We start from the raw sequence: 57,671 nt of genomic DNA, 5'->3' as shown, positions 1-57,671 counted from the left end.
TACCTGAAAATACAGTAGCTCAAATAGATGTGGCAAGTTGGCAGCGTCCAGCTGTTTTTGACTGGCTACAACAGCAAGGTAATGTTGATGAAACAGAAATGCATCGTGTGCTTAACTGTGGTGTTGGTATTGTTATCTGTGTAGCAGAGAAAGACCTTGAGTTGGTAATTGATAATTTGCATGAGTCAGGTGAAAAGCCTTGGGTTGTTGGTCGTATAGAGCAAAGTGATATTGAACAACCATGTGTTATTCTAAATAATTTAAAGCAGCACTAATGAATAAGCCTTGTAAGATAGTTGTTCTTATATCAGGTAATGGTTCTAATTTACAGGCTATTATTGATAGTATTAACTCACAGCAATGTCCTGCTGAAATTGCGGCAGTTATTAGTAATAAAGCAGAGGCTTATGGTTTAGTGAGAGCAGAGCAAGCAGGTATTGCTGCACACTGTATTGCTCACCACCAATATCAAGATCGTCAGTTTTTTGATAAGGCATTGATGCAATTGATAGATCAATATCAGCCAGATTTAGTTGTGCTGGCTGGATTTATGCGGATATTAACAGATGATTTTGTGAATCATTATTTAGGACATCTTATTAATATTCATCCATCATTACTGCCTAAATATCCTGGACTCAATACTCACCAACGAGCATTAGAAGCTGGTGATAAACAACATGGCTGTAGTGTACATTTTGTAACACCTGTACTGGATGGTGGCCCTGTAATTATTCAAGGTGTAACAGCTATTACTGAAAACATAGATTTAGACATATTAAAAGATCGTGTTCATCAGTTAGAACATAAAATTTATCCCATTGCTATAACATGGTTTGCTGAACAACGTTTAGCATTAGTTAATAATGCAGCTATGTTGGATGCACAACCCTTGCCTTTGACTGGGTATTGTTATGAATCAAATGACTAAAACATTTATAGTTAGCTTATTTCTTTCTATTATTTTTATATTTCCTGCCCAAGCATGGCAATTAAAACCTTTTGAAACTACTTATACAGCAACAATCTCTAATATACCTTTTGACGGTCAAGCTACTTACAGCTTAACAAAAAAGGCCAATGAATGGCATTTTCAGACACTCGCTTCTATGGCTATTGCACAACGTGTTGAAAATAGTAGCTTTGTATTGAAAAATGGTGCCATTCAACCTTCCTTTTATAAATTTGAACAATCAGGTATTAGGTCTAAAGAAGTTTCTTTAACTTTTGATTGGAAAAAAATGTTTGCTAAAGGTCACTTTAAGGATAGAAAGCATGATGATGATATGTTTTTTGACCTTAAACACCATATGTTAGATCAGCTATCTACACAATTAGCCTTACAGATCGATATTGCTAATGGTAAGAAGCAGATGACTTATCAAGTGATAGAAGATGATGAGCTTGATACCTATAAATTTAAAGTATTAGGTGAAGAAACTATAGAAACACCTGTTGGCAATTTAGTAGCAGTAAAAGTGCAACGAGTAAGAGATGCTAATAGCAAACGACAAAGTTATATTTGGTTTGCTAAAGATTGGAATTATACAGTAGTGCGTCTTTATCATTTAGAGAAGAATGGGCAAGAGTATGTTATTTCCTTAGCCCATGGTAATGTAGATGGTAAGGAAATTAAAGGTAAGTAGTGAAAAGTTAGTTTTGATCCGCTTTTTCTAAGATGTCATCAATATTTTGTTTATGATCAAAACCAATTTGTTCAACCGTTTTTGCTTTATCTAATGCCTGTTTTTGACTATCCAAAAAAGTTTCAGAGGGTGGTTCAGCAGGCGAACAAGCAGTTAAGATGCATAATAGAACAGGTATAATGAGTAATTTTATATAAGTATTCATTGTCGATGTTTTTAGTAAATAAAATCTATACTATTTATTTTAATCTATTTATATTAGTAGCAGTTATAATAATTAGTTACATTTATATTCAAGGAGTTCTTAGTGAGCCGAATTGACTCTTCTGGGCAGCTATCAAGAGGTCTCACCAATAGGCATATTCAGTTAATTGCCTTAGGTGGCGCTATTGGTACAGGGCTATTTTTAGGTTCATCTAAAGCAATTACAATTGCAGGTCCTGCTATTTTATTAGGGTATGCGATTGGCGGCTTTGTCGCTTTTATGATTATGCGCCAATTAGCAGAGATGACTGTAGAGGAGCCGGTGGCTGGTTCTTTTAGCCATTTTGCCTATCGTTATTGGAGCCCTTTTGCAGGCTTTGCTTCTGGTTGGAACTATTGGTTGCTCTATGTTTTGGTGAGTATGTCGGAGTTAACCGCAGCGGCTCAATATATTCATTATTGGTTACCAGAAGTGCCCACTTGGATCTCTGTATTAAGCTGCTTTATACTAATTAATGCCATTAATTTAACAGCTGTTAAGATTTATGGTGAAGTAGAATTTTGGTTTGCCATTATTAAAGTGATTGCCGTTATTGCCATGATTCTGTTTGGTGGCTATCTGTTATTTTCTGGTGGTGCTGGGCCAGAAGCATCAGTTACAAACTTATGGGCTCATGGTGGTTTTATGCCTAATGGTATAGAAGGGCTCATTATTGCTTTAGCCATTATTATGTTTTCATTTGGTGGTTTGGAGCTAATAGGTATCACCGCAGCAGAAGCTGAACAGCCTGAAAAAACTATTCCAAAGGCTACTAATCAAGTCATTTATCGAATTCTAATTTTTTATATTGGTGCTTTAACAATATTGCTTTGTTTACACCCTTGGAATCAAATTAATCCTAATGAGAGTGCTTTTGTAACAGTATTCCACGATTTAGATCAATCTATTGTTTCTAATGTGCTTAATTTTGTGGTGTTAACAGCTGCACTGTCTGTGTATAACAGCGGTTTATATTGTAATAGTAGAATGCTTTATGGTTTGGCTGAACAAGGTAATGCGCCTAAACAGTTGATGTATACTAATCATCGTGGTACACCAATATTTGCGGTGATATTATCAGGGTTAGCAACATTAACTGCAGTGATACTAAATTATTATGTGCCAAAAGAAGCTTTTTCTATATTATTAGCATTAGTGGTTTCTGCTCTTGTCATTAACTGGGCAATGATTAGTTTTACCCATATCATGTTTAGACGACATAAGGATAAAGAGGGTGTTACGCCTAAGTTTAAGGCGCTATTTTATCCGCTAGGTAATATTTTCTGCCTTATATTTTTAACCGGAATGCTAGTGATTTTAGCTATGGATGAGGGAATGAGGCTTTCTGTGGAATTGATACCAGTATGGATTATTGTGCTAGCAATGGGGTATGGAATAAAACTTTACTTGAAAGGTAACAAGAATTAACTCTTAAATTAAGGTTGTTATGACAATACATGTTGAGCGCTCTGCCTTATTGTCTTATTCGGCACACAAGATGTTTGTATTAGTAAATGATGTTGCAAAATACCCTGAGTTTTTACCTTGGTGTACAGGAACTGAAATACTTGCTAGTTTTGATACTGAAATGGTGGCCAAGGTATTAATAGCTAAGGGACCGATTAAACAATATTTTATTACCAAGAATACCCTTGTTGCTGATACTTCTATTGAAATGAATTTACAAGAAGGGCCATTTAAGCAGTTACATGGGTTGTGGACATTCAATCAGTTAAGTGATGATGCTTGTAAAATTCATTTAGCAATGGATTTTGATTACAGTAACGTTATTATAAAAGCTACTTTAGGGCCTTTATTTAATAAGGCTGCTGGTACTATGGTAGATGTGTTCTGCCAACGCGCAAAGGAATTGTATGGCTAAGTTGATAAAAGTAGAAATAGCTTATGCCTTACCTGATCAGCAAACACTTTTAGCTATATCTGTAGCTGAAGGAACCACCGTCAAACAAGGAGTTGAATTAAGCGGTATATTACAACAATATGCTGAACTTGATTTACAAAATAATGCAGTAGGTATTTTTGGTAAACGAGTATTACGAATCGATCAACAAGAGCTGCAGGAAGGTGATCGTATAGAAATTTATCGTCCTTTGCAGGCAGATCCTAAAGAAGTACGTAGAAGAAGAGCAGAAAAAGCTGCTAATAAAAAAGCCTGATCTAAAATCAGGCTTTTTTATTAATGCATGAATTCTATAGAGCATCAGGGATAGGTATATCCATTATCTCTGTGCTATCTACTTCTCGTTGAATCTGCTCCTCTAATGAGCCAGAACCATCTGTAGGGGTGCTACTTGTTGTTCCTGTAGGTTTACCACCTAAAATCTCTTCATCACGTGTCATACCAGGTAGAAAATCACCAGCAAGCCCAATTAATTGATTATCTGTATTAAAAGTTAGGCTCACATTTTCTTGTTGCATAGCGCCACCACCAGGTTGGATACTATATATATAGTCCCAACGATTAGCATGAAATGGATCGGTAATCAGTGGGCTACCCATTAAATACCTAACTTGAGCACGTGTCATTCCAGGCCTTAATTGGTTAATCATATCTTGAGTAATGATATTACCTTGCTGGATATCAATTTTATAAACACTAGGAAAACATCCTGAAAGTGTTAAAAGGCCTATTATTATGCCGCTAAATAAGGTAAATTTTGGCTTTTGCATTAGAAACAGACTTCCACTAATATTATACTGTCTAGTTAAATTGTAATATCATACCTTTATTATGCCCCATTGCGAAGCTTAAAGTGAGAAAACATATGGTAGAAAATAATGAATTAAGAAAAGCTGGCTTGAAAGTAACCTTGCCAAGGGTAAAGATTCTACAGCTTTTAGATGCTGCAGAAAATCGTCATATGAGTGCAGAAGATGTGTATAAATCTTTAATGGACTCAGGGGAAGATGTTGGTTTAGCTACAGTCTATCGGGTATTAACGCAGTTTGAATCAGCTGGTCTTGTGGTTCGTCATAACTTTGATGGTGGTCATGCGGTATTTGAACTAGCTGATGGTGATCATCATGATCATATGGTGTGTGTAGACTCTGGTGAAGTAATAGAGTTTATAGACAGAGAAATTGAGGAGTTACAGCATAAAATTGCTGAACGTCATGGTTTTGATCTGGTAGATCATAATCTTGTGCTATACGTTAAAAAGAAAAAATAGCGATTAATATTAAAGCTTCGCTATTTGTTGTTATGATATTTTTTGTTGATTGATTAGTCGTTTTACATCATTTACACGTTAAGAGGTGTAGATGATGTAGAGAATTTATTGATAAAATTATAAAAACTACTACTTGTGGCTAATTCTCAATACAGTCTTAATCATGTTTAGATAATGACACTTCATCTTTGTAACAGTATGTTATATCCGGTATATTATTATTGCTTCTTATAATCATGATAAGGGTTTTATATGAAAACTAATAAAGTGCTTTGTCAAGTCCCATGGCTAATATTAGCGGTAGTGGGCGCTTGTTGTTTAGGGGTTGTTGCATTAAGGCGAGGGGAGCCTATTAGTGCATTGTGGATTGTAGTGGCCGCAATATCTATTTATTTAGTGGCTTATCGTTATTACAGTCTTTTTATTGCTACACGGGTTATGCAATTAGACCCAACTCGTGCTACACCAGCGGTGATTCGTAATGATGGGTTAGATTATGTTCCTACCAATAAACATGTATTATTTGGTCACCATTTTGCTGCAATTGCAGGGGCAGGCCCACTAGTTGGACCTGTACTAGCTGCGCAAATGGGTTATTTGCCGGGAACTTTATGGTTAATTGCTGGTGTGGTTCTAGCAGGCGCTGTACAAGATTTTATGGTTTTATTCTTGTCGACTCGCCGTAATGGTAGTTCATTAGGGGAAATGGTTAAGGAAGAGATGGGCCCCATAGCAGGTACAATTGCCTTGTTTGGTTGTTTCCTAATTATGATCATTATTTTGGCAGTATTATCTTTGATTGTGGTAAATGCTTTAGCCCATAGTCCATGGGGTGTATTTACTGTTATGGCAACAATACCAACGGCCATTTTTATGGGCGTGTATATGCGCTATATTCGCCCTGGACGTATTGGTGAGATTTCGATTGTCGGCTTAGTATTGTTATTGCTTTCTATCTGGTATGGTGGCGTTATTGCAGCTGATCCCTACTGGAGTAAAGTATTTGACTTTGACCATAAAACAGTTACCTTTATGTTAATTGGCTATGGTTTTGTAGCTGCTATGTTACCAGTATGGTTGTTGTTAGCACCTCGTGACTATTTATCTACTTTCTTAAAGATCGGTACTATTGTTGCATTAGCAATAGGTATTTTTTATCTTAATCCAGCGTTAAAAATGCCAGCTTTAACAGAATTTGCCTCTACTGGTAAAGGTCCTGTGTGGTCAGGTCATTTATTCCCATTCTTATTTATTACTATTGCTTGTGGTGCTGTATCAGGTTTCCATGCACTTATCTCTTCAGGTACTACACCAAAACTTTTAGCCAATGAAAAAGATGCTCGTTATATTGGTTATGGTGGTATGTTAATGGAGTCTTTTGTAGCTATTATGGCGTTAGTAGCTGCGTCCATTATCGATCCAGGTGTTTATTTTGCAATGAATAGTGCACCAGCTCTTGTAGGTAATACGCCAGAAGCTGTGGCTGCAGCCATTAATAGTTGGCAGTTAGGTTTTACAATTGAACCATCAGTCTTAGTTCAAACAGCAAAAGATATTGGCGAAAATACTATTTTACATCGTGCTGGTGGTGCTCCTACGTTAGCTGTGGGGATTGCACAAATTCTTCATCAGGCATTGCCAGGTGAGAATATGATGGCTTTCTGGTACCACTTTGCTATTTTATTTGAAGCGTTATTTATTTTAACCGCTGTGGATGCAGGTACTCGTGCTGGTCGCTTTATGTTACAGGATTTGTTAGGTAACTTTATTCCTGTACTTAAGAAAACCGAATCTTGGGGTGCTAATATCGTTGGTACAGGTGGTTGTGTGGCCTTATGGGGCTATTTACTCTATCAAGGTGTGGTAGATCCACTAGGTGGCGTAAATACTTTATGGCCATTATTTGGTACTTCCAACCAAATGTTAGCAGCAGTTGCGTTAATTCTTGCTACTACCATTTTAGTGAAGAAGAAACAAACCAAATATATTTGGGTAACGGCATTACCCGCAGTTTGGTTATTGATTTGTACTACTTATGCTAGCTTTATTAAAATATTTGCTGATGCACCTATGGGCTTTTATGCTCAAGCGGTAAAATATCAAGACGCGTTGCGTGCAGGTGAAGTTTTAGCTCCAGCAAAATCATTACATGATATGCAGAATGTGGTAATTAATAACTACACTAATACAGGCTTAAGTATCTTATTCTTATTAGTGGTTGCTAGTATTTTGTTCTTTGGATTTAAGACAGCACTTAAAGCGTCTAAAAATCCACAACGAACAGATAAGGAAACCCCTTATCAACCTTTACCAGAGGGTGGTGTTAAAACATCGCTTACTCACTAAGTAATAAAGAAATCCAGCATTATTTTTATAGTGCTGGATTTTCTGGAGATAACGTGTAATGTTTGGTAATTTAGGTAAAGCGGGTAAGTATTTAGGTCAGGCAGCAAAAATGCTAGTAGGTATGCCTGATTATGATAATTATGTTGCTCATATGAAAAATAACCATCCAGATAAGCCAGTGATGACTTATGAAGAGTTCTTCCGTGAGCGTCAAGAAGCGCGTTATGGTGGTAGGGGTAAGGGTGGTTTTCGTTGTTGTTGAGTAAATCTAGCGATTAAGGAATTTTTATGTCAGCTATTCCAGCTACAATTTTGACAGGCTTTCTAGGTGCTGGAAAAACTACATTATTACAGCATATTCTAAAAGAACAGCATGGCTATAAAATAGCGGTTATTGAAAATGAATTTGGTGAAGTAGCCATTGATAATACTTTATTAGGTGATAGGGCTACCCAAATTACCACACTAAGTAATGGTTGTATTTGTTGTAGCAGTCAGAATGAATTATCTGATGCTTTATATGATTTACTAGATGCAGTGGATGATGGGTTATTAGAGTTTGATCATCTTATTATTGAATGTACCGGTATGGCTGACCCTGGCCCAATTATTCAAACTTTTTTCTCTTCGGAAGTATTGGGTGAACGCTATTTATTAGATGGTGTTATTACTTTAGTTGATGCAGTACATGCTATGCAGCAGTTAGATCAATTTGCTATAGCACAAGCTCAAGTAGGTTATGCTGATCGTATTTTAATTACAAAAACAGATATTAATCCTGATACTGATCTTTTAGAGCAAAGATTACGCAAAATTAATGTAAGAGCACCAATCTATAAAGTTATCCAAGGACAAATAGACTTAACTGTATTATTTAATATTGAAGGTTTTATTTTAAATGATCAGTTAACTATTGCTACACCTATATTTAGCCCAGTTATGGCTAATCAGCAAACTAATAGTATTCAATCGATGGTAGTGCGTCTGGATAAACCTTTGGAATTAAGTGGGGTATCTGATTTTATGGATAATTTACTAACTACTTATGGTGATCAGATTTTACGTTACAAAGGTATATTATCCATTGCTAATGAGCCATGTCGTTTATTATTTCAAGGTGTGCAAAAGCTATATAGTGCTGATTGGGATAGAGATTGGCAAGCAGATGAAAAACGTGAAAGTGTGTTAGTTTTTATTGGTTTAAATTTACCTGAACAAGAGATTAGAGATGGATTTGCTAATTTATAAAAAGAGATGGGATATATTACTGAGACTTATTGTTCTCATTGCTGCTAGTATCTTATTAGTTAGTTGTGCGAGTAAAGCGATTGCCCCTTTAGTTGTAATGGATCAGTTTGCTTGTCAATCTATTAAATTAGCAGTTAACCAAGAGTTAGTGGTTAATTTACCAAGTAATCCAACTACAGGGTATCGTTGGTCACTTGTAAATCAGCCTCATTTCTTAAAAGTGGTTGAGGATGATAATTATCAGCAAGATAAAACGGATGGTGAACCACGAGTAGGTGTGGGTGGACAGTCTTTATGGATTTTTAGAGCAGAAGCAATAGGTAGTGATCAGTTAGATTTAATTTATCATAGACCTTGGGAAAAAGAACAAGCGCCTGCCAAACAGTTAAGTTGTAAGATTACTGTTCATTAGCATGAAAAAGTTTTTAATAAGTTAATTAGGATATGTTGACCCTAAATAACTATAAATATAATTAAAAAGCGTAACTGTAAAATAAGGAGTAATTATTTATACCTTGGTTGGGTTTTTTAATGCCAGCATTGGAGTAATGTATAACCCGTAAACCAAGTTTTTGTCTATCTAAGAATGTAATGCCTAATCCTAAACGGTCTTCAAAATTAAAAGCTGAGCCAAGTTTTTTATTAGAAACGCGTGTTCTTGAGAAACCAGTAATACCTATTCCAGCCTCAATATAGGGTTTTATTTCACTGTTTGTATTAAAGTTATAAGTAAATACTGGTGCAAAAGAAAGTGAATGGTTGCCAGTTGCTTTATCACCCCCTTGCCAGTAGGTATAGCCAAAATCCCAATAGCCTGATATATAACCTGCAAAGGAATTAAGCCAATTTACATTCCATGGAGATGTGATCGAAAAACGATAAGTCATGTCTCCAGCATCTGTTGTACCAATTGCAATACTAGTATCAAAGTGATATTTAGTATTGCTGTTAGATATTGAATGCTCTTGAGCAAGGGTTATAGTTGGTATGGCCAATAATATTGCAACAACAATAGCAGTCATTGTTCTCATAAAATAATCCTTATACCTTATCTATAAAAATAGCAAACCACAGTTAAATTATTAGCATCCAAACTTATGATTGGTTCAATTGAACTATTATAATTTTGCTGTGATTATTACATTACTGACAATAATTAATTTTAGTACAGTGTTATTGTTTAATAAAGGAAAGAAATATTTTAGAAAGAGTAGGTACATAGCAAATAAATAATATTTGTAATGATGGTTCTAAAGAAAGTTAAGTATTACATTATTAGTTGAGAATGTTCACCTTCAAGAAATAAGGTAATAGCCCGCTGTGGGCTTTCAGCTGTAATAGTTGCTACTTGTGTGTAGCCTCTACTGATTAAGTTTTTTTCTCTTAAGCTGTTGCCATATATCCCTAATAGCAGGCATACAACTATACCAAATACTGACCCGATACCATTTATAATCGCCACTGCTTCTTCCATAGGCATGTCTTTTACAGCAGCACCTACAATAGTTTGTAGGAGAATTGAAATAATAAAAAGACCAAAACCAAGCCACCATATTCTTTTTACAAACGTCCAGATAATGCCAAAGAAAAATGCAGGCCAAGACCAACCTTGTTTAACAGCTTCATAAATGCCTAAAGAGTTTTTAAAAATCTTATAGTTATTCATTGTTTTGTTCTCAAGATAAGTCGTTAATAACAAGGGTATGGAAAAAGTATTTTAGCAACAATGGGCTAGGATGGTATTAGCCCATTGTTGGATTTTTATTATTTATCTAAAGGGCGCATGTGAGGGAATAGAATCACATCACGAATAGAAGGTGAATCAGTTAATAGCATTACTAGTCGATCGATACCAATGCCTTCACCTGTGGTTGGTGGCATACCATATTCTAATGCATTAACAAAGTCAGCGTCATAGTGCATGGCTTCATCATCGCCAGCATCTTTATCTTTTACTTGTTGCATAAAACGTTCTGCTTGGTCTTCAGCGTCATTAAGCTCAGAGTAAGCATTAGCAATTTCACGACCACCAATAAATAATTCAAAGCGATCAGTAACACTAGGATCTTCATCGTTACGACGAGCTAATGGTGATACTTCAAAAGGATATTGGGTAATAAAGGTTGGCTGTTCTAGTTTATGTTCTACTAGTTCTTCAAAGATCATGGTTTGTAATTTGCCCAAACCTTCATAACCTTTTACATCAGCCCCTGCTTTTTTAGCAATGGTGCGTGCTTTTTCTATATCTTTTAGATCATCAGCAGTAATTTCAGGGTTATATTTTAATATGGAGTCAAATACAGATAACCGAGCGAATGGTTCACCAAAGTGGAATACTTTGCCTTGGTAAGACACATCTGTGGTACCTAATACTAATAAGGCCAGTTCGCGGAATAACTCTTCCGTTAAATCCATATTATCTTCATAGTCGGCATAAGCCTGATACCATTCAATCATGGTAAACTCTGGATTATGACGAGTTGAAACCCCTTCATTGCGGAAGTTACGATTAATTTCAAATACTTTCTCAAAACCACCTACTACTAGACGTTTTAGATATAGCTCAGGAGCGATACGTAAAAACATATCCATAGCTAATGCATTGTGGTGAGTTTGGAAAGGTTTGGCTGCCGCACCACCTGGAATGGTTTGTAACATAGGTGTTTCTACTTCGATAAAATCACGATCTATTAAAAATTTACGGATATGACTAATAATTCTTGAGCGTGTTTTAAAAACATTACGCACTTCGTCATTAACAATTAGATCTACATAACGTTGACGATAACGCATTTCTGTATCGGTTAAACCATGATGTTTATCAGGTAAAGGACGTAATGATTTGGTGAGTAGACGAACATCTTGTAAGTGAATAAATAGATCGCCTTTATTGGAACGAGATAAGTAGCCTTCTGCACCAATAATATCACCTAAATCCCAAGTCTTGATATCTACAAGGGTTTCTTCAGGTAAATTCTTACGGTCTACATACAGTTGAATACGACTGGTCATATCCTGTACAACTAAGAAAGCACCACGATTTAACATTAAACGGCCAGCAATTTTGATCTGTTTTTTATCAGCCTCTAATGTTTCCTTATCCTTACCCTCACCAAAGGCTAGGAGGTCAGTAATATAACTATTACGACGAAAATCATTAGGGAAAGCAACTGAGTTCTTATCTCGTAAAGCAGCTAATTTTTCTTTACGTTGTGCGATCAGTTTGTTTTCATCCTGCTGTTGTATGGTTTGTTCAGTCATATTGTTTCTCGTTTATATCGCTTAAAATTAGAGGCCTTGTTTTAAACTTGCTTCAATAAATTTATCTAAGTCACCGTCTAATACGGCATCACAGTTAGTATTTTCAACACCAGTTCGTAAATCTTTAATACGAGATTGGTCTAGTACATAAGAGCGAATTTGACTACCCCAGCCAATATCAGATTTAGTGTCTTCTAATGCTTGAGCAGCTGCATTACGTTTTTGCATTTCTAACTCATATAATTTAGCACGTAACATTTTCATGGCATGGTCTTTATTCGCATGCTGTGAACGTTCGTTTTGGCAGCTTACTACAGTATTAGTAGGAATATGGGTAATACGTACTGCTGAATCAGTGGTATTAACGTGCTGTCCACCTGCACCTGATGAGCGGTAAGTATCAATGCGTAAATCTGCTGGGTTAATATCAATTTCAATATTATCGTCAATTTCAGGTGAAACGAATACAGCAGCAAAAGAGGTATGGCGACGATTTCCAGAGTCAAAAGGGCTCTTTCTTACTAATCGATGTACACCAATTTCAGTACGTAACCAGCCGAATACATATTCTCCCTCAATATGAACTGTAGCCGATTTAATACCAGCTACTTCACCAGCCGATAGTTCAACAATCTGTGTCTTAAAACCATGACTATCTGCCCAACGTAGGTACATACGTAATAGCATATTTGCCCAGTCTTGGGCTTCAGTACCGCCTGAACCTGATTGAATATCCAGATAAGCGTTATTAGGGTCCATTTCACCACTAAACATACGGCGAAACTCAAGTACTTCCATAACACTATTTAAGCGGTTGACTTCTTTTTCTATATCGGCAACGGCAGCTTCATCATTTTCTTCCACTGCCATTTCTAATAAGTCTTTGGCATCGGCTAGACCACCCGTCATTTCATCAATAGTGGCTACGACTTGTTCTAATTGTGAGCGCTCTCTGCCTAAGCTTTGTGCTTGTTCTGGATTATTCCAAATGGTAGGGTCTTCTAATTCTCTTGTGACCTCAATTAAGCGATCTTTTTTAAGATCGTAGTCAAAGATACCCCCGAATGGCTTCGGTGCGTTCTGTTAAATCTTTTATTGTGTTTAGAATAGGATTAATTTCCATCACAAAACCTATTAATATTACCGTGTGAAAACTGATTATTATAACTGGTTTATCAGTAAAATAGTTAATATTGAGTTAATTTAAACAGTTAAAAACGAGAGAAAATAATGAATAAGGGATTAAATAAGTCAAAATTAAAGAAAGATTATTCTGTAGCAAGCATATTTTTTGCTGTAATTTTTGTTGGCCTAGGTCTTCTGCAACAAGGGCTACTCATTCAAGTAATTATGCTATTTTTTTTAGTACCTTGCTTTCTATTATTTGTAGCTATTTCTTTATTTCGTAGACAATGGAACGTTTTATTCACTAAGTTTGCTCTTTGGCTAGTTGCAATAACATTAGGATTATTAGGGCAGTATTATCTTTATTATGTTTGGAAACAAGAAGCAAGTCAGGTGATTATATTTTTAGATCATTATAAACAAGAGAAAAATCAGTATCCTGAAACAGTGATTTTTAATAAATTACTCAGTAGTAAGTTAAATGGCAAATATCGGTTTTTCTATAATTGCAATGAAAAAACGAATTTTTATCCTATGCTTCTCTCCCCCAGTCCAAATATGCCATTTGATACTTATAATTATGATTTTAAGGATAAAAAATGGCATTATAGAGCAGATTAAGCACTCTAACACTGTATTGGAATTAAAGTGCTGTTGTTAAGATTAGAGCTGGCTTCTATTCAAATTAGTCATCGCTAATGGGTCAACCCATTTATCAAAGTCTTCTGCTGATACTAGATTTAACTCTAAAGCTACCTGTTTTAAGCTTTTGTTTTCCTTATGAGCTGTTTTCGCAATAAGAGCAGCCTTATCATAACCAATATGTTTATTAAGTGCTGTTACTAACATTAGATTATTTTCTAAGTGTTTTTTAATAACAGGTAAGTTAGGTTCAATACCTACAGCACAATGCTCATTAAAGGATAGGCAAGCATCAGAGAGTAGGTCAATACTTTCTAATACATTATGTACCATCACAGGTTTATAAACATTTAATTCAAAATTACCTTGGCTACCTGCAAAGGCCACCGTTGCATCATTACCAAATACTTGCGCACATACCATGGTTAAGGCTTCGCATTGGGTTGGATTGACTTTGCCTGGCATAATAGAAGAACCAGGCTCGTTTTCTGGAATAAGAATTTCCCCTATACCACAACGAGGACCACTGGCTAACCAACGAACATCATTAGCTATTTTTAATAAGGAACCTGCTAGTGTTCTTAATGCAGCAGAAACATTAACTAAAGCATCATGTGCTGCTAAAGAAAAGAATTTGTTTTTAGATGAAATAAAAGGGTGTCCTGTAAGCTCAGCAATATTGGCAGCGCAACGATCACCAAATTGTGGATGAGCATTTAAACCTGTACCCACAGCAGTACCACCAATAGCTAAACTATAAACACCTTGTAGGGTATTTTTTACAGTATCTAAGGCAAAATCAATTTGTGCTACCCAGCTACTAATTTCTTGACCTAGCGTAATAGGGGTAGCATCTTGTAAATGAGTTCTACCTGTTTTAACCACTTCTCTGTATTGTTCGCTTTTTTTCTGTAGAGTATCTCTTAACTGGCTAACATCAGGGAAAAGTCTGTTAAATAACTCTAATACAACAGCAATATGCATAGCGGTTGGAAATGTATCATTGGATGATTGGCCACAGTTTACATGGTCATTGGGATGAACCGCTTTTTTATCACCAATTTGCCCACCCAATATTTCTACTGCACGATTAGCAATTACTTCATTGCCATTCATATTGGATTGGGTGCCAGAGCCTGTTTGGAATACTACAAGGGGGAAGTTATCATTTAATTTTCCAGCAATAACATCATCCGCTGCTTTGGCGATGGCATCTGCAATATTGCTAGGTATTTCACCTAGATCTCTATTCGCTAGGGCTGCTGATTTTTTTAGAATACCAAATGAATGGATGATAGTAGGGTGCATCTTAAAGCGATCAACACCTATCTTAAAATTATGAATAGAGCGCTCGGTTTGTGCTCCCCAATATTTGTCAGCAGGTACATCAATTTCACCCATTGAATCATATTCTTTACGTATATTGCTCATAACTTACCCTTTATTTAGATTAAATTTAATTATTGTTGATATTGGATAAACTAAAAACTATCAGAGTTCAATTTATTTCCCTCATGACATGAGAGATATTAGTCTAACGGTAGACTGTAATTATTTATATTACTATAGATAATTTAGTTTATTTAATAGATATATTAATTATTTTAAAAAGTTCTTGCAAATGATAATGATAATCATTAATATTTATCCAAGTTGATCGCAAGACCAACTGGCAAGTCAAAGTATCCGATCTTCTGTTTGAGATTGTTTGGTTTGTCTCCTCATCAGGCTAATCACGGTTTTTACCCAGCATTTTGCTGGGTATTTTTTTATTGTGCTTTGCATTGCTTTTGATCTTTGCAAGGAGCTTTGCCTGATTTGATATCATCAAATTTATAAGCTATACCATCTGAATGATAAACATATAATCCATCACTTAGACTGTTCTATTAAATGATTATCTATATCAAATCCTATAATTTCAAGAAGAATATAATTCAAATTAATAGTGTTCAATATATTGTTATTGCTACGATATGCATCTATCAGGGATTCAATGTTAAGTTTATTTTTATTTTGTAAAGTAATAAATGGTATTTCATATTGAAGAGCACCTCCACCAAAAACCATACCATGGCCTTTGTTAATAATTTCACCATGATCAGAGATGAAAATCATTACAGTATTTTCATCGTGTTTTCTTATTACATCTACTATTTTTAATAAGACCCTATCTGTGTGATGTATTGTTCTATCATAGTTAGTATTTTCTGGTGTAGTAGTTAGGGCCTCCTTATCTTTTTTATCAAATCTTTCAAGATAATCCATATGACTTCCTTGCATATGTAAAACAAAAAACTGTTTTTTCCCTGTCTCATAGTGTTTATCTAATAGTTCGGGTAGAACGAGATCTTCCTCTGTACCTAATAAATCATGGGAGTTCGAATCATAAAAAATATTACTGCTTTTGGCGATCATTCCTACATAATTACTGTATACAGCAGTTTCATGAGTTGTTGAAAACCATAATGTTTCGTAATTAGCAATGTGAGCCATTTCAACGATATTTTTATAATTATAAAAGTTGTTTTTATTATGTGGGGTTGCATAGGAGAGAGATAGTCTTATGGATTCTCTTGTAATAGGAGCGCCTGATATAACATTCTGAAATACAGTGATTTCGTTATTTTTATAAAGGTTATTTAAATTAGGGGTAGTTGGAAATTCATAGCCATAAAGTGAAAAGTGCTGTCTTAAAGCTGTTTCACCCAGTATTACAACAATTTTTAAGGGCGTTTCTTTAGTATATGATAATTTAATACCTTCAGGCCATGCTGTATGATGGATATTTGTGTTAATTTTTCTAACCTCATTAATATAGCTAACTAAACAAAAGGAATCTCCTAAAATGAAGGGATAAAAAATTTGCATTGTTGGAGCTAACATTATTAAAGGAATTGTAGAGAAATCTTCTTTTCCACGTTCATCAAAAGTATTATAAATAGAATGAATTCTGCTAGAAACATCTGCAATGCTAATTGCAAATAGAATGAATGCGAAAATAATTTGTTTTTTAAAAGAAAATTTTTTAATTTCAGAAACAGATTTAATAAAGAGAAAACACAATAGTACAGTTATAGGTATTGAGATTAATAGGATAATTTTAGCTACAAAAATACCATAAACTATATTTGTATCGATAACAGATTCTAAGATAACTAAACTTATTCGCTCGCTATTTTCAATAACATATGCTATCTCAAGAGCCATAATTGTGCTAAATAAAAATATAATAAGAATATTTAAGATTTTTAAGCGGCTTGTAGCAACAATTAACCATGAGACAATAGAAATATTGGCAATCAAATCCGTAATTACAACAACATCCATAAAGTAAAATAAGATAAATGTTAATGTGATGCATGTAGTGAGTAGCCATTTTACTTTTTTTATAAAGTCAAATGGTACAAAATCATATTGTAGAATAGTTTTTATATTTTGCATAAAAGCTTCAGAAATAGCATATTAAATAATAAAAGTATTGGATAAATATAATTATAGGTTACATTTAGTAAATAACTGAAACTATAAATTAATTTATTGGCTTTTTATTAAGAAAGATTGGGATAATGGAGACTCAGTTTATAAATAATAAAATTTAATCCCTTACTAATTGTTGACGAAGAAATTTCAGAACAGTATCTGTTTTAGGTTGAACGCCTCGCCAAAGGGAAAAGGCTTCAGCTGCTTGTTCTACTAACATTCCTAAGCCATCAATAGTTTTAGCCGCCCCATTTTTTTTACCCCATTGACAAAAAACTGTAGGCTCTTTGCTGTACATCATGTCATAGCAAATAGTTTTTTTAGGTTGTATAAGTTGAGCATTGATATTAGGTAACTCATTACTCAGGCTGGCAGAAGTAGCATTAATAATTAAATCAACAGGCTCTATTAGGGTTTCGTAACTATGCGCGCTGATATAACCTAGATGTTTTGTAAGTTCAACTAAGATTTCAGCTTTATTTAACGTACGATTAGCTATTAGTAGGTGTTGTGGTTGTTCGTTGAGAATGGGTTCAATCACACCACGAGCAGCCCCACCAGCACCTAATAATAAGATAGTTTTACCCTTTAGATTAATACTAGCATTTTTTAGGTCACGTACTAATCCAACACCATCAGTATTATCACCTAGCAAAGTACCATCTGCTAGTTTCTTTAAGGTATTAACTGCTCCTGCTAGTTGTGCTCTGGGTGTTAGCTCATTTGCTATGTGATAGGCTTCTTCTTTAAAGGGAACAGTAATATTACAACCTTGGCCTGTTTCAAGGAACTTTTTAATTGCTGCAGCAAAACCACCTATAGGAGCAAGGATAGGCTCATAAATTATTTTTTGATTAGTCTGTTGTGCGAATAATCGATGAATAATAGGTGATTTACTGTGAGCTATAGGGTTACCGAAAACGGCATAGTGATCCATATATAAATTCACTCTCAAATTAAATATTTAGCCAATTACGATTTGTTAAAAAGTACTCTGTTAACTCAGCCTCAGGTGTATTTGGCACAGGATGCCAATTGTATCCCCAACGAACTTCTGGAGGCAATGACATTAAAATAGATTCTGTACGACCACCAGATTGTAAGCCAAACAATGTGCCACGGTCATATACGAGATTAAACTCTACGTAGCGACCACGGCGAAAAGCTTGGAACTCTCTTTGTTGTTCGGTGAAAGGAGTATTTTTGCGACGTTTGATAATCGGAATATAAGCCTTAGTATAAGCATTACCAATGGCTTGGATAAAAGCAAAACAGGTTTCAAAGTCCCAATCATTTAAATCATCAAAAAATAAACCACCAATACCTCTTGGTTCCATACGATGTTTTAGATAAAAATATTCATCACACCATTTTTTAAAACGAGGATATGTTTCTTCACCAAAGGGTTTACAAGCATCGTAGGCAACTTGATGCCAATAAATACAGTCTTCTTCTACGGCATAATAGGGAGTTAGGTCAAAGCCACCACCAAACCACCAAACAGGCGCATGTCCTTCTTTTTCTGCTACAAATAACCTAACATTGGCATGGGAGGTAGGAATATGTGGATTTTCAGGGTGAATAACTAGTGAAACTCCCATTGCTTGGAAGTTTCTACCAGCTAACTCTGGACGATGTGCCGTAGCTGAGGGAGGGAGCCCTTGTCCATAGACATGAGAAAAGTTAACGCCTCCTTTTTCAATAATGGCACCATTACTAATAACTCGAGTACGTCCGCCACCACCTGTTGGACGATTCCAACTTTCTTCAATAAATGTTGCTTTACCATCTTCTACTTCTAAGGTTTGGCAAATGTTATCTTGTAATGATAGTAAATAGTTTTTTACTGCTTCAATAGGTAAAGTCATAGGGTAATCACATTTTTATAGCGGTTGTATGCACAGGCTTGCATATTCTTTATAGGGTTGGAGTATATCACTTATCTTGTTGGTAAAAACTTAGTAATCTGTATTAGATCGATAGAAAATAGTAATTTTGGGAATATAATCAGTAGAAAGAATCCTGAAATTGTTCTTTTAGTTGCTTTGCACAGCGAATAATATCTCTACGATTACCAGCGATTGCGCCTAGTTGTAGAGCCATTTCCCTTAATTCTATGGTTATATCATAGTGGGGATAGGATGCATCATAATGAAAGCCTCTGCGAGGAATTTCCAAACGTTTAGCAAAATGATGTAGTTCATCTAACGTATCCGCTACGAGATGACACCACAATTTACCCATATGGGGAACACGTACATTGTCTACATAGATAGCCATATAAATCAGCCAACATCAATTAATCACAAATTAAAAAAATTACTCTAATAAGTATATATAAGGGCATTTATTATATATTTAAACTTAAAACGATTATTTTGGCTATTGGTTTTATTTAGCCATAGCTTGTGCTTTGATTTCAGTTTTTTTGTACTATAGCTATTTTAATGCCATGGTAGTCATTGTTTCTTTAAAGAACCGTTGGCTATTTACTTGGGTAATCTCGTCAGCATTGTCTTTTAATTGCTGTTGAATATTCTCCATGATATTAGTTAAATTAAGATTATTAGTAGTCATAGTTATATTCCTCAACTTAGTTTATAAGTAGTTATAAGAGATTACAGAGTACACCTATATTGAGTTGGCGCTAATGAATCATTTAATCTTTAAAAGTTGTTTTATAAGTCCTATGAAATTGTTGGTTTGTTGAGTTTTTTGCTCGAACTTGGGTTGGGTGATTAATGATTCAATATTGATAGTAGACTCACTGATAGTTTCTGCTATAACTCTTGGGCTTTGAAGTTCTTGTTCTTCAGGCCAAAGTTTTTTTAGGGTAGTTAATACCTCATTTAATTGGCCATTAAGTAGTTGATCCAACTTTTCTATAGAGCTGCCATAGGCTTGATTAATGCGTTTGTTTATGGATTTTCTATCTAACACTTCTTTAAAAATTAGATGTTCAGCTAAACGGTTTAACCATTGGCGTTGAATAGGTGTCCAGTTATATAAACGATGTACTTTTTGTAAAGCTTGTTCAACTCTATTTTCAAAAGGAATTAAAGGTTCATCTATTGCAGCGTGACGAATATAACCTATTAAGCCTGCATCGATAATTTGGTGGTATTGGTTACGCCATGCAATTTGTAGGTTGGTTTCACTATAACCAGTTTTATCCAATAGTAACCTGATTTCTTTTAATTCAGTCTTGGTAATATTGTTAGGTTTAAGTAAAGTTTTATTAAGTGTTTTAGAGAGTTTTATTTGTTGTTGAATAAATGTTTTAAAACTGTCTAAGAAATCTTTTGGATTATTATATTGACCATATAGTTGGCTACGATTAATGAGCTTATCTGCATGTTCAGAAATAATCTGATAGTGATTGCCTGCTAGTAATTGTTTAATTTCTCGTAATTCTTTTAAAAAACTTTTACGTGTCTTAAAAAAATCAGCTGCTTTTTTGGCACCTATTTGTTGTAAGTAGTTATTTAATTTATAAGGTGTAATACCCCATATAGTGCTTGTTTCATCTAGTTTTTCTTTAATAACTTTATCATGTTCCGCTTGATAATTTGCTCTACGCAGAATACGCATGATTTTTTGACATATTTGATCAAGCAGTAGATCAGCCTGTGTTTTATTAGGTAGATTGCTTGTAGTGTTTAGGGCATCTTTTAAATATTTATTATCAGTAAATTGTTCTAGTAAACTAGTTAAAGGCGTATCAATTTTATGTAAGGGTTGCATGGTAACAACCTCTTGTAAAGACTGACAATTACCAATGGGATCATAAATTCGGAAAACAGTTTTACCAATTTCATCACAACGGCGATTAGCCCTGCCTAGCATTTGTTCAAATAAAATTCGAGATTTTACATGGCGTAAAAATACTAAATTACAGATTTGTGGAATATCTATACCTGTTGCTAATAAATCAACAGTAATAGCGATATTGGGGTATTGCTCTGTTTTATAAGCTGTAATTAGTTGTTCAGGGTTATAACTGCCAATAGTAATTTTGGCAACAGCAGTTTGGTCATATGACTCTTGGTAAAGTTTAGTAAATGCTTTATCAAGCAAATTTTTAACCATATCTGCATGTAAATCGGAAGCACAAAAGATAAGTGTCTTTTCTTTTCCAAAGGGATTTAATTCTTGAACGAGTTGTTCACAGATAATTTCATTAAAACTTTTGTTAATAACGAACCGATTAAAGTTTTCAATATCAAAATTAAGCTCATCCTCTAATTCTGCTGATTCAATATTACCTGTTTGAGCATTAATAATATTGATGTTATAGCCTTTATTAAAATGAATACCATGTTGTGTTAATTCTGTTTGATAAATAATAGGAGGCTCATAATCAATTAAGTAATCATCAGCTACTGCTTCACGATAAGAATAACTGTAAACAGGTTTTCCAAATATATCTGTAGTATGCTTTACTGGTGTAGCCGTTAAGCCAACTCTAACTGCATCAAAGTAGTTAATAAGCTGTTGATATTCTTCTATATATTGTTGAGAGTCCCTAGTCGCTAACTCCCCCTCTATCATTTCCTGTTCTAGCATATAACCACTATGTGCTTCATCAATAATAATACAATCAAAACTATCGATGGAAGGTGATGTATCAGAGGCAAAAATGCTTTTTACCATACTTTGTACAGTAGCTAATTGTAGATGATTACTTAAGTCATCAATGTGATTTGATAGTTCTGTTAAATTATAAAGTTTTGCTAAGGTTTGATATTGTTCATCGAGGGTTTTAGTAAGTATATCTTCTGTTTGTAAGCCCAGCGCAGCATGATCAACCAAGACTAAAATACGTTTAAATCGGTTGGTTTTTAAAAATCGATATATTAGGGCATTGATAACAACTGTTTTACCTGTTCCTGTAGCCATTGCAATCAAACAATTACGCTGATTATTTAAGATAGCCTTTTCTACCGCTTGAATAGCTGCTTGTTGATAACTTCGTAAATATAGTTGAGCAAAATTTTCTTGTTGTAAAGCTTGTTCAGCCGCACTTATGTCATGGGTTAGTTTAGTTAATAATCCTTGTGGTGTATGAAAGTGTTGTAATGCTTGGGCTAAGTTGTTGGTCTCACGTAAATCTCGAAACCAAGTACCAGATTTTTCTTCAAGTTGGCTATTGTAAGGGCGGCCATTACTGGAATAGACAAAGGGAATAATATAGGGAGTATTATCATGGCTAGTCCAAGGCCGATTACGTTGGGCTAATAACCAAGGTGCTTGCATTAGAGGTTCAATTTGAAACCCTTGAGCATAGGTTTCTGCTTGGCGTATTTTATCTGCAACATTAATGTTTTCACATTTAGCTTCTATAACAGCAATGGGAATCATGCCACAAAATAAAATATAGTCTGCATAGGCAGCATTGCCTTGATAAAAAATAGGATAACCAGCAATAGCTTTATTTTTATCCTGTTCAGGACGAGCGCCATTATCCCATGTTAATTCTAAACTATCTGCTTGCCAGCCAGCTTCAGTAAGTTGTTGGTCAATTATTAAACGTGCTAATTCTTCTGTTAAAAAAACTTGTTGATTTGCTTCTTTGATTTGCTCACTAATAATTTGTTGTTGTTTTACAGTTTGTTGAGGTTTTTTTTTGTTTTGCTCAACAAGTTCTATTTGTAGTAATCGAATGTGTGTTTCAAAGGATTCTTGTTGTTTCTGTAAAGCTTCTTCTTGTTGTTTAACTTGTTCTGCTAGTGTACGAGCTTCTTTATCCATTTGCTCTGCTAATACAGCATATTCTTGCTTTTCTTTTTTTAATAAGTTTAGTAATTGCTGGTTATCTTCAAATTTTTCATTGCTTGCTCGTAGCTGATTAATTTGATTTTGTAATTCACGTAGTTTTTGGCTAGGGTCTGGTGGAGTGATAAAACTTCCAGGATTAAATTTACTACCCTCTTTACCAAAAGATTGATGATACCAAACAGCTAGGCTACGCGCCATTTTTAAACCATTAATGGCCTCTCTGTGTTCGGTTTTAAATTCGTGAGTAGCTTTATTGCCTTCAACTCGTATGGTATGAAAAAGATTACGTATAGTAGGGTCTAATCTTAATTCTCGATCAATTTGATGAATAAGATCGACTTGGGGGGTTGTATCATCAAAGTAAATACCACATCTAGTGGCAATATCTTTAGCAAATGCCTCACCTAATTGGCGCAATTTAATTAGAGTAGTATTTGGATCACTAGCAAATACTTGCTCAGCAGTATGGGTTAACTCGAAGAATATAGGATCATGTTCTTTTAGAAAGTCAAAATTGCTAGTAAAGAGTCTCATTTTTTTACTTAAGAATGGCTACTCAATATTTTGTACTTGTTCACGCATTTGTTCTATAAGTACTTTTATATTTACAGCTGTTTGTGTGGTCCGTGTATCGTATGCTTTTGAACCTAATGTGTTGGCTTCACGATTAAGTTCTTGCATTAAGAAGTCTAAACGACGGCCGCAGGGTTCTTTACTATTAAAGGTATGGCGTACTTCGGTTAAATGGGTTTGTAGGCGGTCTAATTCTTCAGCCACATCTGATTTTTGAGCAAGCAATACAAGTTCTTGCTCCAAACGTTGATTATCAATTTCTACTTGTAGCTCTTGGCAGCGTGTTAATATTTTTTGGCGCTGATTATCTAACATTTCTGGGATAAGTGGGCGTAGTTTATTAACTTCATTATCAATACTGACTAAACGATCATCTAATAATTGCTGTAGTTCCTGTCCTTCTCTTGCTCTATTCTCTTTCAAATTTTTGAGTGTGTCAGAAAATAGTTCAATAGCTTGTTGTTGTAATAGTTCATGATTAGCTTGTTCATTGATCAATACGCCAGGCCAAGATAATACTGTAAAAGGATTTATTGGCGTGGGATTAATAGTTAACTCAGAGATTTGTTCTGCCGCTTGAACAAGTTGTTTAGCACGTTCTGAATCTATTTGTAGAGGATTATTTTGAGCATTAGGGGAGAAAGTAAATGTACATTCTACTTTACCACGAGAGATTTCTTTTTTTAGGATATCCCTTAATTGCCATTCAAGCACTCGAAAAGTTTCAGGTAATTTGAAGCTATGCTCCAAATAACGATGATTAACAGAGCGTATTTCCCAGCATAAAACCCCTTCATTAATAGATAATTCATGGCGTGCAAATGCGGTCATACTCTGTAACATGGCTGAGTTCTCCATTATTTTGATGTTATAAAGGGTATATTAAATCACCTTTTAGCTAAGCTTGCTATGTTAAAGTGTCCATAACTAAAACGTAGATGATAAGGAGTATCCCCAAAATCTGTACCTCTAGCTACAATAATATTTTGTTGTAACAACTCATCTAATAAATTATTAAAGTCATAGGTATTTTTTTGTAGGCAATGAGTGTAAAGATGAAAACCGCCTAATGGTGGTTGAAAAGTTAATTTATGTTGATAGTTTTCTTTAAGCCATTGTATTAATTGTTGGGATCTTTTAGTTAATGCAGTTTGTAAGTATTGTTGATGCGTACTGCTATGTTCTGTTAAGTAGTGTTCAGCAAGTAGTTGTGGTAGAACACTAAGTCCAGCATCTAGCTGTTGCCGTATATCAGCTAGTTTATTAACGATAGCTTTGGGGGCAATCATCCATCCTGCTCGAATATTTTTGCCAATATATTTAGAAAGTGAACCAATATAAATTACTTGCTGGTGTTTATCTAATTTTTTTAAAGGAGAAGTATCTAGCTGTGAATTAAAGGGCAAGGCACTATAAGCATCATCTTCAACAATAGGAATACGTTTTTTATAGCAGTAGTTAAGTAATTGTTTTTTGCGATGCTCAGTCATCACAAAGCCAGTAGGGTTTTGAAAAATGGGGTTAAGAAAAATCATTTTTATAGACTGCTGATTAAGTAGTTTTTCTAAACCGTCTAATGTTATACCTTGTTGGTCTGTTGGAATGGCATAAATACGTAAACCTGCTGCTTGAAATAGTGGTAATGAATAAAAGTAAGAGGGAGCTTCAATACCAATAGCATCACCTGGTTTTAGCAAGCCTTGAGTAATAAGAAAGATAGCTTGTTGAGCTCCAGAGGTAATCAATATTTGCTCAGTTGCCACAGTCATTTTAAAACGTTGTTGTAAATAGTTTTGGACAGCTTGCCGAAAAGAAATTAAACCTAAATGGGAGGCTTCTGTACCTTGCTCATGGGTTAGTAATTCTTGCCATGAAAACTCTGGTAAAGAAAGAGTAGGTAGTAAATCTGTAGGTAAGTCACCATTGGCTAAGTCTAATATAGGTTGTTGATGGCTGTGTGCTTTTTGCCGTAACTGGTTAGCTTGTAGGTAGTATGAGTCTTGTCTTTTTTTAGAAAGAATTTCTGGTGTAGCCTGCCAATTAATTAAAGGATAACTTTGTAACCCCCATTTTTGCTCATTTACATAGGTTCCACTACCTAGTTTACGAATAAGGATTCCTCTATCAGTGAGCTCATCCAAAGCATGGATAATAGTTGAGCGATTGACTTTCAGTAAGGTGCTTAATTGTCGTTCAGAAGGTAACCGTTCCCCTGCTTGTAATTGTCCATTCTCAATAGCTTGTTCAATATGGTTAACAATCTGTTTGTAAAGGGGTTGTTTATTTGCTGGATTACTGGTTAATGCCCACATAGGCTCACTCGATCAATAGAAATTGCTAAAGATATTATAGTTAAATTGGATGGTATAAATATAGTCCAATTGGATGTTTTTTATTTTATGGAAAGGATTATTCTTAACACTCTAAAAAATTAGTTAAATAACAGGAGTGCTTAGAGTGACAACTAAAATTGTAGGTTCAGAAACAGTTAAACGTGGTATGGCGCAAATGCAAAAAGGCGGTGTAATCATGGATGTGATTAATGCTGAGCAAGCAAAAATTGCTGAAGCAGCAGGTGCTGTAGCTGTAATGGCATTGGAGCGCGTACCTTCGGATATCCGTGCTGCTGGCGGTGTGGCGAGAATGGCTGATCCTACTATTGTAGAAGAAGTAATGAATGCAGTGACCATTCCTGTAATGGCTAAAGCACGAATTGGACATATTAGTGAAGCTCGTATTTTAGAAGCTATGGGTGTTGACTATATTGATGAAAGTGAAGTGTTAACGCCGGCAGATGAACAATATCACTTATTAAAAAGTGAATATACTGTGCCGTTTGTATGCGGTTGCCGTGATTTAGGAGAAGCCTTACGTCGTATAGGTGAAGGAGCTTCTATGCTACGTACTAAAGGCGAGCCAGGGACTGGCAATATTGTTGAAGCGGTGCGTCATATTCGTAAAGTGAACGAGCAAATTCGTATTTTAGCAAGCAAATGTGATGATGAATTGATGACCTTTGCTAAAGATATAGGCGCACCTTATGAGCTAGTAAAAGAAGTAAAAAAACTAGGTAAATTACCTGTTGTTAACTTTGCGGCTGGTGGTGTGGCTACTCCAGCGGATGCAGCGTTAATGATGAGTTTAGGTGCAGATGGTGTGTTTGTAGGCTCTGGTATTTTTAAATCAGATAATCCAGAGAAGTTTGCTAAAGCTATTGTGCAAGCCACTACCAATTATCAAGACTATAAACTATTAGCTGAACTCTCTAAAGGTTTAGGTACACCAATGAAAGGTATTGAGATCTCTAGATTGTCTGATGCAGAACGGATGCAAGATAGAGGCTGGTAGTATGAAAACCATTGGTGTTTTAGCGTTACAAGGTGCAATCGCTGAACACTTGCAAATGCTTGAGCGATTGCAAGTAAAAGGTGTACCTGTTAAGCATGTTGATGATTTAGAAGATATTGATGGTTTGATTATTCCTGGTGGAGAATCTACGGTAATTAGTCGTCTAATTCAGCAACATGGTTTATATGAAAAAATTAAGCAGTTTGCAAAAAAACATCCTGTGATGGGGACGTGTGCTGGGCTAATTTTATGTGGGAAAAATATCGTTAATTCAGATGGTAAGGTTATGCCATTAGGGTTAATAGATATTACTGTGGAGCGTAATGGCTTTGGCAGACAAGTCGATAGTTTTGAAGCAGTCTTATCTGTTAAAGGTATCGCTGAAACAATTCCTGCAGTATTTATCCGAGCACCTTTTATTCAGTCGGTTGGTGATGGTGTGAAAGTGCTTGCTACAATTGAAGATAAGATTGTAATGGCAGAGCAAGATAACATCTTGGTGATGGCTTTTCATCCTGAATTAACCAATGATGCTCAAATATTTGAGTATTTTATTAAGAAAATTAATTAACAGTTTTTAAGGCTGCTTTGGCAGCCTTCTTTTTAAAGTTTAAAACCAACATTAACCATCATTGCATTAAAGCCTAATAATATAACTTCTGTACTAAGTCTATCTACTTGAACTCCAACAGAAGGAATAATAGCAGGCGCTATGCCTAAGCCATTCATTGGTATCTTATGTTGATATTTACCATGATAACCATGAATTAAACCACCTGATATGCGAGCATAAAAAGGGGTGTCTTCTAGTTCAAAACGTTTCCCTGCATAGGCATAGACTGAGCGTTGTCGAAAAGAGTTACGAAAAGTAGCCCCTCCAAAGAACCAACCAGAAGAAAGGTTATAGTCAATACCTATCAATTCTTGGTGGTTGTTATGCTCAGGATTTGGGTGAAAATGTTTAGTATAGACGCTGGTTTGAAATTGCCAAAAGTCCTTGCGCTCATTTTCTGCAAAACTTGTTTGTACAGTGAGTACTAAAATTAACAATAATATTGGCCGTAAACTTAACATTAAACAAAACTACCTTTCTATAAACTACCAATTAAGTTTATGTTGAAACCTATAAAATAACCTTAACCGATTATGACAGGCTGTAAATATATATAACTAAACTGTTTAAAATTGTTTAAAAAACATTTTTAAGAAATTTTCATATTGTCATAAAAATGACACATGAGGTTTCTATACTCTATTTAAGTGAATCGATAAATAGGTACTTAAATGAGTTTATGGAAATCAATAGTTATAACGGGTCTAGGGTTGGCGTTTTCTGTACAAGCATTAGCGGAAAAGAGTCAATTAACTGTCTATACTGCATTAGAGACAGATCAAATTAAGGCATATCAACGGGCTTTTAATAAGGCTCATCCAGAAATTCAATTACGAATAGTGCGTGACTCAACAGGTGTTATTGTTTCTAAACTATTGGCTGAAAAAAATAATCCTAAAGCTGATGTGGTTTGGGGGGTAGCGATTACTGGTTTGGGGGTATTGAAGCAACAAGGAATGTTAGAGGCTTATGCCCCCTCTAATTTCTCTAATATTAAGGCTGCTTATCGTGATAGTGAGAATCCACCTTATTGGTGGGGGCTTGATGTTACAGGAGCTGTTCTTTGTTTCAATACAGCAGAAGCTGAAAAAAGAAAGATTCCTAAACCTGAAAGCTGGCAAGACTTATTAAAACCAGTTTATCAAGGACAGATTGTAATGCCTGATCCTACCTCATCAGGTACTGGTTATTTTGATGTGGTTAGTTGGTTGCAGATATGGGGAGATGAGCAAGGTAAAGGTAGTGGTTGGCAGTTTATGGATGGATTGCACAAGAATATGGCACAGTATACCCATTCTGGTTCTAAACCTTGCAATATGGCCGCAACGGGTGAGTATGTAATAGGCATCTCTTTTGAGTATCGTGGCCATACTAATAAAGCAAAAGGTGCGCCTATTGATTTAGTTTTTCCTAAAGAAGGATTAGGTTGGGATGTTGAAGCTTTTGCCATCCACAAAGGAACAAAGAATTTAGCCGCAGCAAAAACGTTAGCAGATTGGGCTTCAAGTACAGATGCAATGAAGCTATATGGTAAAAGCTTTGCAATTACGGGACAGCCTAATGTTGCTCCTAAGTTAGCTAATATTCCTGATGATTATGAACAGCGTTTAATTAAGATGGATTTTGATTATGCAGCTAAGCAGCGTGATGTGATTTTAAAAGAGTGGAGTTCACGTTATGCCAATAAATCAGAGCCTAAGTAGTAGTGATTTTAAGGAAATGCTATTAATGAGTAATACCTATTTACGGTTAGATCATATCTGTAAGCAGTTTGGCAAGTTTATTGCTCTTAATGATATTAATCTTACTATTAAACAAGGTGAACTAATATGTTTTTTAGGCCCTTCAGGTTGTGGAAAAACTACTCTATTAAGGATCATTGCAGGTTTGGAGCGACAATCATCAGGGACGATTCTCCAACAAGGAAAAGACATAAGTTATTTACCACCAGCAGAACGTGATTACGGTATTGTATTTCAATCTTATGCACTATTTCCTAATTTAACTATTGCAGAAAATATTGCTTATGGTTTAGTTAATCGTAAACAGACAAAAACAGCTATTAAACAACGGGTGGACGAGCTATTAGTTTTGATAGGTTTACCTGATAGTGGTAATAAATACCCTGCTCAAATGTCAGGTGGTCAACAACAAAGAATTGCATTGGCTAGAGCGTTAGCAACTGCGCCCAATTTATTGTTGTTAGATGAACCATTATCTGCTTTAGATGCCACGGTACGAGTGCATTTACGCAATGAAATTTGTAGTCTACAAAAACAATTAGGCTTAACTACTATTATGGTAACCCATGATCAGGAAGAAGCTTTATCTATTGCGGATCGAGTAGTGGTGATGAACCATGGTGTTATTGAACAAGTCGATACACCATTAGAAGTTTATAGTCATCCAGTGTCTCCTTTTGTAGCTAATTTTGTAGGGAAAATAAACTGTCTAGATGCTATTGCTGAGGGAAATCAATGGTTTCGTTGTGGGGATTTACGCTTAAAGTGTGAACAACCACATCATACAGCATTTACTCAGGGGGATAAGGTTAAACTCTATTTACGTCCTGAAGATAGAGTAGTTGAACAATTACCTGCTAATGATACAAACAACTGTACAGGTATTATAAAAAATATCGAATTTCTTGGGGGGAAATGTTTAGCTGAATTGCAGGTTGATCGTTTAGCTAATCAATCACTACAACTGCAATTTTCATTAAATCAAATGTATGACCTTAATGTACAGCAAGGGGCTAATTTACAGTTTGCTATACGTCCTGAGCGCGTTAATGTTTTTCCAGTGAAAGAGTTATGATGCAGACAGAGTTATTGATAGCAAGTAAGCAACCAATTAATAGTTATTGGCTAAAGAGTGTAAAAGGTAATCAGTGGTTAATTTTATCGGTGCTACTGATAATCTTATTCTTGTTATTAATATTTTTAGCTGCACCGCTTGTGGCAATTATAGGGCAGATTTATACAGAAGATCGTATAAATAGTTCAGGTTGGGTAGCTATTGTTAGCTACCTTAGCTCACTTAGTTTATTAAGAAGTTTAGGCAATAGTTTATTTGTATCCACATTAGTGACATTAATTGTTATTCCATTAGCATTTACTTTTGCTTATGCCTTAACAAGAAGTTGTATGCGCTTTAAGGGAATAATGCGTAGTATTACATTACTACCTCTATTGGCTCCCTCGTTGTTAGCCGCTATTTCATTAATATATTGGTTTGGTAATCAGGGAATTGCTAAATCATTCTGGCAATTATTAGGTTTTGAAAGCATTTATGGTGCGTCAGGTATTGTACTTGCTGAGTGTTTTGCTATTTTCCCCCATGTGTTGATGATTCTAGTCACTTCTTTATCCCTTGCTGATGGACGTCTATATGAAGCAGCGGACGCGATGGGAACATCAACACTTCGTAAGTTTTTTACAGTGACATTACCCAGCGCTAAATATGGAGTTATTTCTGCCTCATTAGTATCTTTTACTTTAGTGATGACAGATTTTGGTGTACCTAAAATTGTTGGTGGTGATTTTGATGTATTGGCTACTGATATTTTTCGTTTAATCATTGGTCAGCAGGATTTTCAGCAAGGAGCAGTGGTTGCTTTATTATTGTTATTACCTGCGTTGTTAACCTTTGTCGTGGATTATTTTATTAGGCGTAAACAAACTGCCTCACTGAGTGCGCGAGCGGTAACGTTGGTAGTAAAGCCTAAGCGTAGTTTTGATATAGCAATGTCGATATATTGTGTAGTGATTTGTAGCTTGGTGTTAGCCATGTTCTTTATGGCAGTATATGCATCTTTTGTTAGTTTTTGGCCATATAACCTTAATTTAAGTTTATTAAATTATCAGTCTGCATTAATAGATTCTGAATTAGGGGGAGCAATTATCAATAGCTTAATCTTGGCATTGGGAACCACTATCATTGGTACTACATTGGTTTTCTTGGGCGCTTATATGCTTGAGAAGACTAAGGGCTTTGATGCTTTAAGACCATTGATTCGTTTGTTAGTGATGTTACCTATGGCTGTACCAGGTTTAGTATTGGGCTTGGGCTATATCTTCTTTTTTAATGCACCTAGCAATCCCTTAAATGGTTTATACCAAACCATGATTTTACTGATTATGTGTACAGTTATCCATTTTTATACGACTAGTCATATGACAATGGTTACTGCATTAAAGGCTATTGATTGGGAATTTGAAGCAGTATCTGCTTCACTCAAAGTTCCTTTTTATAAAACTATGTGGCGGGTAACCTTGCCAATTTGTCTGCCTAGTTTGCTGGATATTTCCCGTTACTTTTTTATCAACGCAATGACAACTATTTCTGCGGTTATCTTCTTGTATTCACCAGAAACCCAATTAGCTTCTGTAGCTATTTTGAATTTAGATGATGCGGGTGATATGGGTGGCGCTACAGCTATGGCAGTGATGATTACAGTTATTTCAATTGTAGTAACAGGTGCTTATCTGTTGCTAGGAAAGTTTGTTAATAAACGAACTCAACGTTGGCGTAATAGCTAACATTCATAATAAGTATTTTTTGGAAATAAGATGGATAGAGATAATATTCTTTTAACCCCTGGTCCTTTGACTACGACATTACGTACTAAACTAGCGATGTTGAAGGATTGGGGATCGTGGGATGCAGATTTTAATACTATAACTGCTAAGTTACGCCAACAATTATTAGACGTTATTGATGGTCAACAAGATTATGTGGTTGTTCCATTACAAGGTAGTGGTACATTTTCTGTGGAAGCTGCTATTGCTACAGTAGTCCCTAAAAAAGGACATCTTTTAGTACTGGATAATGGTGCATACTGTAAGCGTATGGCTAAATTAGCCACAATGATGGGGCGTCAGACTACTGTCTTAACTCAATCAGAAAGTGAGCCTATAAGTGTTAAAGCTGTTGAAGAAGCAGTTGTTGCAGATCCTAGTATTACCCATATTGGTTTAATTCATTGCGAAACAGGAACAGGGATTGCTAACCCTTTAGTGGCAGTGAGCGATCTTTGTCAACGGTTAGGACTTGGTCTAATAGTTGATGCAATGAGCTCTTTTGGTGCTTTACCAATTAGTGCTAATGAAATTGTATTTGATGCCCTTATTTCTGCTAGTGGTAAATGTTTAGAGGGTGTGCCAGGGATGGGTTTTGTATTTATTCGCAAAGCTATATTGGATAGCTGTGAAGGAAATAGTCATTCATTGGCAATGGATTTGTACGATCAGTACATTTATATGGAGCGTACAGGGCAATGGCGTTTTACTCCACCTACTCATGTAGTGGCTGCTTTAGCAGAAGCTATGGAACAATTTATAGAAGAAGGTGGGCAAACTGTAAGATTAGTGCGTTATAACAATAATTGCCAAGTGTTATTAAAGGGGTTAGGTCAGTTAGGGTTTAAACCTTTCTTAAAACCAGAATATATTTCACCCATCATTATCACTTTTTTAGCACCACAAGATAATCACTATGATTTTAAACAGTTTTATGCTCACGTAAAAGCAGCAGGATTTATGTTATATCCTGGTAAGTTAACAGCTATTGAAACATTTCGTGTGGGTTGTATAGGTGCCATTGGTGAGAAAGAAATGCATCAGGTTATTAGTGCCATGAATTTTTGTATGCAACAGATGAATATTCAAATTAACTAGCTACTTTTGAAGAATAAGAGATTAAACGATGAATCAACCTCAACACCAGTTAACAGCCGTTGTTTTTGATTGGGCTGGTACAGTAATTGACTTCGGCTCTTGTGCGCCAATGGGTGCTTTTGTAAAGCTGTTCGAAAAATTCAATGTCCAATTATCCATAGAGCAAGCACGCGGTCCTATGGGTATGGCAAAGTTAGATCATATTAAAGCGTTGTTAGCTATTCCAGAGATTAACCAGCAATGGTTACAACAATATGGAGCTAGACCAACAAATGCAGATGCAGAGCATTTGTATGAGGTATTTACTCCTATGAATGCAGAGGTAGTAGAAGATTTTTCTGATTTTGTTCCAGGAACTATCGAGCTTATCAATACCTTACGTTACAGGGGCATTAAAATTGGTTCTACTACAGGTTATAACAGACCTATTATGGAAAAGTTGTTACCTATTGCTGTAAAAGCTGGTTATAGCCCAGATAATTTAGTCTGTGCAGGTGATCTAGCTGCAGGTAGGCCATCCCCATTAATGATGTATCAAACATTCGCTGATTTGGGGGTATGGCCTCCTTATACAGTGGTTAAAGTAGATGATACAGGAGTTGGTATAGAAGAGGGATTAAATGCAGGTACATGGACAGTTGCTGTGTCTATCAGTGGCAATGAAGTAGGGCTTAGTTTAGAAGAATGGCAAGCGTTAGATCTAATAGAACAAGATAAATTACGTCAGCAAGCCACTGCAAAAATGCAAGCTACAGGTGCTCATTATGTTATTGATACAGTAGCTGATTTATTACCCGTATTAACTGATATTGAAAATAGGTTAAGGTCGGGTGAAAGGCCTTAATGGTATAAACTAAAAAGCCAATGTAAATTACATTGGCTTTTTAATACAGATGAGTATAACTAAGAAATCAGAAAACCCATTTTAGAATCAACAATATAATTAACAGAATAGCAACCACCCTTAATATATTATAAGCTGTACGTGATTTGCGTTTTAATGCTTTAATGGGGGTACTAAAAAATTTTGAGAAGTTAATAAATCCACGGTAAGCACGGTTAGCAAAGCCTGCATGTTCACCATCAATATTTTGAGGTTGGGTTAAAGCAGCTAGTATATTACTTACCCATTGGTTAATAGTATACATTGGTTGTTTTAATGGACGATCAAGATCGCAGAAGAAGATTAAGCGGTAGTCATCAGTATCATTGATGACATAGTGAATATAGGTTTCATCAAAAATAAAATCTTCACCATCATACCAAGCCTGTGGTTGTTCATCTACGTAGATTGCACACTTTTCAGAGTTTGGTGTTGATAAACCTAAATGATAACGTAGTGTTCCTGCAAAGGGATCACGATGGGCATTTAAATGACTACGAGCCGGTAAACGTGTAAATAGTGCACTTTTAATTAAAGGAACTTGTCTTACTAGTTCTAATGTTTTTGGGCATAAGTTTTCTGCTGAAGGTAGGGTATCTCTATTCCAAGTTAAATAGAAACGTTTCCAGCCTCTTTTAAAGAAAGAACCAAAGCCTGCTTCATTACCACCAATAGCTGCACGAATATACCCTTCATCAAATAGTTTTTCGCCTTCTTCTTTGATGATTTCCCAATTCTCTTTAATTAAATCCATTTCTTTAAAGTCTGCTCTATCGTAATAAGGTTGAGACTTTTGCTTAGAGAAGATATACATTAAGGCATTATAGGGAGCAAATAACGCGGAATAGTTAAAAAATTGCCTTAACAGAGGAATACGGCGAGAGCGTCCATGGAAATATACATAAAGTACACCCCAAATAAAAAAAGCTACAATTAATATTTTAATTAATGTAGATATTGTAATAGTAATAGTCATATGGGCTAACCTTTATAAATGGTTCATCATTTTGACAGCTATTTAACTTAAAATTCACTTTGTGAAAGTGAAATAAAAAATCGCTCATTAATATAGCATGGTTGTTTTTTAAATAAACCTATATTATGGAATAACAATAGGTTTATTCAGGCTTGGTAAAATCTTTTCTTGCAACAACGGCTAGTAGAGCAGCCGTTTTACTATCTACTACCCCTGTAACATTTTCAGGTTGATAACGCATTTGAAACGCCATAATAACTTTTACTGTTTCTTTATCTAATATTCCTGTCTGTGGTACAGCATAGCCAATGATGGCAAGTTTTTCTTGTATCCAACTTGTATCAGGTAATTTTTGTTGGTCAAAAATAGCTTTTTGGGCAGTCACAGCTCGTTCATTTGGCCATACCGCTAATCCTTCTTTAGCTAGACGACGCCAAGGAAATAGCGGGCCTGGGTCAGTTTTGCGTAGTGGTGCGATATCACTGTGACCTAAGATATTTTCAGCTGATAACTTATAACGAGCCTTGATGTCTTTTAATAATACAATCAGTGATTGTATTTGTGTTTCGGTATAGGGATACCATTTTTTGTAGCCATGAGTATCTTCAGTAAATCCTCTATTAACTATTTCAATACCAATAGAGCTATTATTTAGAAAAGTTCTGCCCTGCCATTCACTCAGTCCTGCATGCCATGCTCTATTTTTTTCATCTACCAGTTGGTAAATAGTACCCTTTTGATCTTCAATAAGATAATGACTACTTACTGGTTCTTTGGTTAATAAATAAAGGGAACGCTTAAAATCAGTGGCGGTGTAATGTAAAACCACATATTGCACACGACTATCTTGTCCCACAGATTGGTAATCTTTATTGATATGCAAACTACTTTGACAAGCAGTTAATAAAATTAGGCAAAAACAAATAAACAGTTTTTTCATTAAAAGCAGTTCCATATTCCTAGTAAGGAATAATAGTGATTTTAAGACTTATTATAAAAGTGATTGATATTAGCTAGTATAGCATCAGGTAAACGGATATCGACTTCAATAGGTAAATGGTCTGATATAGGTTGTTGTAAAACATTAACTTGTTCTATTTTTAGTTCTGAACTTAATAGAATATGATCAAGACAATGTTTGGGGTTCCAGCTAGGATAGGTAGCCTCTGTTTGGGGGAATACAAGGTCAAGATTTTTTAATGCGGAATCTTCCAATAACTCAACAGTACCTGCATTCATATCACCCATTAAAATATGGTATTTATAAGGCGTAATCATATTGTAAATATAATCTAGTTGTTCTTTACGTGCTTTTCTGCGTAAAGCTAGATGCATTACCACAACGACTAAGGCATCTTCACCTTCACCAAAGCGAGTAAAGATCGCGCCTCGGCCGCGCATGCCAGGTAGTGGATGGTCTTCAATAAGTGTTGGTTTGAAACGGCTTAACATGCCATTACTATGTTGAGCTAGTTTGCCAAGGTTGCGATTGGTTTGCTGGTGCCAATAGGGAAATTTAGCCAATTTGGCTAAAAACTCTACTTGATTAATACCGCTAGATCGCAAGCTACCACCATCAACTTCCTGTAGTGCAACAAGATCATATTTGTTGATTAGTTCCGCAATGCGTTGTAGGGTTTTAGCACGATCTTTATAGGGCAACACATGTTGCCAGCTTCTTGTAAAGTAGTGATGAAACTGGCTAGTGTTATTACCCACTTGAATATTAAAAGTTAAGAGTTTCATTATTCCTTGTGGGGGTAGAATAATGGGGCTACTCTCCTTATTAATTTGGGGGGAAAGGTGAGTAGCGACCTCTTTTTTCTTTTTAATCTTTATCACAGATATTATCCATTCTTGTTTATGTTAAAAATGATAACACTGTTTTTTTATAAGAAAATACTTTAATTTGCAGTTGCTGCTGCTTTTTCTGTAACTGAACTGTCATTAGCTGGTTTTAAAGCAGCGCGTTCTTTTTCAATTAAATAGTTAGTTACTCGCATTAAATCAGCAGGTTCTGCAACATTATCATTAAAGTCAATACGGTATTTACCATTAACAATAATGGCTGGTACACCTGTAATACCATATTTATTTAAGACTTTTTTGTCTTTTTCCATTCTGGCTTGAACACCAAAAGAGTTATAAGTCTCTAAGAACTTAGCTTTATCAACACCATGTTGAGCAACAAAATCAGCCATATCTTCTGGTGTAAGTAATAAGTTTTTGCGCTGGCGAATAGACTCAAACACAGCAGAATGTAATTTATCTTCTACTTTTAAGGTGTCTAAAGTAATAAATAATTGACCATGGATGTTCCATAGTTTGCTGAATAATGCTGGCATACGTACAAAGTGAACGTCTGCGGGTAAATTTTTTGACCATTTGTTAATGATAGGTTCTAAATCATAACAATGAGGGCAACCATACCAAAAAACTTCTGTTACTTCTATTTTATTAGGTTCTGAAGTAGGAACAGGGGTGGGTAGAATAGTATATTCTTTACCAGCTTGTGGTTCAGGAAGTGCTAAAACACCAATTTGTGCATAAACACTGGCACAAAAAAGTGTGATGAATGTAATCATTCCTGCCATAAACAAACGACGCATATTTCTCTCCATTATAGAGTTAACAACAAATAATTAATTTTAGAGCAGTACAATACCTAATTAAATGGGAAATGCAATAATTAGTTGTGCTCGGTTTGTGACAGAGTGTAAATAATTAATCTATTCACATTAGTTAATAATAGAATATTTAAAGTTTGGTAATGCAAACATTATGATATTATGTTATTCATTGTTGTGTTAAGGTTTCTATATGTCTGCAAATAAATTTATGGGGTTGTGCCAAAAAGCTGCTTTTCTAACAAGTGCTGCTAAGGTAGACCAGTGCCCACCAGATGTGGGTTATGAAGTAGCGTTTGCAGGCCGATCTAATGCAGGTAAATCGAGTGCTATTAATGCGTTAACTCATGCTAATTTAGCTAGAACCTCTAAAACCCCAGGACGAACACAATTAATTAACTTTTTTGCAGTTGATAATGAGCGTCGTTTTGTCGATTTACCAGGTTATGGTTATGCTAAAGTACCATTACCTTTAAAAGAGCATTGGCAAAAACATTTGGATGCCTATTTATCTACTAGAGAATCTTTAAAAGGTATTGTATTAATGATGGACATTCGCCATCCATTAACAGAGTTCGATAAAATGTTACTGGATTGGGCTGATGTGTCAAAAATGTCTGTACATATTTTGCTCACTAAAGCAGATAAGCTCACCTTTGGTGTCGCAAAAACTACTTTATTAAAAGTACAACAACAGTTAGCTGACTATCAAAACACGTCTGTTTCTATTCAACTTTTTTCTTCTATCAAGCGTCAAGGTCTTAGCGAAGCATCGGCCGTACTGCGACAATGGCTACACTTCGAGCCTTGAATAAATCTGTTACAATTGATTGTGGTAATTTTCCGTTTTGTGATATGCAAGATGTGTAAATTCGATGTTTGAGTAGTCTCTGCTCAAATAAAACTAAGTGCTTAAAAACTATTTATTTTTCGTTTAACTATTTTTCGTTTGTTCAGTGTGTATTTTGTTGTTACTGGATCAAAGAATAATAGGTATACAAAAGAGCAACAGTTTTTAAGTTGAAAATAATGGTAAAGGCTCCTCTAAAGAGGTTGAGAGATGAGAAATCGAAGATATCTGCGTTTGTTTACCATACCACTTCTGCTCTCCTTAGTACTATTAGGTGGGTGTGATGCGGCTTTGTTAAACCCTAAAGGATATATAGGTCATGAAATCAAAACGTTGATTGTTATCTCAGTATGCTTAATGCTTATTGTGGTAATTCCAGCAATCTTCATGTCTTTATATTTCCCTTTTAAGTACCGTGAAGGTAACAATGCAAAGTATTCTCCTAACTGGGATTTTTCAATGAAAATTGAAACTATGGTTTGGGGTGTACCTATTATTATCATTCTAATATTAGGCAGTTTAACTTATTACTATACTCACAAAGTTGAACCTTCTAATCCAATTCCTGCACATGTTTCTTCCGAGAAACCAATGACAATTCAGGTTGTAGCACTTAAATGGAAATGGTTGTTTATTTATCCAGAACAAGGCATTGCAACAGTTAATCAAGTAGTTTTTCCTGAAAAAACGCCTGTTAAGTTTGCAATCACTTCTGATACAACTATTACTTCTTTCTTCATTCCGCAATTAGGTAGTCAAATCTACGCAATGGCTGGTATGGAGACTAAGTTACATTTAATGGCTGATGAGCCAGGTGTATTCCAAGGTACAGCTGCTAACTTTATTGGTTATGGTTATTCATACATGCTATTTAAAGCTGTATCAAAAACCAGAGCTGATTTTGATGCTTGGGTTGCAGATGTAAAATCTGGTCAAGCAAAAGATCAAGTGACAGGTGACAGTGTTAATGTAAGTTCTTTAACACCAGCAGCATATCAAGAGTTTAGATTGAAAGAAAATATGGCATCATTTGAGCCAGTTGCTTTCTATAACTTGACTCCTAGCCAATATGGTAAGGATGGATTATTTGAAGATATTCTTGAATCATATATTCCAGAACCTAAACCACAGGCAGCTTCTCATCAATCAGCATCTGTTGGAGGTCACTAATTATGTCGGGTTTTCATAGTGGAGACTTAAATCCAGACAAATATAATAACCTCACAGGTTATTTGTCACTGGATGCAATTCCAACAAACGAGCCTATCGTTATGTGGACGATTGGTGTCGTTCTTGTTTTAGGAGTTGTTGCATTAGCTTTAATTACTTTCATGGGATGGTGGAAACCTCTCTGGAAGGATTGGTTAACTTCAGTTGACCATAAGAAAATTGGTATCATGTATATTGTGGTATCTGTTTTGATGTTAGTACGTGGTTTTGCTGATGCATTATTAATGCGTACCCATCAAGCAATGGCCGCTGCTACCCCCCACGTAGATGGTGTGACAGCTGGTTATTTACCACCTGACCACTATAACCAAATTTTCACTGCCCATGGTGTGATCATGATTTTCTTCATGGCTACTCCATTATTGTTTGGTTTAATGAATATTCTTTTACCACAACAAATTGGTGCACGTGACGTTGCTTTCCCATTCTTAAATAACTTCGGTTTCTGGTTAACAGTTGCTGGTGTTATCGTTTGTAATATCTCTTTAGGTGTGGGTGATTTCGCAACAGGTGGTTGGTTAGCATATGCCCCTGAAATGGGACTGGAGGGAGCACCTACCGTAGGTATGAACTATTACCTGTGGAGCTTGCAGCTTTCTGGTGTGGCCACGACAATTGGTGCAATTAACTTTATTGTTACCATTTTCAAAATGCGTGCGCCTGGCATGACTTTAATGCAAATGCCTATTTTTACGTGGACATGTCTTGCTGCTAACATTTTAGCTGCTTGTATTTTCCCAATCTTGACTGTTGCTTATGCATTATTAACATTAGACCGTTATTTCGATTACCACTTCTTCACCAATCATATGGGTGGTAACGCGAAAATGTATATCAACTTAGTATGGGCATGGGGTCACCCTGAAGTGTACTTCTTAGTATTACCTGCCTTTGGTATTTACTCAGAAATCGTGCCTGTATTCTCTGGTAAGCCACTATTTGGCTATAAAACAATGGTTTATGCAACTGTAGCAATCATTGTGCTTAGTCTTTTAGTATGGGGTCACCACTTCTTCACCATGGGTGCTGGCGGTAACGTTAATGCCTTCTTCGGTGTAATGACGATGATCATTGCTATTCCAACAGGTGTGAAAGTATTCAACTGGATCTTCACCATGTATGAAGGTCGAGTCCGATTCACATCACCTATGTATTGGATTGTTGGTGCATTAGTTACGTTCACTATCGGTGGTATGACAGGTGTTATGTTATCTGTTCCTCCTATCGATTTCGTAGTACATAACAGCTTGTTCTTAGTAGCTCACTTCCATAACACTATTATCGGTGGTGTGGTATTTGGTTACTTAGCGGGTGTTGTATTCTGGTTCCCTAAATGGTTTGGCTTCAAAATGAATGAGAAGCTAGGTAAATGTGCATTCTGGGGTTGGTTGATTGGTTTCTACTTATCATTCATGCCATTATACGCATTAGGTTTTATGGGCTTAACTCGTCGTATGAGTCAATTCCAAACTACTGAATATGCTACTTATTTCTTCATTGCAATGATTGGTTCATTCTTTATCTTAATTGGTACAGTATGTTTAATCCTTTCATTACTTGTAGGTATTATTCAACGTAACCAAACTCGTGACTTAACAGGTGATTCATGGGGTGGTGGTCGTTCTTTAGAATGGTCCATTTCTTCTCCACCACCTATTTATAACTTTGCTGTTATTCCAAAAATTTATGGTATCGACGCATTCCATAAGTTAAAAGAAAGAGGTGAAGCTTATAAACGTCCTGAGAAATATGAAGCGATTCATATGCCTAAAAATACTGGTACAGGTACTATTATCGGCATTCTAACTGCTATATGGGGATTTGCTATTGTATGGCACATCTGGTGGTTAACTATCGTTGGATTTGGTCTAGCAGTATTGACCTACATTGTATACACATTCAGCGATGATACTGACTACTATATCCCTGCAGAAGAAGTAGAACGCATCGAAAATGAACGTTTTGAGAATTTAGCAAAGGCAGGTATTAAGTCATGACAGCTGATACTTTGAAAAATCCTGTGCATGGAGCAGACCATGGTCATCATGATCATGACTCTAGTTCTATAACAATTTTCGGTTTTTGGGTATATATCCTTACCGATTTAATGATCTTTGGTTGTTTGTTTGCTGTGTATGCTACTCTTGATCCATCATATGGCGTAGCGATGTATTTTCCATCAATGGTAAATGCAGCAGGGCAAACCGTACCATTCAATGCTAAAGAGCTTTTTGAATTACCATTTGTATTAACTGAAACGTTTATCTTACTTTTCAGTAGTATTACTTATGGTTTTGCAATGGTTGCTGCCCACAAAAATAATAAAGGCCAAGTAATGTCTTGGTTATTAATTACTTTTGTATTAGGTGCGGCGTTCATTAGCATGGAAGTGTATGAGTTCCATCACCTAGTAGCAATGGGTAATGGTCCAAGCACTAATGCAACTATGTCTGCGTTCTTCACTTTAGTGGGAACTCACGGATTACACGTAACCTGTGGTCTAGTGTGGATGTTAGTGATGATTGCTCAAGTAGCAGGTAAAGGTTTAACTAATAAAGTTAATACTCGTTTATCTTGCTTAAGCTTATTCTGGCACTTCTTAGACATTGTTTGGATTTGTGTATTTACTTTCGTTTACTTGAAAGCATACGCTTCATTTTAAGGAGTTATGTAATGAGTGATCATAAAACATCATCAGGACATGGCACAGTATCAAGCTATTTAGTTGGCTTTGTACTAGCTGTCATTTTAACAGTCATTCCATTTTATATGGCAATGACTGGTACTCCTAATTTCTTTATATTAGTAGTATTTGCTGTAGTGCAAGTAATTGTGCATGTTGTATGTTTCTTACACATTGACTATTCACAACCACAGCGTTGGCATTTGATGACCTTTATCTTTGCTGTAGCGACAATTCTCATAATTGTTATTGGCTCAGTTTGGGTAATGGAAAACTCAATGAAGAATATGATGAGCGATAAGCAACATCACAGTATGCAAATGATGCATCAGCACATGAGCACAGATAAGTAAGAGGTATACTACAATGTTGAAGAAGTATTTGCTTATCACTAAACCAGGAATCATTTTTGGTAATTTGATTGCAGTCATTGGTGGATTCTTTTTGGCTTCTCAAGGTCATTTTGATTTCGCTAAATTGGTGGCAGTGATGATCGGTACTTCTTTCGTTGTGGCATCAGGTTGTGTCTTTAATAACTATGTTGATAGAGACATTGACTCAATGATGGAGCGCACCAAGAATCGTGTAATGGTTAAAGGATTAATTTCTCCTACCATAGCACTTATTTATGCAACAACATTAGGTGTTGCTGGTGCGCTTACTCTTCATTTTTTTACTAATGATCTTGCATTAGGCTTTGCCATTATGGGCTTTGTGGTTTATGTAGGATTATATACCCTTTATTTTAAAAGAAACTCTGAGTACGGCACTATTATTGGTAGCCTATCAGGAGCCGCACCACCTGTAATTGGTTATTGTGCTGCCAGTGGACAGTTTGATTTAGGTGCAGCTATTTTGTTATTAATTTTCTGTTTATGGCAAATGCCTCATTCTTATGCCATTGCTATCTTCCGTTTTAGTGATTATAAGGCAGCTGAAATACCTGTACTGCCAGTAAAACGCGGTATTAACATTGCTAAACGTCATATTGTTGGTTATATCGTAGCCTTCACCGCTGCGGCTGTGTCTTTGTATATCTGTGATTATGCAGGTATTGGTTTTTTAATAGTAACGGGTTTAATCAGTGTTTATTGGTTATTTATTGCTATTAAAGATTATAGTAAAGCTAATGAAGTACAGTGGGCAAAACGCCTATTTATGATTTCTATTCTGGCCATTACTGTATTAAGTGTAATGATGTCTTTTGAAGTTAATTGGGTGCAGTAATTTAGATTACTCTATTTACTTAATAAAAAGCTTTATATCTAGTTTCACATTCTTGTTTCTTTATTTCCTATAAATATCTAATTTATGGGTTGTTTTCATTTGTCTTAAATAAGCGTATTATAAAAAAGTCTTCAGGGCGGGGTGAAACTCCCCACCGGCGGTAAATCTATCACAGATGAGCCCGCGAGCGCTTTCTTATAATTATACGAAGAAAGGCAGCTGATTTGGTTAAAATCCAAAGCCGACGGTTATAGTCCGGATGAAAGAAGATGCATCTCAGCAATGTTATAGCTGTTGTTATACAATTTTAGACGAGGCGAATGACTCAAAACAGTACAACGAGTACAACAAAGTCATTCAACGATATATAAAAATGTAGGATAATAGATATATTTGTTGTTCTGTAGCTTTGTGACTATAAGAAAAATTATTCTTATAGCTATGCCCTGAAACGTTTATCGCCCATTTTTAATATTATTTGCGAGGAGCGTTTCAAATGTTAACCCTTTTAAATGATTTTCCAAGAATTACCGCTGCTATAAATGCCTATCAGCAAGGTTTACCTGTATTACTATCTGATGATGATAATCGCGAGAATGAAGCCGATATTGTAGCTGCTGCTGAAAATATTAGTATAGAAACAATGGCTCTGATGATTCGGGAGGGAAGCGGTATTGTTTGCCTCTGTTTAACAGAGCAAATAGCAGACGAATTGGCTTTAATGCCAATGGTTGCCAGTAATCAATCACGTTATCAAACAGCTTTTACTGTTTCTATAGAAGCTAAAGAAGGTGTTTTTACAGGAGTATCAGCTAAAGATAGAGTGACAACTATTCAAGCAGCCTTATCTTCTAATAGTCAACATAGAAATATAGTAAGTCCTGGTCATATATTCCCATTACGTGCTAGAAAAGATGGCGTATTAGATCGTCGTGGTCATACAGAAGGTTCAGTAGATATCGCTCGATTAGCAGGTTTAAAACCAGCAGCAGTATTATGCGAATTAACTAACCCTGATGGTACTATGGCTAAAGGGCAGCAAGTAGAAGATTTTGCTAAGTTGCATAATATGCCGATGTTAACAATAGCAGAGTTGGTGCAATATTTTCTATTAAAACAGGCTATGCAGACAAATCAACAAACATTCGCAGCAAGATCAGTTGTTGTTTAAACTTGAATAAAAATATTAGCTATTTTTATATGTTATATCCCTGCTTTTATTAAGTGGGGATTAATACAAATTTTAGCCAATAATTATGTATCAATAACAATTGATAACTAGGTAAATAATGGCTTTTCCTGTATAGTTAACAGCTTTCACGTAATTTATTTTGAGAAAGGTAAGTTGTAGGAATAATTTCTAAATAATACATCCTATAAAAACTTTCTGTTTTCTATGATATTACCCTGAGAAGTTCTTTATGTCGTCAACAAATCAGTCTGTTGAACAAATGAATCCAACAGAAATTCGTGCAACCTTTGGTTTATCTTTAGTGTTTGCATTCCGAATGTTGGGGATGTTTATGGTATTGCCTGTAATGGCAATTTATGGACAGTCTTTACAGGGTGCAACACCTGTTTTGATCGGATTAGCTGTAGGAGCTTATGGCTATACTCAAGCACTTTTACAAATACCTTTAGGCATTGTTTCTGATCGAATTGGCCGATTACCTATTATTTTAATTGGATTATTATTATTTTTGCTAGGCAGTGTTGTTGCTGCCATGTCTGATAGTATTTGGGGTGTGTTAATTGGTCGTATATTGCAAGGAACAGGTGCTATTTCTGCTGTAGTCATGGCGTTGCTATCTGATTTGACACGTGAGCAACACCGTACCAAAGCAATGGCTTTTATTGGTATGAGTATAGGTGCCTCCTTTGCTATTGCAATGATAGCAGGTCCTATTTTAGCTGGTTATTTTGGATTGCATGGATTATTTTGGTTTATTGCAGTGATGGCGGCAATAGGGTTTTTGTTAATGGCTTTTGTCGTACCAAGACCGAATAAACAAATATCTCGACGCGATGCAAGTGTGGCTAAGGCTGATTTTCTGCCTACTTTAAAAGATTTAGATTTATTTCGATTGGATTTTTCCATTGCTGCTGTGCATATAGTAATGATGGTAAATTTTATGGCATTGCCCATAGTATTGATGAATGAGTCAGGTTTACCTAAAGAGCAACATTGGTGGGTATATTTGGTGGCTTTTGTTGGCTCTGCATTTGGTATGATCCCCATGATTATTTATGGTGAGAAAAAGCGTAAGTTGCATCAAGTATTAATAGCTTGTGTTGTAATTTTGTTATTGTGCAGTTTATTCTTTTTATTACATCATCCTTCATTATGGGCGTTGTTAGCAGGTATTCTAGTATTTTTTATAGCATTTAATACTATTGAGGCCTTATTGCCCTCTATGGTGAGTAAGGTAGCTAAGGCTGGCGCAAGAGGAACTGCTATGGGTATTTTCTCAACCAGTCAGTTTCTTGGTGCAGGTATTGGTGCTTCACTTAGTGGGGTGTTGGTTAAATTTGGTGGTTTGCCTGCAGTATTTATAGGAAGTAGTGTTATTTGTGTTATTTGGCTATTGGTTATTTTTAAAATGAAAGAACCTCCTTATGTAACCAGTATTCGACTAACATTAACCGGTGATCAACTAGCTAATCAACAATTAGTGCCTTATTTAATGCAACAGTCAGGTATCAGTGATGCATTAGTGGCTGCTGATGAGTTAGCCATTTATGTGAAAGTTGATAAGAAGATGATTAAGCCAGATCAGTTGGAAGCATTAATAGCTTCTGCACCCATATAGCTAATTTTCCAGTTTTTATACTTTGTTGAATAGCTCAATCGTACTATTTATATAGTCTTCAGCCATTCGCCTTATCTAAAAAACTATTAAAATAGCTATAACTTAATCGGTCATTTTAGCAAGCTCTTCTTGTAAAGTTTCTAGTTGTTCTAAGGCCATTAACCAATTTTCTTCTGTTGAAGTTTGTTGTGTTTTAAGGCTAGTTTGCTGATCTAAAAGTTTTCGTAATTGGTCTTTTTGAGCAGTTTCATAAAGGCTTGTATCTGCTAATTGCTCTTCAATAGTTGCTAGTTGATTGTGAATCTTTTCTAATTCCTTTTCTAATTTATCAGCTTCTTTTTTATAAGGTGCTAACTTTTGTCTTAGGTTAGCAGCTTGTTGACGTTGGGCTTTTTTATCTACTTTTTCTTCTGCTACAGAAGTGGGTTGAACATTGGGTTGTTGTTTAGAACGATAATCTATTAACCATCGAGTATAGTCATCTAGATCCCCATCAAAGCTCTCAATTTTACCATTAGCGACCAGTAAAAATTCATCAGTAGTACTTTTTAATAAATGGCGATCATGGGATACCACTAAAACAGCACCTGAGAAATCTTGTAAAGCCATGGTTAATGCATGGCGCATTTCTAAGTCAAGGTGATTGGTCGGCTCATCCAGTAATAGTAGGTTAGGTTTTTGCCATGCAATAAGTGCTAATGCTAAGCGAGCTTTTTCACCACCAGAAAAATTAACCACTACTTCATCACAGCGATCACCTTTAAAATCAAAGCCCCCTAAAAAATTGCGTAAGGTTTGCTCACGTTCTGTTGGTGCTATTCTTTGTAGGTGTAATAAGGGGCTAGCTTGATTATCTAAAGCATCTAATTGATGCTGAGCAAAATAACCAATAGCTAGATTTTCGCCTTGTGTTTCTTGTCCTTTGATTAGCGGTAACTCACCGGCTAGGGTTTTGATCAAGGTAGATTTACCAGCACCATTAGGACCTAATAAACCAACTCTTGCACCTGGCATAATTTGTAATTTAACAGCAGCAAGTACAGTTTTATCAGCGTAGCCTAGGCTAGCTTCTCTTAAACCTAATAAAGGATTAGAGATTTTATCTGACTCACGGAAGCTGAAATTAAAGGGTGAATCTACATGAGCAGGTGCTAGGTCTTCTAATTTTTCTAAGGCCTTAATACGGCTTTGTGCTTGCCGAGCTTTAGTGGCCTTAGCTTTAAAACGTGTGATAAAGCTTTCCATATGAGCGCGTTGTGCTTGTTGCTTTTCATAGGCTTGCTGTTGTTGAGCTAAGCGTTCTACACGAGTGCGTTCAAAGGCTGAATAACCACCTTTGTAGAGGGTTAGTTTCTGTTGTTCTAAATGAACAATATGATCAACAACGCTATCCAAAAAATCTCTATCATGGGAGATAAGAATTAATGTGCCTTGATAACCTTTTAGCCAATCTTCTAACCAGATAATAGCATCTAAGTCTAAGTGGTTGGTAGGTTCATCTAATAATAATAAATCAGAAGGGCACATGAGAGCTTGGGCAAGATTAAGGCGCATTTGCCAGCCACCCGAAAAGTGTTTGATAGGTTTTTCCATTTCTTCATTAGAAAATCCTAAGCCTGCTAACAGACGGCGAGCTCTTGCATCAGCAGTATAGCCATTGGCGTTATCCCAGTCGGTGTGCAGATGAGCTAATGCTTCACCATCATGCTCAGCTTCTGCCTGAATAAGTTGTTTTTGAATAGATCTTAGGTGAGTGTCTCCATCTAAAACATAATCAACGGCTATTCGTTCTAAATCTTCGATTTCTTGACGCATATGAGCAATACGCCATTCTTTAGGAATATATAGTTCACCACCATCTAAGGTCAGTTGGCCTTGCAATAATGCAAATAGGCTCGATTTACCAGCACCGTTCGCACCAATAAAGCCTATTTTTTGGCCTGGATGTAAGGTAAGGCTTGCATCATCCAATAATATTTGAGGGCCACGTTGTAATTTAATATTTTCTAATCTAATCATAATGGCGCGCAGTTTAGCAGATTTGCTAATAACTCAATATAGGAATAGTAAGAAAACTAATGGTTATTGTGCTAGAGGAATAGCTAGTTAGGTATTATATGAGAGAGAAGATATATAAAATAAAGCCAATCTAATAAATAGGTTGGCTTTAAGGAGAGTACTTATTTAGGTAGCATTTGTTTCATTTGAGCAAATGAAGCATTAGCAGTTTTACAAGTTTGAACTGCTTGCTCTTTAGTTAAGCTTTTAAGACTTTCTTCAAGTTGTTTACGAGAATCTTTGAACTGCCCTTTCATTTGTGCAGGAATTTGATCTTGCTTTTCAAGTTGAGTAATGAACTCATCGTATTCTTTTAAGGTAGTAGTGCATTCAGAAGGAATACTGTCCCCACAACCAGTAAGAATTAATCCACAAAAAGAGACAGCTAATAATTTTTTCATTTGATAAATCCTATTATCGGTTTGTTTTTAATAGTAAACTTTGCATTAAGTATTTTATTTATAAAATAAAACACTTAACATTAAAACCTAAAATGTTACACTTTATGAAGTGTATAGTAGTCATTTATCCTTAATTTAACCTTAATTTGTGATGAGGTTCTTATGTTTCCCTACGCTATCGCTCCTTCTATTTTATCGGCAGATTTTGCTCGTTTAGGCGCAGAGGTCGAAGATGTATTAGAAGCAGGAGCTGATATAGTACATTTTGATGTGATGGATAATCATTATGTGCCTAATTTGACTATAGGCCCGATGGTTTGTAAGGCATTACGTAAGTATGGAGTAACTGCACCTATCGATGTACATTTAATGGTAAAACCAGTAGATCGTATGATTGGTGATTTTATTGAAGCAGGGGCGACTTATATTACTTTCCATCCGGAGGCTTCTGAGCATATTGATCGGTCATTACAACTTATTAAAGCGGGTGGTTGTAAAGCAGGTTTAGTGTTTAATCCTGCTACTTCATTAGATGCTGTAAAGTATGTGATGGATAAACTGGATATGATTTTATTGATGAGTGTTAACCCTGGCTTTGGTGGCCAAAAATTCATTCCTAATACATTAGAAAAATTAAAAGAAGCACGTGCTTTAATAGATCAGTCAGGATTAGATATACGTTTAGAAATTGATGGTGGGGTTACCGTTGATAATATTGCGGAAATAGCTAAAGCAGGTGCCGACACTTTTGTGGCTGGATCAGCTATTTTTAATACTACTAATTATCAGCAAACAATTGCAACAATGCGTAAAGAGCTAGCTAAGGTGACTATTTAATGAATGTATTACAACAACATTATCAAGGTACATACCCCAAGTTAATTATGTTTGATTTGGATGGTACTTTGGTAGATTCAGCTCCTGATATAGCTATTGCGGTTAATAAAACGTTACAGGATTTAAATTTACCAGAGGCTGCTGAGGAAAGTGTTAGAAATTGGGTAGGAAACGGTGCAGATGTATTAATTCGTCGTGCCTTAACTGATGGTGATGATAATAAACCTGTTGATCAAGCTCTATGGGATAAAGCCTTTAAGATATTGTTAGAGTATTATCCTTATCATCATGATGCTAACTATGTATATGAGGGAGTAAAGCCCTTTTTATCCTTTATGCAAAAGCAGGCTGTTAAAATGGCTGTAGTGACTAATAAGCCAGTAGAATTTGTTGAGCCATTGCTAATAGAGTTAGAAATCAATCAATATTTTCAATGGATTGTAGGTGGTGGTAGTTTACCTCAGAAAAAACCTGCGCCAGAGCCATTATTATATGTATTAGAACAGGCCAATATAACAGCTGAGCAGGCTTTATTTATTGGTGACTCTAGAAATGATGTTAGGGCTGCTAAAGCGGCTAAGGTTCCCTGTGCTGCATTAACTTATGGTTATAATCATGGTGAGTCTATTGCAGCAGAGGATCCTGATTGGGTTATTGATGACTTAAGGGAGTTGTTGAAATAATTTAAAGATAGCAATTAGTATAAATTGTTAAAAGTTTTTGTTAAAGAAAGGTTGATTCTAAATTAAAGCTGCGTTACTGTAATCAGTATCGATTTTTAATCCATCCTTTAAGGATCAAACAAACGTGGTAAGCAAAAACACATTTTGGATGAGAGTAATTAAGGCACTAGCCCGTTGGCGCTGGCGCGCCTAATGCTAATTAGGCCGCATACGGCCGCCTGTTTTTCACCAAATGTGTTTTTATAGTGTTTACCCAATGAGGTTTGATTCATGTCTCCTGAAGAATTTAAAGCGTTAGCCGAACAAGGTTACAATCGTATTCCTGTCGCTGTAGAGACGTTAGCTGATTTTGATACCCCCCTCTCAATTTATTTAAAGTTGGCAGATGGCCCTAATAGTTTTCTACTAGAGTCTGTGCAAGGTGGAGAAAAATGGGGTCGTTATTCTATTATTGGCTTACCTGCACGCACGGTACTGCGTGTTAGGGGGTATCATGTAGAAGTTTTTACGGATAATAGGTTAGTTCAAAGTTTAGATGTAACAGATCCTTTAGATTTTGTAGAAAAATTTAAAAATGCTTATAAGGTGGCACCTATTGCTGGATTACCCCGTTTTAATGGGGGATTAGTCGGTTACTTTGGTTATGATTGTGTGCGTTATGTGGAGAAAAGACTAGGTCCGTGTCCTAATCCTGACCCATTAAATAATCCTGATATTGTATTGCTTGTAGCCGATAAAGTAGCAGTTTTTGATAATCTTGCTGGTAAGTTACACTTCATTGTTTTGGCAGATCCAGCACAAGATCAGGCTTTAGAGAAAGCCCATAATGAAATTAAAAACTTAATAACAAGGTTACGCCAACCCGTATTCCCTCGAGCAGGTCTAAAGTTAGATGTTCCTGAGGGGAAAGAGTTAAATTATACAGCTAGTTTTACCCAACAAGATTATGAAAAATCAGTAGAGCTTATTAAGGAATATATTCGTGCAGGCGATTGTATGCAGGTTGTGCCTTCACAGCGAATGTCAGTAGCTTTTGATGCTGCACCTATTGATCTTTATAGAGCATTGCGTTGCTTTAATCCAACACCTTATATGTATATCTTTAATTTTACTGATTTTCATGTGGTGGGTAGTTCACCAGAAGTTTTGGTACGGGTAGAAGATGAGTTAATCACTGTACGTCCCATTGCTGGTACTCGCCCACGGGGTAAGACAGTAGAAGAGGATGTTGCATTAGAAAAAGATTTATTAAGTGATGCGAAAGAAATTGCTGAACATTTAATGTTGATTGATTTAGGGCGTAATGATGTAGGTCGTGTGTCTGAAATTGGTAGTGTTAAAGTCACTGAACAAATGATAATCGAGCGTTATTCCAATGTAATGCATATTGTATCTAATGTAACGGGTCAGTTACGGAAAGATTTAACGGCAATGGATGCATTGAAAGCCATTTTACCCGCAGGTACGTTATCAGGTGCCCCTAAAATCAGAGCTATGGAAATTATTGATGAAATAGAACCAGTAAAACGTGGTGTTTATGGCGGAGCTGTGGGGTACTTGGCATGGAATGGCAATATGGATACTGCAATTGCCATTCGTACAGCTGTGATTAAAAATGGTCAATTACACGTGCAGGCTGGTGGTGGTATTGTTGCTGACTCTGTGCCTGCCTTGGAGTGGGAGGAAACCATTAATAAGCGTAAAGCTATGTTTAAAGCTGTCATATTAGCTGGTCAAACTAAGTAAAGGAGTAAGAAAATGTTATTAATGTTAGACAACTATGATTCCTTTACTTATAACCTAGTCCAATATTTTGGTGAGTTAGGTGCTGAAGTTAAGGTATTACGTAATGATGAAACAACGGTTGAAGAAATAGCCGCATTACAACCTGAGCGTATAGTTATTTCTCCAGGCCCTTGTACACCTAATGAGGCAGGTATTTCATTGGCGGTTATTGAGCGTTTTGCAGGTAAATTACCTATTCTTGGAGTATGTCTTGGGCATCAGAGTATCGGTCAGTTATTTGGTGGCCAAGTTGTAAGGGCAAGAGAACCAATGCATGGTAAATTAAGCCCTGTGTACCATGCCAATCAAGGCGTTTTTGCAGGATTAAATAATCCACTAACAGTTACACGCTATCATTCATTAATAGTGGCTTTAGATTCATTACCTGATTGTTTAGAGGTTACTGCTTGGACAGAAACTGTGACAGGTGAAAAAGATGAAATAATGGGATTACGCCATAAAACGTTGATGGTTGAGGGCGTACAATTTCATCCTGAGTCTATTTTAAGTGAACAAGGTCATGAAATGTTGGCGAATTTCTTAAAACAACAAAGAGGGATACGTTAATGGATATTAAAGAAGCATTAAGTCGTATAGTTAATCAGCTGGATTTAACCACTGAAGAAATGCAAGTGGTTATGCACCAAATTATGACAGGTGAGTGTACAGAGGCACAGATTGGCGCCTTTATGATGGGGCTTCGTATGAAAAGCGAAACCATCGAAGAAATTGTTGGTGCTGTACAAGCAATGTGTAATTTATCTTTGAAAGTTGTTCTTCCTTCGTTGGACGGTGTTGTAGATGTAGTGGGTACTGGGGGAGATGGCGCTAATGTTTTTAATGTGTCCTCTGCTACAGCATTTGTAACAGCAGCGGCAGGGGTAAAAGTTGCTAAGCACGGTAATCGTAAAGTTTCTAGTAACTCAGGTAGTGCTGATTTATTAGAGTCCGCAGGTATCTATTTACACCTTTCTCCTGAGCAAATTGCACGTTGTATTGAGGTGATAGGTATTGGTTTTATGTTTGCACAAGATCATCATAGAGCTATGCATTACGCAGCAGTACCACGTAAAGAGTTAGGGCTACGTACATTATTTAATATATTAGGGCCATTAACCAATCCTGCAAGTGTTAAGCATCATGTGATTGGTGTGTTTAGTCAAGCACTGTGTAGGCCAATGGCTGAAGTGTTAAAAAGGCTAGGTAGTAAACATGCTTTAGTGGTTCATTCACGAGATGGTTTGGATGAGTTTAGTTTGGCTTCAGCTACCTATGTTGCAGAACTAAAAGATGGTGAAGTGAAAGAATATTGGTTAGAACCAGAAATGATTGGTTTAAAAAGCCAAACACTGGTGGGTTTAACTGTTAATAATTCACAAGAGTCTTTAGCATTAATTCAGGATGCTTTAGGTCGTCGTCATACTGAAGCAGGTAAAAAAGCAGCCGATATGATTATTCTCAATACTGCACCTGCGCTTTATGCAGCAGATTATGCAACGGATTTAAAAGAGGCTGTGCAATTAGCCCAAGATGCGCTGTATAGTGGTCTTGCTAGAGAGAAAATGAATGAGTTGGCTGCTTTTACACAAATTTATAAACAGGAGAATGAAGGGTGAGCTTACCAACAATATTAGAAAAAATAATTGCCCGAAAATTTGAAGAAGTGGCAGAGCGTTCTGCTAAATGTCCTATTGGTCAATTGTATGAGCAAATAAAAAATAACTCTCCTGCTCGTGGTTTTGCTAATGCGTTAATGGAGAAAGCAGCTAATAAGCAACCAGCAGTAATTGCAGAAATTAAAAAAGCTTCACCCAGTAAAGGGGTGATTCGTGATCCCTTTTATCCTGCAGACATTGCTCAAAGTTATCAGGCTGGTGGTGCCAGTTGTTTATCTGTATTAACAGATAAAGACTTCTTCCAAGGATCTGAGGTTTATTTACAAGAAGCTCGCAATGCTTGTGATTTGCCTGTATTACGAAAAGATTTTATGGTTGATCCTTACCAAATAGTTGAGGCGAGAGCTATTGAAGCAGATTGTATTCTGCTGATTGTTGCAGCTTTAACTGATGCTCAAATGAAAGAGCTAGAGGATACTGCTAGAGAAGTTGGGTTAGATGTATTAGTAGAAGTACATGATAAACACGAGTTAGAAAGAGCGCTTACTGTGTTAGACACAGTTTTAGTTGGTATTAATAATCGTAACTTACATAATTTTGAAGTAAGTTTACAAACAACCGTTGAGTTATATAAACAAATACCTAGTGATCGGTTAGTGGTCACGGAAAGTGGTATTCTAACACAACAGGATGTGCAATTAATGTTGGATAATGGCATTTATAGTTTTTTAATCGGTGAAGCATTTATGCGTGCTGAACATCCTGGTCAGCAACTGAGGTCCTTATTCAGATTATAGGTTTTAGAAAAAAAGCTACTTGTTAACTAAAGTAGCTTTTTAACGTGTTCCAAATACTACAATATTTCTACCAGAGACAGTGATAAGGCCTTGATCTTCCATGTCTTTTAGGACTCTTCCAACCATTTCTCGTGAGCACCCTGCAAGATTGCCTATTTCTTGACGTGTCACTCTAATTTGCATGCCGTCAGGATGAGTCATAGCATCAGGTTGTTTACAAAGATCAAGCAGTGTACGTGCAACCCGCCCAGCAGTATCTATAAAGGCTAAGCCAGTTACTTTACGAGTAGTTTGGCGAAGTCTAGCGGCCATTTGACTAGCAATAATATAAAGTACTTCAGGGTATTGATGAGCAACTTGATGAAAGTTAGCATAGGATATTTCAGCAATATCACTACTTACTTTAGTATAAACACTCGCTGTCCGATGAGCGTCATTTTTTGTTCTATCTGGATCAAAGAGTGATAACTCACCAAAAAAATCTCCTGTGTTTAAATAGGAGATAATCATGTTTTTATCATCTTCTTTGATGGAGACACTAGCAGAACCTTTTACCATAAAAAATAAGGTATCTGCTCGATCACCTTGGTTAACCACACAAGTTTTAGCGGGATAATGGTGAATTTTAAAATGATGAATGATTTTGGTAAGCCCCTTTAATTTGGGGTTGTAACTATAATCAATCATTGAGTTTTCCAATTTGGTTTTGACATTTGATAATAGAGTATAACTATCATACATTGAAGCACAATATATACAATTAGCCAAGAATATTATTGATTGGTTGTGAATTCGGTCAAATAAGACTAAAAATAGTGACTAATAGATTAAAATTAATAACAAGCATAGAACTTTAGTCGTATTTTCTAATCGAATTTAGAAAAATTTATTTAAGTAATTATTTATATATTTTTACAAATTAGTGGGCGCTAGAGTTTCTCAGTAAAACATGCTTTAGGTTATGTTCCAAAGCTATAGGCTAATAACGAGTATAGTCTGTTTGATACAAGTCAAGGAGTCTAATGCTGATAACTCATAGACTGCAAATTCAATAAATTATATTTAAGGTTGTATAGGTAATGTCTAATATTGTACGTTGGGATACTCAGTTGATTCGTCGTTATGATGTGGCTGGTCCACGTTATACTTCATATCCTACGGCTGTACAATTCCATGATGGTATTGGGTCATTAGATTTAGTTCGTGCATTACGTTCCAGTCGAGAAGCTAAAAATCCATTATCTCTTTATATTCATATTCCGTTTTGTGCCAACATCTGTTACTACTGTGGCTGTAATAAAGTTATTACTAAAGATAGAGGCTATAGTGAACCTTATGTTAAAAGACTTATTAAAGAAATTGAACTTGTTAGTAAGCATTTAGATAAAGATCAAGTGGTTGAACAAATTCATTTTGGTGGTGGAACGCCTACCTTTTTAACCACTGAACAAATTGGTCAGATTATTAAAGCATTACATGATCATTTTCAGTTTGCAGATAATGCGGATTGTGATTTTGGTATTGAGGTTGATCCCCGTGAAGCAGATTGGACTATTATGGGGTTATTACGCGAACTAGGTTTTAATCGTGTTAGTTTAGGTGTGCAAGATTTTGATCCTGAGGTGCAACGAGCAGTTAATCGTTTACAAACTTTTGAACAAACACAAGCTATTATTGATGCTGCACACACGTTGCAGTTCCGCTCAATTAATGTTGATTTGATTTATGGATTACCTAAGCAAACCCCTGAAAGATTTGCAAAAACGGTTAAAGAAATTATAGGTCTACAGCCAGATAGACTTTCTGTATTTAATTATGCTCATTTACCTGAGCGCTTTAAACCACAGCGTCGTATTAATACAAATGAATTACCTAACCCTAGTGATAAATTACAAATTTTACAAGAAACTATAGAGCAACTAACTGCGGCTGGTTATCGTTATATTGGTATGGATCATTTTGCATTAGCAGATGATGAGTTGACCTATGCCCAAGAAGAAGGAACTTTATGTCGAAACTTTCAAGGTTATACAACACACGGTCATTGTGATTTGATTGGGTTGGGTGTTTCTTCAATCAGCCAAATAGGTGATCTATATTGTCAAAATATAAGTGATCTTACTGCTTACCAAGATTGTATTGATCAGGGGCAGATGGCCGTTAAACGTGGTTTGATTTGCAATGAAGACGATCGTATTCGTCGGGCAGTTATTCAACAATTGATTTGTCATTTCTATTTAGATTTTACGACGATTGAAAAACAATTTGGTATTAGTTTTAAATCCTACTTCAAGGATGTATTGCCTAAGCTACAAGCAATGGCTAATGATAACTTAATAAAATTAGAGGAAAATGCTATTACCGTACAAGATGCTGGTAGGTTGCTAGTAAGGTCTGTATGTATGGTGTTTGACCATTATTTGACGGAGCAAATTTTGCAGAGATTCTCACGAGTTATTTAGAAAAGATTTCTAAACATTGAATATAAGCTGAAAATAAGATAAATTACTGGTAAAGGTAAGGATAATTGTTGTATTCTTATTGATAGGGATATTCTAGGGTAAACAATACTATGCCAGAAACAGCTAAAGCGAGAATGCCTCTACAGGCGCATTGTAAAGATTGTAGTTTAATCGGTTTGTGTCTACCGTTATCGCTTGACCAAGGTGATATTGATCTATTAGATCAAATCGTAAAACGTAGTCGCCCCATGAAAAGAGGGGAATTTCTTTTTAATCAAGGTGATAAGTTTTCTTCTATATTTGCTGTTAGATCAGGTAGTTTAAAAACCTTTAGTGTCACGGATGAGGGCGAAGAGCAAATAACAGGTTTCCATTTACCAAGTGAAGTTGTTGGTTTATCAGGAATGGATACGGATGTATATCCTGTATCTGCTCAAGTATTAGAAACTACTTCTATTTGTGAGATTCCCTTTGATCGCTTAGATGAGTTATCAGTACGCTTACCCCAGTTACGTCGTCAGTTGATGCGTATCATGAGTAGAGAAATACGTGATGATCAACAAATGATGT

The 57,671-nt window shown here is 35.9% G+C and carries 58 protein-coding genes and 1 riboswitch (2 of these 59 only partly in view); of the genes, 35 read left to right on the top strand and 23 right to left on the bottom strand.

Annotation, left to right across the window (positions count from 1 at the left end; genetic code table 11):
• The 3 genes in view from purM to ACQVD9_RS00575 are tightly spaced (each overlapping or abutting the next) and all read left to right on the top strand, a layout consistent with a single transcriptional unit that may run on beyond the window.
• Positions 1-275: the 3' end of a phosphoribosylformylglycinamidine cyclo-ligase gene (purM, locus tag ACQVD9_RS00585; protein ID WP_264746973.1), read on the top strand. It extends 787 nt beyond the left edge of the window; only the last 275 of its 1,062 coding nucleotides appear in the window; its start codon lies off the left edge, out of view; it ends in the stop codon at positions 273-275.
• Positions 275-931: a phosphoribosylglycinamide formyltransferase gene (gene purN, locus ACQVD9_RS00580; protein ID WP_264746972.1), complete on the top strand. Its 657-nt coding sequence runs from the start codon at positions 275-277 to the stop codon at positions 929-931. Before purM ends, purN begins: the two co-directional genes overlap by 1 nt.
• Entirely contained in the window at positions 915-1,646 is a 732-nt protein-coding gene (locus tag ACQVD9_RS00575) for a DUF3108 domain-containing protein (RefSeq protein WP_264746971.1), read from the top strand. The genes purN and ACQVD9_RS00575 overlap by 17 nt, the downstream gene beginning before the upstream one ends.
• A 7-nt stretch (positions 1,647-1,653) precedes the next feature.
• On the opposite strand, the gene ACQVD9_RS00570 is transcribed toward ACQVD9_RS00575, so the two are convergent.
• Positions 1,654-1,851: a hypothetical protein gene (locus ACQVD9_RS00570; protein ID WP_264746970.1), complete on the bottom strand. Its 198-nt coding sequence runs from the start codon at positions 1,849-1,851 to the stop codon at positions 1,654-1,656.
• 102 nt (positions 1,852-1,953) lie between these two features.
• Here ACQVD9_RS00570 and ACQVD9_RS00565 point away from each other — a divergent pair, with 102 nt between their 5' ends.
• The 3 genes from ACQVD9_RS00565 to ACQVD9_RS00555 are packed head-to-tail and all read left to right on the top strand — an operon-like array spanning position 1,954 to position 4,067.
• A complete protein-coding gene (locus ACQVD9_RS00565) occupies positions 1,954-3,318 on the top strand; it encodes an amino acid permease (protein WP_264746969.1) in 1,365 nt (454 codons plus the stop codon).
• A 19-nt stretch (positions 3,319-3,337) separates the two neighbouring features.
• Positions 3,338-3,772: a type II toxin-antitoxin system RatA family toxin gene (locus tag ACQVD9_RS00560; protein WP_264746968.1), complete on the top strand. Its 435-nt coding sequence runs from the start codon at positions 3,338-3,340 to the stop codon at positions 3,770-3,772.
• Positions 3,765-4,067 (top strand): RnfH family protein, encoded by a 303-nt coding sequence (locus ACQVD9_RS00555; protein WP_264746967.1) that lies wholly within the window; start codon positions 3,765-3,767, stop codon positions 4,065-4,067. Before ACQVD9_RS00560 ends, ACQVD9_RS00555 begins: the two co-directional genes overlap by 8 nt.
• Positions 4,068-4,101: 34 nt before the next feature.
• Here ACQVD9_RS00555 and ACQVD9_RS00550 read toward each other — a convergent pair whose 3' ends face one another.
• A complete protein-coding gene (locus ACQVD9_RS00550) occupies positions 4,102-4,581 on the bottom strand; it encodes an outer membrane protein assembly factor BamE (RefSeq protein ID WP_264746966.1) in 480 nt (159 codons plus the stop codon).
• Between the two features lie 95 nt (positions 4,582-4,676).
• Here ACQVD9_RS00550 and fur point away from each other — a divergent pair, with 95 nt between their 5' ends.
• The 5 genes from fur to ACQVD9_RS00525 all read left to right on the top strand — a co-directional run bounded on the left by fur (position 4,677) and on the right by ACQVD9_RS00525 (position 9,087).
• Entirely contained in the window at positions 4,677-5,081 is a 405-nt protein-coding gene (fur, locus tag ACQVD9_RS00545) for a ferric iron uptake transcriptional regulator (RefSeq protein ID WP_264746965.1), read from the top strand.
• Positions 5,082-5,333: 252 nt separating this feature from the next.
• Positions 5,334-7,427, top strand: coding sequence for a carbon starvation CstA family protein (locus ACQVD9_RS00540; RefSeq protein ID WP_264746964.1), 2,094 nt, complete (start codon positions 5,334-5,336; stop codon positions 7,425-7,427).
• 58 nt (positions 7,428-7,485) lie between these two features.
• Entirely contained in the window at positions 7,486-7,689 is a 204-nt protein-coding gene (locus ACQVD9_RS00535; protein ID WP_201092899.1) for a YbdD/YjiX family protein, read from the top strand.
• Between the two features lie 26 nt (positions 7,690-7,715).
• Positions 7,716-8,675: a GTPase gene (gene yjiA / locus ACQVD9_RS00530; RefSeq protein ID WP_264746963.1), complete on the top strand. Its 960-nt coding sequence runs from the start codon at positions 7,716-7,718 to the stop codon at positions 8,673-8,675.
• Positions 8,656-9,087, top strand: a complete 432-nt coding sequence (locus ACQVD9_RS00525; RefSeq protein ID WP_264746962.1) for a protease inhibitor I42 family protein — start codon at positions 8,656-8,658, stop codon at positions 9,085-9,087. Before yjiA ends, ACQVD9_RS00525 begins: the two co-directional genes overlap by 20 nt.
• 61 nt (positions 9,088-9,148) lie before the next feature.
• Here the strand turns inward: ACQVD9_RS00525 and ACQVD9_RS00520 are convergent, their stop codons facing one another.
• The 4 genes from ACQVD9_RS00520 to prfB form a co-directional block, all read right to left on the bottom strand.
• Entirely contained in the window at positions 9,149-9,706 is a 558-nt protein-coding gene (locus ACQVD9_RS00520; RefSeq protein WP_264746961.1) for an acyloxyacyl hydrolase, read from the bottom strand.
• Positions 9,707-9,942: 236 nt separating this feature from the next.
• Complete coding sequence (locus tag ACQVD9_RS00515) at positions 9,943-10,341, bottom strand: DUF2628 domain-containing protein (protein WP_264746960.1); 399 nt, start codon at positions 10,339-10,341, stop codon at positions 9,943-9,945.
• Between the two features lie 98 nt (positions 10,342-10,439).
• Positions 10,440-11,936, bottom strand: coding sequence for a lysine--tRNA ligase (gene lysS, locus ACQVD9_RS00510; RefSeq protein ID WP_264746959.1), 1,497 nt, complete (start codon positions 11,934-11,936; stop codon positions 10,440-10,442).
• Positions 11,937-11,963: 27 nt separating this feature from the next.
• A protein-coding gene (prfB, locus tag ACQVD9_RS00505; protein ID WP_264746958.1) for a peptide chain release factor 2 occupies positions 11,964-13,059 on the bottom strand; the annotation gives its coding sequence in 2 pieces (ribosomal slippage) (positions 11,964-12,986 and positions 12,988-13,059; 1,095 coding nt in all).
• A gap of 107 nt (positions 13,060-13,166) precedes the next feature.
• On the opposite strand from prfB, the gene ACQVD9_RS00500 reads away from it, so the two are divergent.
• Positions 13,167-13,682: a hypothetical protein gene (locus tag ACQVD9_RS00500; RefSeq protein WP_264746957.1), complete on the top strand. Its 516-nt coding sequence runs from the start codon at positions 13,167-13,169 to the stop codon at positions 13,680-13,682.
• 42 nt (positions 13,683-13,724) lie between these two features.
• Here ACQVD9_RS00500 and fumC read toward each other — a convergent pair whose 3' ends face one another.
• The 9 genes from fumC to ACQVD9_RS00455 form a co-directional block, all read right to left on the bottom strand.
• Positions 13,725-15,134, bottom strand: coding sequence for a class II fumarate hydratase (gene fumC / locus ACQVD9_RS00495; protein WP_264746956.1), 1,410 nt, complete (start codon positions 15,132-15,134; stop codon positions 13,725-13,727).
• Between the two features lie 441 nt (positions 15,135-15,575).
• Positions 15,576-17,147, bottom strand: a complete 1,572-nt coding sequence (locus ACQVD9_RS00490) for a phosphoethanolamine transferase family protein (protein WP_264746955.1) — start codon at positions 17,145-17,147, stop codon at positions 15,576-15,578.
• A 154-nt stretch (positions 17,148-17,301) separates the two neighbouring features.
• The gene (gene aroE / locus ACQVD9_RS00485) at positions 17,302-18,123 is read right to left on the bottom strand and encodes a shikimate dehydrogenase (RefSeq protein ID WP_264746954.1); all 822 of its coding nucleotides are present in this window, start codon (positions 18,121-18,123) and stop codon (positions 17,302-17,304) included.
• Between the two features lie 19 nt (positions 18,124-18,142).
• The gene (gene hemF / locus ACQVD9_RS00480; protein ID WP_264746953.1) at positions 18,143-19,054 is read right to left on the bottom strand and encodes an oxygen-dependent coproporphyrinogen oxidase; all 912 of its coding nucleotides are present in this window, start codon (positions 19,052-19,054) and stop codon (positions 18,143-18,145) included.
• Positions 19,055-19,193: 139 nt separating this feature from the next.
• On the bottom strand, positions 19,194-19,466 hold the full coding sequence (locus ACQVD9_RS00475; RefSeq protein WP_264746952.1) for a DUF4031 domain-containing protein: 273 nt from the start codon (positions 19,464-19,466) through the stop codon (positions 19,194-19,196).
• Positions 19,467-19,625: 159 nt separating this feature from the next.
• A complete protein-coding gene (locus ACQVD9_RS00470; protein ID WP_264746951.1) occupies positions 19,626-19,763 on the bottom strand; it encodes a hypothetical protein in 138 nt (45 codons plus the stop codon).
• A gap of 78 nt (positions 19,764-19,841) precedes the next feature.
• Complete coding sequence (hsdR, locus tag ACQVD9_RS00465; RefSeq protein WP_264746950.1) at positions 19,842-23,498, bottom strand: type I restriction-modification system endonuclease; 3,657 nt, start codon at positions 23,496-23,498, stop codon at positions 19,842-19,844.
• An 18-nt stretch (positions 23,499-23,516) separates the two neighbouring features.
• On the bottom strand, positions 23,517-24,380 hold the full coding sequence (locus ACQVD9_RS00460) for a YicC/YloC family endoribonuclease (RefSeq protein WP_264746949.1): 864 nt from the start codon (positions 24,378-24,380) through the stop codon (positions 23,517-23,519).
• Positions 24,381-24,424: 44 nt separating this feature from the next.
• Positions 24,425-25,849 (bottom strand): aminotransferase-like domain-containing protein, encoded by a 1,425-nt coding sequence (locus tag ACQVD9_RS00455; RefSeq protein ID WP_264746948.1) that lies wholly within the window; start codon positions 25,847-25,849, stop codon positions 24,425-24,427.
• Between the two features lie 145 nt (positions 25,850-25,994).
• Here ACQVD9_RS00455 and pdxS point away from each other — a divergent pair, with 145 nt between their 5' ends.
• Positions 25,995-26,885: a pyridoxal 5'-phosphate synthase lyase subunit PdxS gene (gene pdxS, locus ACQVD9_RS00450; protein WP_264746947.1), complete on the top strand. Its 891-nt coding sequence runs from the start codon at positions 25,995-25,997 to the stop codon at positions 26,883-26,885.
• Between the two features lies 1 nt (position 26,886).
• Positions 26,887-27,456, top strand: coding sequence for a pyridoxal 5'-phosphate synthase glutaminase subunit PdxT (gene pdxT / locus ACQVD9_RS00445; protein ID WP_264746946.1), 570 nt, complete (start codon positions 26,887-26,889; stop codon positions 27,454-27,456).
• Positions 27,457-27,488: 32 nt separating this feature from the next.
• Here the strand turns inward: pdxT and ACQVD9_RS00440 are convergent, their stop codons facing one another.
• Positions 27,489-27,959, bottom strand: coding sequence for a sn-glycerol-3-phosphate transporter (locus ACQVD9_RS00440; RefSeq protein WP_264746945.1), 471 nt, complete (start codon positions 27,957-27,959; stop codon positions 27,489-27,491).
• A gap of 210 nt (positions 27,960-28,169) precedes the next feature.
• On the opposite strand from ACQVD9_RS00440, the gene ACQVD9_RS00435 reads away from it, so the two are divergent.
• From ACQVD9_RS00435 to phnX, 5 genes are read left to right on the top strand one after another with little or no spacing between them, the layout of a single operon-like run.
• Positions 28,170-29,201 (top strand): putative 2-aminoethylphosphonate ABC transporter substrate-binding protein, encoded by a 1,032-nt coding sequence (locus ACQVD9_RS00435; protein ID WP_264746944.1) that lies wholly within the window; start codon positions 28,170-28,172, stop codon positions 29,199-29,201.
• A complete protein-coding gene (locus ACQVD9_RS00430) occupies positions 29,176-30,315 on the top strand; it encodes a putative 2-aminoethylphosphonate ABC transporter ATP-binding protein (protein ID WP_264746943.1) in 1,140 nt (379 codons plus the stop codon). Before ACQVD9_RS00435 ends, ACQVD9_RS00430 begins: the two co-directional genes overlap by 26 nt.
• A complete protein-coding gene (locus tag ACQVD9_RS00425; RefSeq protein WP_264746942.1) occupies positions 30,312-32,039 on the top strand; it encodes a putative 2-aminoethylphosphonate ABC transporter permease subunit in 1,728 nt (575 codons plus the stop codon). Before ACQVD9_RS00430 ends, ACQVD9_RS00425 begins: the two co-directional genes overlap by 4 nt.
• Positions 32,040-32,069: 30 nt before the next feature.
• A complete protein-coding gene (locus tag ACQVD9_RS00420; protein WP_264746941.1) occupies positions 32,070-33,176 on the top strand; it encodes a 2-aminoethylphosphonate--pyruvate transaminase in 1,107 nt (368 codons plus the stop codon).
• Between the two features lie 28 nt (positions 33,177-33,204).
• Positions 33,205-34,020, top strand: a complete 816-nt coding sequence (gene phnX, locus ACQVD9_RS00415; RefSeq protein WP_264746940.1) for a phosphonoacetaldehyde hydrolase — start codon at positions 33,205-33,207, stop codon at positions 34,018-34,020.
• Between the two features lie 67 nt (positions 34,021-34,087).
• Here the strand turns inward: phnX and ACQVD9_RS00410 are convergent, their stop codons facing one another.
• The 4 genes from ACQVD9_RS00410 to ACQVD9_RS00395 form a co-directional block, all read right to left on the bottom strand.
• The gene (locus ACQVD9_RS00410; protein ID WP_264747822.1) at positions 34,088-35,023 is read right to left on the bottom strand and encodes an aspartyl/asparaginyl beta-hydroxylase domain-containing protein; all 936 of its coding nucleotides are present in this window, start codon (positions 35,021-35,023) and stop codon (positions 34,088-34,090) included.
• Between the two features lie 154 nt (positions 35,024-35,177).
• On the bottom strand, positions 35,178-35,975 hold the full coding sequence (locus tag ACQVD9_RS00405) for an N-acetylmuramoyl-L-alanine amidase (RefSeq protein WP_264746939.1): 798 nt from the start codon (positions 35,973-35,975) through the stop codon (positions 35,178-35,180).
• 41 nt (positions 35,976-36,016) lie between these two features.
• Complete coding sequence (locus ACQVD9_RS00400; protein ID WP_413774171.1) at positions 36,017-36,877, bottom strand: endonuclease/exonuclease/phosphatase family protein; 861 nt, start codon at positions 36,875-36,877, stop codon at positions 36,017-36,019.
• A 62-nt stretch (positions 36,878-36,939) separates the two neighbouring features.
• On the bottom strand, positions 36,940-37,644 hold the full coding sequence (locus ACQVD9_RS00395; RefSeq protein ID WP_264746938.1) for a thiol:disulfide interchange protein DsbA/DsbL: 705 nt from the start codon (positions 37,642-37,644) through the stop codon (positions 36,940-36,942).
• A gap of 211 nt (positions 37,645-37,855) precedes the next feature.
• Here ACQVD9_RS00395 and yihA point away from each other — a divergent pair, with 211 nt between their 5' ends.
• The 8 genes from yihA (at position 37,856) to ACQVD9_RS00355 (ending at position 46,462) form a co-directional block, all read left to right on the top strand.
• Positions 37,856-38,473, top strand: a complete 618-nt coding sequence (gene yihA / locus ACQVD9_RS00390) for a ribosome biogenesis GTP-binding protein YihA/YsxC (protein WP_264746937.1) — start codon at positions 37,856-37,858, stop codon at positions 38,471-38,473.
• Positions 38,474-38,722: 249 nt separating this feature from the next.
• Positions 38,723-39,682, top strand: coding sequence for a ubiquinol oxidase subunit II (cyoA, locus tag ACQVD9_RS00385; protein ID WP_264746936.1), 960 nt, complete (start codon positions 38,723-38,725; stop codon positions 39,680-39,682).
• 2 nt (positions 39,683-39,684) lie between these two features.
• Positions 39,685-41,739 carry a cytochrome o ubiquinol oxidase subunit I gene (cyoB, locus tag ACQVD9_RS00380; protein WP_264746935.1) on the top strand — a complete coding sequence of 685 codons (2,055 nt, stop codon included), beginning with the start codon at positions 39,685-39,687 and terminating at the stop codon, positions 41,737-41,739.
• Positions 41,736-42,404 carry a cytochrome o ubiquinol oxidase subunit III gene (cyoC, locus tag ACQVD9_RS00375; protein ID WP_264746934.1) on the top strand — a complete coding sequence of 223 codons (669 nt, stop codon included), beginning with the start codon at positions 41,736-41,738 and terminating at the stop codon, positions 42,402-42,404. The genes cyoB and cyoC overlap by 4 nt, the downstream gene beginning before the upstream one ends.
• Positions 42,405-42,415: 11 nt before the next feature.
• Positions 42,416-42,778: a cytochrome o ubiquinol oxidase subunit IV gene (cyoD, locus tag ACQVD9_RS00370; protein ID WP_264746933.1), complete on the top strand. Its 363-nt coding sequence runs from the start codon at positions 42,416-42,418 to the stop codon at positions 42,776-42,778.
• 13 nt (positions 42,779-42,791) lie between these two features.
• Positions 42,792-43,652 carry a heme o synthase gene (gene cyoE / locus ACQVD9_RS00365; protein WP_264746932.1) on the top strand — a complete coding sequence of 287 codons (861 nt, stop codon included), beginning with the start codon at positions 42,792-42,794 and terminating at the stop codon, positions 43,650-43,652.
• Positions 43,653-43,775: 123 nt separating this feature from the next.
• A riboswitch (FMN riboswitch) is annotated at positions 43,776-43,927 on the top strand.
• A gap of 221 nt (positions 43,928-44,148) precedes the next feature.
• A complete protein-coding gene (gene ribB, locus ACQVD9_RS00360; RefSeq protein ID WP_264746931.1) occupies positions 44,149-44,823 on the top strand; it encodes a 3,4-dihydroxy-2-butanone-4-phosphate synthase in 675 nt (224 codons plus the stop codon).
• Positions 44,824-45,073: 250 nt separating this feature from the next.
• Positions 45,074-46,462, top strand: coding sequence for an MFS transporter (locus tag ACQVD9_RS00355; protein ID WP_264746930.1), 1,389 nt, complete (start codon positions 45,074-45,076; stop codon positions 46,460-46,462).
• A 102-nt stretch (positions 46,463-46,564) separates the two neighbouring features.
• Here ACQVD9_RS00355 and ACQVD9_RS00350 read toward each other — a convergent pair whose 3' ends face one another.
• Both ACQVD9_RS00350 and ACQVD9_RS00345 read right to left on the bottom strand, forming a co-directional pair.
• The gene (locus tag ACQVD9_RS00350; RefSeq protein WP_264746929.1) at positions 46,565-48,481 is read right to left on the bottom strand and encodes an ATP-binding cassette domain-containing protein; all 1,917 of its coding nucleotides are present in this window, start codon (positions 48,479-48,481) and stop codon (positions 46,565-46,567) included.
• A 161-nt stretch (positions 48,482-48,642) separates the two neighbouring features.
• The gene (locus ACQVD9_RS00345) at positions 48,643-48,921 is read right to left on the bottom strand and encodes a DUF5339 domain-containing protein (RefSeq protein WP_264746928.1); all 279 of its coding nucleotides are present in this window, start codon (positions 48,919-48,921) and stop codon (positions 48,643-48,645) included.
• Positions 48,922-49,083: 162 nt separating this feature from the next.
• On the opposite strand from ACQVD9_RS00345, the gene rpe reads away from it, so the two are divergent.
• The 6 genes from rpe to trpC all read left to right on the top strand — a co-directional run bounded on the left by rpe (position 49,084) and on the right by trpC (position 54,639).
• Entirely contained in the window at positions 49,084-49,758 is a 675-nt protein-coding gene (gene rpe / locus ACQVD9_RS00340) for a ribulose-phosphate 3-epimerase (RefSeq protein WP_264746927.1), read from the top strand.
• Positions 49,758-50,441 carry a phosphoglycolate phosphatase gene (locus ACQVD9_RS00335; protein ID WP_264746926.1) on the top strand — a complete coding sequence of 228 codons (684 nt, stop codon included), beginning with the start codon at positions 49,758-49,760 and terminating at the stop codon, positions 50,439-50,441. Before rpe ends, ACQVD9_RS00335 begins: the two co-directional genes overlap by 1 nt.
• A 270-nt stretch (positions 50,442-50,711) precedes the next feature.
• On the top strand, positions 50,712-52,187 hold the full coding sequence (gene trpE, locus ACQVD9_RS00330) for an anthranilate synthase component I (protein WP_264746925.1): 1,476 nt from the start codon (positions 50,712-50,714) through the stop codon (positions 52,185-52,187).
• 12 nt (positions 52,188-52,199) lie between these two features.
• On the top strand, positions 52,200-52,793 hold the full coding sequence (locus ACQVD9_RS00325) for an anthranilate synthase component II (protein WP_264746924.1): 594 nt from the start codon (positions 52,200-52,202) through the stop codon (positions 52,791-52,793).
• A complete protein-coding gene (trpD, locus tag ACQVD9_RS00320; RefSeq protein ID WP_264746923.1) occupies positions 52,793-53,842 on the top strand; it encodes an anthranilate phosphoribosyltransferase in 1,050 nt (349 codons plus the stop codon). Before ACQVD9_RS00325 ends, trpD begins: the two co-directional genes overlap by 1 nt.
• Positions 53,839-54,639, top strand: a complete 801-nt coding sequence (trpC, locus tag ACQVD9_RS00315; RefSeq protein ID WP_264746922.1) for an indole-3-glycerol phosphate synthase TrpC — start codon at positions 53,839-53,841, stop codon at positions 54,637-54,639. The genes trpD and trpC overlap by 4 nt, the downstream gene beginning before the upstream one ends.
• A 39-nt stretch (positions 54,640-54,678) precedes the next feature.
• On the opposite strand, the gene crp is transcribed toward trpC, so the two are convergent.
• On the bottom strand, positions 54,679-55,326 hold the full coding sequence (gene crp, locus ACQVD9_RS00310) for a cAMP-activated global transcriptional regulator CRP (RefSeq protein WP_264746921.1): 648 nt from the start codon (positions 55,324-55,326) through the stop codon (positions 54,679-54,681).
• Positions 55,327-55,718: 392 nt separating this feature from the next.
• Here crp and hemN point away from each other — a divergent pair, with 392 nt between their 5' ends.
• Together hemN and fnr are read left to right on the top strand one after the other, a co-directional pair.
• Complete coding sequence (gene hemN / locus ACQVD9_RS00305; RefSeq protein ID WP_264746920.1) at positions 55,719-57,101, top strand: oxygen-independent coproporphyrinogen III oxidase; 1,383 nt, start codon at positions 55,719-55,721, stop codon at positions 57,099-57,101.
• Positions 57,102-57,211: 110 nt separating this feature from the next.
• Positions 57,212-57,671: the 5' portion of a fumarate/nitrate reduction transcriptional regulator Fnr gene (gene fnr / locus ACQVD9_RS00300; protein ID WP_264746919.1), read on the top strand. It continues 296 nt past the right edge of the window; only the first 460 of its 756 coding nucleotides appear in the window; it begins with the start codon at positions 57,212-57,214; its stop codon lies off the right edge, out of view.

The sequence above is a fragment of the Entomomonas sp. E7T21 genome (assembly GCF_058693955.1).
Note: the sequence above shows the minus strand (reverse complement) of the source record. Positions and strands in the feature narration are given on the sequence as shown.

Coding starts and splice junctions, on each gene's coding strand:
- ribB (WP_264746931.1), top strand. CDS start 44,149: ATGTTAACCCTTTTAAATGATTTTCCAAGAATTACCGCTGCTATAAAT.
- ACQVD9_RS00460 (WP_264746949.1), bottom strand. CDS start 24,380: ATGTTACAGAGTATGACCGCATTTGCACGCCATGAATTATCTATTAAT.
- ACQVD9_RS00455 (WP_264746948.1), bottom strand. CDS start 25,849: ATGTGGGCATTAACCAGTAATCCAGCAAATAAACAACCCCTTTACAAA.
- cyoB (WP_264746935.1), top strand. CDS start 39,685: ATGTCGGGTTTTCATAGTGGAGACTTAAATCCAGACAAATATAATAAC.
- ACQVD9_RS00475 (WP_264746952.1), bottom strand. CDS start 19,466: ATGGCTATCTATGTAGACAATGTACGTGTTCCCCATATGGGTAAATTG.
- fur (WP_264746965.1), top strand. CDS start 4,677: ATGGTAGAAAATAATGAATTAAGAAAAGCTGGCTTGAAAGTAACCTTG.
- ACQVD9_RS00550 (WP_264746966.1), bottom strand. CDS start 4,581: ATGCAAAAGCCAAAATTTACCTTATTTAGCGGCATAATAATAGGCCTT.
- ACQVD9_RS00440 (WP_264746945.1), bottom strand. CDS start 27,959: ATGTTAAGTTTACGGCCAATATTATTGTTAATTTTAGTACTCACTGTA.
- hemN (WP_264746920.1), top strand. CDS start 55,719: ATGTCTAATATTGTACGTTGGGATACTCAGTTGATTCGTCGTTATGAT.
- ACQVD9_RS00435 (WP_264746944.1), top strand. CDS start 28,170: ATGAGTTTATGGAAATCAATAGTTATAACGGGTCTAGGGTTGGCGTTT.
- ACQVD9_RS00520 (WP_264746961.1), bottom strand. CDS start 9,706: ATGAGAACAATGACTGCTATTGTTGTTGCAATATTATTGGCCATACCA.
- ACQVD9_RS00350 (WP_264746929.1), bottom strand. CDS start 48,481: ATGATTAGATTAGAAAATATTAAATTACAACGTGGCCCTCAAATATTA.
- ACQVD9_RS00500 (WP_264746957.1), top strand. CDS start 13,167: ATGAATAAGGGATTAAATAAGTCAAAATTAAAGAAAGATTATTCTGTA.
- cyoD (WP_264746933.1), top strand. CDS start 42,416: ATGAGTGATCATAAAACATCATCAGGACATGGCACAGTATCAAGCTAT.
- trpE (WP_264746925.1), top strand. CDS start 50,712: ATGTCTCCTGAAGAATTTAAAGCGTTAGCCGAACAAGGTTACAATCGT.
- ACQVD9_RS00560 (WP_264746968.1), top strand. CDS start 3,338: ATGACAATACATGTTGAGCGCTCTGCCTTATTGTCTTATTCGGCACAC.
- ACQVD9_RS00355 (WP_264746930.1), top strand. CDS start 45,074: ATGTCGTCAACAAATCAGTCTGTTGAACAAATGAATCCAACAGAAATT.
- ACQVD9_RS00555 (WP_264746967.1), top strand. CDS start 3,765: ATGGCTAAGTTGATAAAAGTAGAAATAGCTTATGCCTTACCTGATCAG.
- ACQVD9_RS00570 (WP_264746970.1), bottom strand. CDS start 1,851: ATGAATACTTATATAAAATTACTCATTATACCTGTTCTATTATGCATC.
- pdxT (WP_264746946.1), top strand. CDS start 26,887: ATGAAAACCATTGGTGTTTTAGCGTTACAAGGTGCAATCGCTGAACAC.
- ACQVD9_RS00535 (WP_201092899.1), top strand. CDS start 7,486: ATGTTTGGTAATTTAGGTAAAGCGGGTAAGTATTTAGGTCAGGCAGCA.
- ACQVD9_RS00515 (WP_264746960.1), bottom strand. CDS start 10,341: ATGAATAACTATAAGATTTTTAAAAACTCTTTAGGCATTTATGAAGCT.
- phnX (WP_264746940.1), top strand. CDS start 33,205: ATGAATCAACCTCAACACCAGTTAACAGCCGTTGTTTTTGATTGGGCT.
- ACQVD9_RS00490 (WP_264746955.1), bottom strand. CDS start 17,147: ATGCAAAATATAAAAACTATTCTACAATATGATTTTGTACCATTTGAC.
- ACQVD9_RS00335 (WP_264746926.1), top strand. CDS start 49,758: ATGAATGTATTACAACAACATTATCAAGGTACATACCCCAAGTTAATT.
- ACQVD9_RS00540 (WP_264746964.1), top strand. CDS start 5,334: ATGAAAACTAATAAAGTGCTTTGTCAAGTCCCATGGCTAATATTAGCG.
- yjiA (WP_264746963.1), top strand. CDS start 7,716: ATGTCAGCTATTCCAGCTACAATTTTGACAGGCTTTCTAGGTGCTGGA.
- hsdR (WP_264746950.1), bottom strand. CDS start 23,498: ATGAGACTCTTTACTAGCAATTTTGACTTTCTAAAAGAACATGATCCT.
- fumC (WP_264746956.1), bottom strand. CDS start 15,134: ATGAGCAATATACGTAAAGAATATGATTCAATGGGTGAAATTGATGTA.
- rpe (WP_264746927.1), top strand. CDS start 49,084: ATGTTTCCCTACGCTATCGCTCCTTCTATTTTATCGGCAGATTTTGCT.
- ACQVD9_RS00420 (WP_264746941.1), top strand. CDS start 32,070: ATGGATAGAGATAATATTCTTTTAACCCCTGGTCCTTTGACTACGACA.
- ACQVD9_RS00405 (WP_264746939.1), bottom strand. CDS start 35,975: ATGAAAAAACTGTTTATTTGTTTTTGCCTAATTTTATTAACTGCTTGT.
- ACQVD9_RS00525 (WP_264746962.1), top strand. CDS start 8,656: ATGGATTTGCTAATTTATAAAAAGAGATGGGATATATTACTGAGACTT.
- ACQVD9_RS00395 (WP_264746938.1), bottom strand. CDS start 37,644: ATGCGTCGTTTGTTTATGGCAGGAATGATTACATTCATCACACTTTTT.
- purN (WP_264746972.1), top strand. CDS start 275: ATGAATAAGCCTTGTAAGATAGTTGTTCTTATATCAGGTAATGGTTCT.
- ACQVD9_RS00345 (WP_264746928.1), bottom strand. CDS start 48,921: ATGAAAAAATTATTAGCTGTCTCTTTTTGTGGATTAATTCTTACTGGT.
- cyoE (WP_264746932.1), top strand. CDS start 42,792: ATGTTGAAGAAGTATTTGCTTATCACTAAACCAGGAATCATTTTTGGT.
- ACQVD9_RS00425 (WP_264746942.1), top strand. CDS start 30,312: ATGATGCAGACAGAGTTATTGATAGCAAGTAAGCAACCAATTAATAGT.
- ACQVD9_RS00325 (WP_264746924.1), top strand. CDS start 52,200: ATGTTATTAATGTTAGACAACTATGATTCCTTTACTTATAACCTAGTC.
- trpD (WP_264746923.1), top strand. CDS start 52,793: ATGGATATTAAAGAAGCATTAAGTCGTATAGTTAATCAGCTGGATTTA.
- lysS (WP_264746959.1), bottom strand. CDS start 11,936: ATGACTGAACAAACCATACAACAGCAGGATGAAAACAAACTGATCGCA.
- hemF (WP_264746953.1), bottom strand. CDS start 19,054: ATGACTTTACCTATTGAAGCAGTAAAAAACTATTTACTATCATTACAA.
- aroE (WP_264746954.1), bottom strand. CDS start 18,123: ATGGATCACTATGCCGTTTTCGGTAACCCTATAGCTCACAGTAAATCA.
- yihA (WP_264746937.1), top strand. CDS start 37,856: ATGTCTGCAAATAAATTTATGGGGTTGTGCCAAAAAGCTGCTTTTCTA.
- cyoA (WP_264746936.1), top strand. CDS start 38,723: ATGAGAAATCGAAGATATCTGCGTTTGTTTACCATACCACTTCTGCTC.
- ACQVD9_RS00430 (WP_264746943.1), top strand. CDS start 29,176: ATGCCAATAAATCAGAGCCTAAGTAGTAGTGATTTTAAGGAAATGCTA.
- crp (WP_264746921.1), bottom strand. CDS start 55,326: ATGATTGATTATAGTTACAACCCCAAATTAAAGGGGCTTACCAAAATC.
- cyoC (WP_264746934.1), top strand. CDS start 41,736: ATGACAGCTGATACTTTGAAAAATCCTGTGCATGGAGCAGACCATGGT.
- ACQVD9_RS00470 (WP_264746951.1), bottom strand. CDS start 19,763: ATGACTACTAATAATCTTAATTTAACTAATATCATGGAGAATATTCAA.
- ACQVD9_RS00575 (WP_264746971.1), top strand. CDS start 915: ATGAATCAAATGACTAAAACATTTATAGTTAGCTTATTTCTTTCTATT.